At 70.6% G+C, this 47,215-nt stretch carries 40 protein-coding genes, 4 pseudogenes and 1 riboswitch; of the genes and pseudogenes, 25 read left to right on the top strand and 19 right to left on the bottom strand.

The window, feature by feature from the left end; translation table 11 throughout:
- The first annotated feature begins 1 nt into the window (after nt 1).
- A complete protein-coding gene (gene recQ / locus ACZ4O3_RS32645; RefSeq protein WP_467725655.1) occupies nt 2-2,014 on the top strand; it encodes a DNA helicase RecQ in 2,013 nt (670 codons plus the stop codon).
- 30 nt (nt 2,015-2,044) lie between these two features.
- On the opposite strand, the gene ACZ4O3_RS32650 is transcribed toward recQ, so the two are convergent.
- A complete protein-coding gene (locus ACZ4O3_RS32650; protein ID WP_467725656.1) occupies nt 2,045-2,191 on the bottom strand; it encodes a hypothetical protein in 147 nt (48 codons plus the stop codon).
- A gap of 64 nt (nt 2,192-2,255) precedes the next feature.
- Here ACZ4O3_RS32650 and ACZ4O3_RS32655 point away from each other — a divergent pair.
- Nucleotides 2,256-2,422 (top strand): annotated as a pseudogene (locus tag ACZ4O3_RS32655) (IS5/IS1182 family transposase); the annotation flags it as partial.
- A gap of 12 nt (nt 2,423-2,434) precedes the next feature.
- Here ACZ4O3_RS32655 and ACZ4O3_RS32660 read toward each other — a convergent pair.
- Complete coding sequence (locus tag ACZ4O3_RS32660) at nt 2,435-3,151, bottom strand: SDR family oxidoreductase (protein WP_467725658.1); 717 nt, start codon at nt 3,149-3,151, stop codon at nt 2,435-2,437.
- A 72-nt stretch (nt 3,152-3,223) separates the two neighbouring features.
- On the opposite strand from ACZ4O3_RS32660, the gene ACZ4O3_RS32665 reads away from it, so the two are divergent.
- Nucleotides 3,224-4,039, top strand: coding sequence for a helix-turn-helix transcriptional regulator (locus tag ACZ4O3_RS32665; RefSeq protein WP_362729141.1), 816 nt, complete (start codon nt 3,224-3,226; stop codon nt 4,037-4,039).
- A 128-nt stretch (nt 4,040-4,167) separates the two neighbouring features.
- On the opposite strand, the gene ACZ4O3_RS32670 is transcribed toward ACZ4O3_RS32665, so the two are convergent.
- The 3 genes from ACZ4O3_RS32670 to fahA all read right to left on the bottom strand — a co-directional run bounded on the left by ACZ4O3_RS32670 (nt 4,168) and on the right by fahA (nt 7,457).
- Entirely contained in the window at nt 4,168-4,833 is a 666-nt protein-coding gene (locus tag ACZ4O3_RS32670) for a tetratricopeptide repeat protein (protein ID WP_467725660.1), read from the bottom strand.
- Nucleotides 4,834-5,008: 175 nt separating this feature from the next.
- Complete coding sequence (locus tag ACZ4O3_RS32675; protein WP_467725662.1) at nt 5,009-5,947, bottom strand: M56 family metallopeptidase; 939 nt, start codon at nt 5,945-5,947, stop codon at nt 5,009-5,011.
- Between the two features lie 292 nt (nt 5,948-6,239).
- On the bottom strand, nt 6,240-7,457 hold the full coding sequence (fahA, locus tag ACZ4O3_RS32680) for a fumarylacetoacetase (protein WP_362729757.1): 1,218 nt from the start codon (nt 7,455-7,457) through the stop codon (nt 6,240-6,242).
- A 245-nt stretch (nt 7,458-7,702) separates the two neighbouring features.
- On the opposite strand from fahA, the pseudogene ACZ4O3_RS32685 reads away from it, so the two are divergent.
- Nucleotides 7,703-8,933 (top strand): annotated as a pseudogene (locus tag ACZ4O3_RS32685) (carboxylate--amine ligase).
- Between the two features lie 159 nt (nt 8,934-9,092).
- Here the strand turns inward: ACZ4O3_RS32685 and ACZ4O3_RS32690 are convergent.
- A complete protein-coding gene (locus tag ACZ4O3_RS32690; protein ID WP_467725664.1) occupies nt 9,093-9,587 on the bottom strand; it encodes a hypothetical protein in 495 nt (164 codons plus the stop codon).
- A 257-nt stretch (nt 9,588-9,844) separates the two neighbouring features.
- Here ACZ4O3_RS32690 and ACZ4O3_RS32695 point away from each other — a divergent pair, with 257 nt between their 5' ends.
- Nucleotides 9,845-10,651, top strand: coding sequence for an HAD family hydrolase (locus ACZ4O3_RS32695; protein ID WP_362719872.1), 807 nt, complete (start codon nt 9,845-9,847; stop codon nt 10,649-10,651).
- A gap of 9 nt (nt 10,652-10,660) precedes the next feature.
- On the opposite strand, the gene ACZ4O3_RS32700 is transcribed toward ACZ4O3_RS32695, so the two are convergent.
- Nucleotides 10,661-11,149, bottom strand: coding sequence for a transglycosylase SLT domain-containing protein (locus tag ACZ4O3_RS32700; RefSeq protein ID WP_362719875.1), 489 nt, complete (start codon nt 11,147-11,149; stop codon nt 10,661-10,663).
- A 5-nt stretch (nt 11,150-11,154) separates the two neighbouring features.
- A riboswitch (cyclic di-AMP (ydaO/yuaA leader) is annotated at nt 11,155-11,350 on the bottom strand.
- Between the two features lie 1,198 nt (nt 11,351-12,548).
- Between ACZ4O3_RS32700 and ACZ4O3_RS32705 the strand changes: the two genes are divergently transcribed.
- The 5 genes from ACZ4O3_RS32705 to ACZ4O3_RS32725 all read left to right on the top strand — a co-directional run bounded on the left by ACZ4O3_RS32705 (nt 12,549) and on the right by ACZ4O3_RS32725 (nt 18,102).
- On the top strand, nt 12,549-13,607 hold the full coding sequence (locus tag ACZ4O3_RS32705; protein WP_467725703.1) for a polyprenyl synthetase family protein: 1,059 nt from the start codon (nt 12,549-12,551) through the stop codon (nt 13,605-13,607).
- Nucleotides 13,608-13,728: 121 nt separating this feature from the next.
- Nucleotides 13,729-14,667 carry a CHRD domain-containing protein gene (locus ACZ4O3_RS32710; RefSeq protein WP_467725665.1) on the top strand — a complete coding sequence of 313 codons (939 nt, stop codon included), beginning with the start codon at nt 13,729-13,731 and terminating at the stop codon, nt 14,665-14,667.
- Between the two features lie 259 nt (nt 14,668-14,926).
- Nucleotides 14,927-16,141 (top strand): LolA family protein, encoded by a 1,215-nt coding sequence (locus tag ACZ4O3_RS32715; RefSeq protein ID WP_362719881.1) that lies wholly within the window; start codon nt 14,927-14,929, stop codon nt 16,139-16,141.
- 73 nt (nt 16,142-16,214) lie between these two features.
- Entirely contained in the window at nt 16,215-17,222 is a 1,008-nt protein-coding gene (locus ACZ4O3_RS32720) for an ABC transporter ATP-binding protein (RefSeq protein WP_362719884.1), read from the top strand.
- Complete coding sequence (locus tag ACZ4O3_RS32725) at nt 17,209-18,102, top strand: ABC transporter permease (protein ID WP_467725668.1); 894 nt, start codon at nt 17,209-17,211, stop codon at nt 18,100-18,102. The genes ACZ4O3_RS32720 and ACZ4O3_RS32725 overlap by 14 nt, the downstream gene beginning before the upstream one ends.
- On the opposite strand, the gene ACZ4O3_RS32730 is transcribed toward ACZ4O3_RS32725, so the two are convergent.
- Entirely contained in the window at nt 18,092-18,697 is a 606-nt protein-coding gene (locus ACZ4O3_RS32730) for a flavodoxin family protein (RefSeq protein WP_384990574.1), read from the bottom strand. The two genes, ACZ4O3_RS32725 and ACZ4O3_RS32730, sit on opposite strands and share 11 nt — an antisense overlap.
- Before the next feature lie 241 nt (nt 18,698-18,938).
- On the opposite strand from ACZ4O3_RS32730, the gene ACZ4O3_RS32735 reads away from it, so the two are divergent.
- Complete coding sequence (locus ACZ4O3_RS32735) at nt 18,939-20,276, top strand: tetratricopeptide repeat protein (RefSeq protein ID WP_467725670.1); 1,338 nt, start codon at nt 18,939-18,941, stop codon at nt 20,274-20,276.
- An 11-nt stretch (nt 20,277-20,287) separates the two neighbouring features.
- On the opposite strand, the gene ACZ4O3_RS32740 is transcribed toward ACZ4O3_RS32735, so the two are convergent.
- The 3 genes from ACZ4O3_RS32740 to ACZ4O3_RS32750 form a co-directional block, all read right to left on the bottom strand.
- Nucleotides 20,288-20,752, bottom strand: a complete 465-nt coding sequence (locus ACZ4O3_RS32740) for a VOC family protein (RefSeq protein ID WP_362717498.1) — start codon at nt 20,750-20,752, stop codon at nt 20,288-20,290.
- Nucleotides 20,753-20,783: 31 nt separating this feature from the next.
- Nucleotides 20,784-21,749, bottom strand: a complete 966-nt coding sequence (gene rarD, locus ACZ4O3_RS32745; RefSeq protein WP_467725672.1) for an EamA family transporter RarD — start codon at nt 21,747-21,749, stop codon at nt 20,784-20,786.
- A gap of 169 nt (nt 21,750-21,918) precedes the next feature.
- Nucleotides 21,919-22,770 (bottom strand): SDR family oxidoreductase, encoded by an 852-nt coding sequence (locus tag ACZ4O3_RS32750; RefSeq protein WP_467725674.1) that lies wholly within the window; start codon nt 22,768-22,770, stop codon nt 21,919-21,921.
- 170 nt (nt 22,771-22,940) lie between these two features.
- Between ACZ4O3_RS32750 and ACZ4O3_RS32755 the strand changes: the two genes are divergently transcribed.
- A complete protein-coding gene (locus ACZ4O3_RS32755; RefSeq protein ID WP_362717501.1) occupies nt 22,941-23,279 on the top strand; it encodes a winged helix-turn-helix transcriptional regulator in 339 nt (112 codons plus the stop codon).
- Nucleotides 23,280-23,403: 124 nt separating this feature from the next.
- Here the strand turns inward: ACZ4O3_RS32755 and ACZ4O3_RS32760 are convergent, their stop codons facing one another.
- The 5 genes from ACZ4O3_RS32760 to ACZ4O3_RS32780 all read right to left on the bottom strand — a co-directional run bounded on the left by ACZ4O3_RS32760 (nt 23,404) and on the right by ACZ4O3_RS32780 (nt 30,305).
- A complete protein-coding gene (locus ACZ4O3_RS32760) occupies nt 23,404-24,465 on the bottom strand; it encodes a 2-oxoacid:ferredoxin oxidoreductase subunit beta (RefSeq protein ID WP_362717489.1) in 1,062 nt (353 codons plus the stop codon).
- Nucleotides 24,458-26,386, bottom strand: coding sequence for a 2-oxoacid:acceptor oxidoreductase subunit alpha (locus ACZ4O3_RS32765; protein ID WP_362717486.1), 1,929 nt, complete (start codon nt 26,384-26,386; stop codon nt 24,458-24,460). The genes ACZ4O3_RS32760 and ACZ4O3_RS32765 overlap by 8 nt, the downstream gene beginning before the upstream one ends.
- Nucleotides 26,387-26,586: 200 nt before the next feature.
- Nucleotides 26,587-27,294 carry a response regulator transcription factor gene (locus tag ACZ4O3_RS32770; RefSeq protein ID WP_362717483.1) on the bottom strand — a complete coding sequence of 236 codons (708 nt, stop codon included), beginning with the start codon at nt 27,292-27,294 and terminating at the stop codon, nt 26,587-26,589.
- 304 nt (nt 27,295-27,598) lie between these two features.
- Complete coding sequence (locus tag ACZ4O3_RS32775; protein ID WP_362717480.1) at nt 27,599-28,966, bottom strand: sensor histidine kinase; 1,368 nt, start codon at nt 28,964-28,966, stop codon at nt 27,599-27,601.
- A gap of 145 nt (nt 28,967-29,111) precedes the next feature.
- Nucleotides 29,112-30,305 carry a sensor histidine kinase gene (locus tag ACZ4O3_RS32780; protein ID WP_467725677.1) on the bottom strand — a complete coding sequence of 398 codons (1,194 nt, stop codon included), beginning with the start codon at nt 30,303-30,305 and terminating at the stop codon, nt 29,112-29,114.
- Between the two features lie 240 nt (nt 30,306-30,545).
- Here ACZ4O3_RS32780 and ACZ4O3_RS32785 point away from each other — a divergent pair, with 240 nt between their 5' ends.
- The 12 genes and pseudogenes from ACZ4O3_RS32785 to ACZ4O3_RS32840 all read left to right on the top strand — a co-directional run.
- The gene (locus tag ACZ4O3_RS32785; RefSeq protein WP_362717475.1) at nt 30,546-30,956 is read left to right on the top strand and encodes an NADH-quinone oxidoreductase subunit A; all 411 of its coding nucleotides are present in this window, start codon (nt 30,546-30,548) and stop codon (nt 30,954-30,956) included.
- Nucleotides 30,947-31,558: an NADH-quinone oxidoreductase subunit B gene (locus ACZ4O3_RS32790; protein ID WP_362717472.1), complete on the top strand. Its 612-nt coding sequence runs from the start codon at nt 30,947-30,949 to the stop codon at nt 31,556-31,558. The genes ACZ4O3_RS32785 and ACZ4O3_RS32790 overlap by 10 nt, the downstream gene beginning before the upstream one ends.
- Nucleotides 31,555-32,988: an NADH-quinone oxidoreductase subunit C gene (locus tag ACZ4O3_RS32795; protein ID WP_467725680.1), complete on the top strand. Its 1,434-nt coding sequence runs from the start codon at nt 31,555-31,557 to the stop codon at nt 32,986-32,988. Before ACZ4O3_RS32790 ends, ACZ4O3_RS32795 begins: the two co-directional genes overlap by 4 nt.
- Entirely contained in the window at nt 32,988-33,956 is a 969-nt protein-coding gene (locus tag ACZ4O3_RS32800; protein ID WP_362716133.1) for a complex I subunit 1/NuoH family protein, read from the top strand. Before ACZ4O3_RS32795 ends, ACZ4O3_RS32800 begins: the two co-directional genes overlap by 1 nt.
- Nucleotides 33,957-33,958: 2 nt before the next feature.
- The gene (locus tag ACZ4O3_RS32805; RefSeq protein WP_467725682.1) at nt 33,959-34,510 is read left to right on the top strand and encodes a NuoI/complex I 23 kDa subunit family protein; all 552 of its coding nucleotides are present in this window, start codon (nt 33,959-33,961) and stop codon (nt 34,508-34,510) included.
- Nucleotides 34,507-35,184 (top strand): NADH-quinone oxidoreductase subunit J family protein, encoded by a 678-nt coding sequence (locus ACZ4O3_RS32810; protein WP_467725684.1) that lies wholly within the window; start codon nt 34,507-34,509, stop codon nt 35,182-35,184. The genes ACZ4O3_RS32805 and ACZ4O3_RS32810 overlap by 4 nt, the downstream gene beginning before the upstream one ends.
- Nucleotides 35,184-35,561, top strand: a complete 378-nt coding sequence (gene nuoK / locus ACZ4O3_RS32815) for an NADH-quinone oxidoreductase subunit NuoK (RefSeq protein WP_362716140.1) — start codon at nt 35,184-35,186, stop codon at nt 35,559-35,561. The genes ACZ4O3_RS32810 and nuoK overlap by 1 nt, the downstream gene beginning before the upstream one ends.
- A complete protein-coding gene (locus ACZ4O3_RS32820) occupies nt 35,558-37,552 on the top strand; it encodes an NADH-quinone oxidoreductase subunit 5 family protein (RefSeq protein ID WP_467725686.1) in 1,995 nt (664 codons plus the stop codon). The genes nuoK and ACZ4O3_RS32820 overlap by 4 nt, the downstream gene beginning before the upstream one ends.
- 6 nt (nt 37,553-37,558) lie before the next feature.
- Complete coding sequence (locus ACZ4O3_RS32825; protein ID WP_362716145.1) at nt 37,559-39,133, top strand: NADH-quinone oxidoreductase subunit M; 1,575 nt, start codon at nt 37,559-37,561, stop codon at nt 39,131-39,133.
- A complete protein-coding gene (locus ACZ4O3_RS32830; RefSeq protein ID WP_467725688.1) occupies nt 39,130-40,653 on the top strand; it encodes an NADH-quinone oxidoreductase subunit N in 1,524 nt (507 codons plus the stop codon). The genes ACZ4O3_RS32825 and ACZ4O3_RS32830 overlap by 4 nt, the downstream gene beginning before the upstream one ends.
- A gap of 224 nt (nt 40,654-40,877) precedes the next feature.
- Entirely contained in the window at nt 40,878-41,741 is an 864-nt protein-coding gene (htpX, locus tag ACZ4O3_RS32835; protein WP_362716151.1) for a zinc metalloprotease HtpX, read from the top strand.
- Nucleotides 41,738-41,895: pseudogene (locus ACZ4O3_RS32840) on the top strand (YccF domain-containing protein); the annotation flags it as partial. The gene htpX and the pseudogene ACZ4O3_RS32840, both read left to right, overlap by 4 nt.
- On the opposite strand, the gene ACZ4O3_RS32845 reads toward ACZ4O3_RS32840, so the two are convergent.
- The gene (locus ACZ4O3_RS32845) at nt 41,831-43,798 is read right to left on the bottom strand and encodes a recombinase family protein (RefSeq protein WP_467725690.1); all 1,968 of its coding nucleotides are present in this window, start codon (nt 43,796-43,798) and stop codon (nt 41,831-41,833) included. The pseudogene ACZ4O3_RS32840 and the gene ACZ4O3_RS32845 overlap by 65 nt on opposite strands.
- A 218-nt stretch (nt 43,799-44,016) precedes the next feature.
- The gene (locus ACZ4O3_RS32850; RefSeq protein WP_467725692.1) at nt 44,017-45,225 is read right to left on the bottom strand and encodes a replication initiator; all 1,209 of its coding nucleotides are present in this window, start codon (nt 45,223-45,225) and stop codon (nt 44,017-44,019) included.
- Nucleotides 45,226-45,576: 351 nt separating this feature from the next.
- Here ACZ4O3_RS32850 and ACZ4O3_RS32855 point away from each other — a divergent pair, with 351 nt between their 5' ends.
- Complete coding sequence (locus tag ACZ4O3_RS32855; protein WP_467725694.1) at nt 45,577-46,224, top strand: GNAT family N-acetyltransferase; 648 nt, start codon at nt 45,577-45,579, stop codon at nt 46,222-46,224.
- An 84-nt stretch (nt 46,225-46,308) separates the two neighbouring features.
- Here the strand turns inward: ACZ4O3_RS32855 and ACZ4O3_RS32860 are convergent.
- Nucleotides 46,309-47,127: pseudogene (locus ACZ4O3_RS32860) on the bottom strand (IS630 family transposase); the annotation flags it as partial.
- Nucleotides 47,128-47,215: the final 88 nt, after the last annotated feature.

A 47,215-nucleotide genomic window follows, 5' to 3' on the forward strand; every position in this document is an offset into this window, starting at 1 on the left:
GATGCCAGGGACGACCGAGCCGCCGGGGACGCGGCAGACGCCCGGACCGGCGGACAGCGAGGCACTGGCCACGCTGCACAGGGTTTTCGGGTACGACGCCTTCCGGGGCGAGCAGGAATCGATCATCGAGCATGTGGTGGCCGGCGGAGACGCCGTCGTCCTCATGCCCACCGGCGGCGGAAAGTCGCTGTGCTACCAGATCCCCGCCCTGGTCAGACCCGGTACCGGCATCGTGGTCTCACCGCTCATCGCGCTCATGCAGGACCAGGTGGACGCCCTGCGCGCCCTCGGCGTGAACGCCGGCTTCGTCAACTCCACCCAGGACTTCGACGAGCGACGCGTGGTCGAGGCCCAGTTCCTCGCCGGCGAGCTCGACCTGCTCTACCTGGCACCCGAGCGGCTGCGCCTGGACTCCACACTGGACCTGCTCGCCCGCGGCAAGATCGCCGTCTTCGCCATCGACGAGGCGCACTGCGTCTCCCAGTGGGGCCACGACTTCCGTCCCGACTACCTCGCCCTCTCCCTCCTCGGCGAGCGCTGGCCGGACGTCCCCCGCATCGCGCTCACGGCCACCGCCACCCACGCGACCCACGAGGAGATCACCCAGCGGCTGCACATGCCGGCCGCCCGGCACTTCGTGGCCAGCTTCGACCGGCCGAACATCCAGTACCGGATCGTCCCCAAGGCAGACCCCAAGAAGCAGCTGCTCACCTACCTCCGTCAGGAACACGAAGGCGACGCGGGCATCGTCTACTGCCTCTCGCGCAAGTCGGTCGAAGCCACGGCCGAATTCCTCACCCGCAACGGCATCGAGGCCGTCCCGTACCACGCCGGCCTCGACGCGGGCACCCGCGCGGCCCACCAGTCCCGCTTCCTGCGTGAGGACGGCCTGGTCGTCGTCGCCACCATCGCCTTCGGCATGGGCATCGACAAACCCGACGTCCGGTTCGTCGCCCACCTCGACCTGCCCAAGTCCGTCGAGGGCTACTACCAGGAGACCGGCCGCGCCGGCCGTGACGGCCTGCCCTCCACCGCCTGGATGGCCTACGGCCTCAACGACGTCATACAGCAGCGCAAACTCATCCAGTCCGGCGAGGGCGACGAGGCGTTCCGGCGCCGCGCCCAGGCCCATCTCGACTCGATGCTCGCGCTGTGCGAGACCGCCCAGTGCCGCCGCGGGCAGCTGCTCAAGTACTTCGGCCAGGATCCGCCTCCGGAGGGCTGCGGCAACTGCGACACCTGCCTCACCCCGCCAGAGACCTGGGACGGCACCGTCGCCGCCCAAAAGGCCCTCTCCACGGTGGTACGGCTCCAGCGCGAACGCGGGCAGAAGTTCGGCGCCGTCCAGATCGTCGACATCCTGCTCGGCAAGCGCACCGCCAAGGTCATCCAGTTCGACCACGATCAGCTGTCCGTCTTCGGTATCGGCACCGACCTCGACGAGGGTGAATGGCGGGGCGTCGTCCGGCAGCTGCTCGCCCAGGGGCTGCTGGCCGTCGAGGGCGAGTACGGCACGCTGGTGCTCACCGAGGCCAGCGGGACGGTACTGCGGCGCGAACGGGAGGTTCCGCTCCGCAAGGAGCCGAAGAAACCCGTGGTCTCCCGGTCCTCCGGGACGTCCGGATCCGCCGGGTCCTCCGGCAAGGGCAGGGCGAAGGCGGCGGTGGCGGAGCTGTCCGAGGAACTGCTCCCCGCGTTCGAGGCACTCCGTGCCTGGCGCGCCGAACAGGCCCGTGAACAGGGCGTACCCGCGTACGTGATCTTCCATGACGCCACGCTCCGGGAGATCGTCGGCCGATGGCCCGAGTCGGTCGCCGAGCTGGCCACCGTCGGCGGCGTCGGCGAGAAGAAGCTCATGACCTACGGGGAGGGCGTGCTCGGAGTGCTCGCCTCCCTGAAGACGCCGTCCTCCTCGGCCTCGCCGTCCTCCTCGGCCCCCGCGGCTGCCGGGACCGGGGACGAGGACCACTGGCCCGAGATGGACGCGGAGCCGGAACCGGAGGACTGGATATAGCCCGACCCGGCCCCGGCGCGGGGGCCCCGCTCAGAGCCCCCGCACCGCATACGCCCTGACGTCCGCGTCCGCGCGGGCCTCCTCGGCACCGGCGTGCCGGGTCAGGACGAGGACGGCCGCCTCGCGGACGTCGGCGTTCGGATCGCCGAGCGACTTGGTGAGAGCGGGCACCGCCAACGGCGGCGCCGGCCGCGGCCGGCGCCCTGGCGGCTCCGGCACGCACCTGCCAGGCCGGGTCGGCACCCACGCCTGGCAGAACGCCTCCACCGCCTCGCCCGCCGCTACGAGCCCCGCACCCCCGTCATCGACGCCTTCTTCGACCTCGCCGACACGATCATCACCGTGCGCAGTCTGATCCGGCAGGCATGGGCCACACACCGTCGGGACACCCGTCTCCGACGCCGCCCGACTGATCACCAATCACCAGGGCACGGGCGTTCCGTCCCAGGAGAAGAAGCCACCGGTGGGGCCGTCGTCCGGCAGCAGGGCCAGGCGGAGGGCACCCTGCGCTGCCTCGGCCGGGTCGCCGCCGGCAGCGGCGGCCCGGGGGTTGAGTTCGGTGGCCCGCAGGCCGGGGGCGAGCGCGTTGACCTTGAAGCCGTCCTCGGCCAGCGTCTGGGCGTAGAAGACGGTGAGGGCATTGAGGGCGGCCTTGGACGACCGGTAGGCGGCAGCGCCACCGCTTCCCGGGGTGAACTGGGGGTTGGGGTTTGTGCTCCAGGTCAGCGACGCGGTGCCACTGGAGATGTTGACGATGCGCGGGTGCGAGGACCGGCCCAGGGCGGGCAGGAAGGCATTGGTCACCGACACCACCCCGAACACGTTGGTCTCGTACGTGCGCCGGTGTTCCTCGACGAGGGTGTCGGCCGGCGCGGCGAGTGACGGTGAGATGCCGGCGTTGTTGACCAGGACGTCCAAGCGGTCCACCTGAGCCGCGGCCTGTGCGACACCGTCGGGATCCGTCACATCGAGGACCAGCAGCCGGGCCCCGGCACCGATCTCCTCAACGGCCCGCTGCCCGCGCCCGGCATCACGGGAGCCCACGTACACGGTGAGGCCCTCGGCGGCGAGCAGCCGGGCGATATGCTTGCCGATGCCCTTGTTGGCACCGGTGACCAGAGCTGTGCGTTCGTTCATGGCAACCACACTTCTATGGTCGTGGGAGCCCTGCCAGGGACAGCCTGTACCAGGCAGTGACGAGGAGGCGACATGGCGCGGCAGGAGCTGGCCCACTACCTGCGGGACCGCCGGGCGGCCCTGCGTCCTCACGAGATCGGCCTGGCGGCGACAGGCACCGACCGCCGCACACCGGGTCTGCGCCGCGAAGAGGTGGCGGAGCTCGCCCACATGTCGGTCGACTACTACACGCGGCTGGAGCAGGCCCGGGGACCACGGCCATCGCCCCGGATCCTGGACGCGCTGGCTCGCGCGCTGCGGCTCGCTCCGGCCGAGCGCAGCCACCTGTTCCGCCTGGCGGGTTCGAGCGCGCCGCCCGGCATCAGCGCCGTGCGGCGGGTGCGCCCGCACGTGGCCCGGATGCTGGAGCGGCTGCCGGAGACCGGTGCCATCGTCACTGATGCGGCGTACGACGTTGTCACCTGGAACCCCCTGGCCCGGGCACTGCTCGGCGCCGACCTTGGAGGCGGGACGACGAACCTGGCCCGACGCCGCTTCCTGGGCCAGGGGCGGATGTACGAGAGCTCCAGCGCCGAGGAATTCGGGCACATCGTGGTGGCGCGGCTGCGCCGGGCCGCGGACCGCTACCCGCATGACCCGCAGCTGGCCGCGCTGCTGGCCGAACTGCACGCCGGCAGTGAGGAGTTCCGGCAGATCTGGGAGGCGCGTCCGGTCCACGCTCCCGGGCATCGCACCAAGACCCTGGACCATCCGGAGGCCGGTGCGCTGCGGTTGAACTGCGACGTCCTGCTCGTGCCCGAGGATGACCAGGAGGTTGTCCTGATGACGGCCGACCCCGGATCACCCGCCGTCCGGGCCCTGCGCAGGCTGGCCACGCAGGCGACCTGAAACGCGACCTGAAACGAAGGAAGCGCACAGGTCTCGCCAACGGTCGCAGAGCGTCGCAACTCACCATTCACTCGAGCCTGTGCCCACCTTGATGCCGAGGTTTTCCACGCCGCCTGTCCGCGCGGGCTCTAAGCCCGGACTGTCGTGCGAGCCTGCTCGATCCACCCCGTCACGGCTTTCGCGCCGCAGCTCTCGGCGACGGCCTGCGCCTCGTCCAGGTGGTGGAGCGCCACCGACCTGTTACCGGTCTCGGCCGCGAGATAGGCCAGTGCCACCAGGCCGGCCGCTTCGCCGGGCCTGAAGCCGATCGCCCGGCGCAGCGTCACCGACTCGGTCAACCGTTGACGCGCCCGGTCGACGTCGCCCGCGTCCTTGTCGGCGAAGCCGAGGTGGCGGATCGCGTAGGACATCGTCTTTTGGTCGCCGACGGATTGCGCCAGCGCGTACGACTGCTCGAAGTACGGCCTGCCGGTGACGCCGTCGCCCTTCACCACCTGGTGCCAGCAGCCGATCCAGAACAACGCGTCCGCCTCACCCGACGCGTCCCCCAGCCGCCGGTACAGCTCGGCCGCCCGCTCGAACAGCGCCAGTTCCCGGCCGTTCTCCTCACGGTCGTTCAGGAAGCGCACGTGCAGAAGCTTGCCGCGCGCCATGGACAGCGGCGCCTCGACAGCGTCCAGCACGTCGTCGCACCGGTCCAACGCGGACGCGTCGCCGGCGAACATCGCCGCTTCGAAAAGCTCCCCAGCATGCGCGACCCAGTCCGGCCGCTGCACGTCCTGCGCGTCCTGCATGTCATGCCCCTCCCCGTCGGACTACGGCAGTGCCGAGGCTATCCCCGGGCCGACGGAAACAGCCGAGGGATTTCCCGAGCGGCTCAGGCTCCAGCCCGTCCAGGGCCCGATCGGAATCCGTCCGTTGCGCCGCGCGGGCATCGCCCATCGCCGGACCTCCAGCCGGGGCAGAGCCCTATCCGAGCGCCGTCAGCCCCGGAGCGAACGTGATCAGCAGCGGCAGCAGGGGCACGAGTGCGGCCACCGTCGTCGTCAGGGCCCGCTGACGGCGCAGCAGGCGTGGTGGCGGTTCCAGGAGCCGGTCGACCCGCTCGCCGAGCAGCCGGCGGCTGGACGCGCAGGACAGGACTCCACGGTGCTGGTTCAGCTCGATCAGGGCCAGGGCCGTGGTGAGGTGACCGCAGCGGCGGGACGCCGCGTCGTCGGCGGCCAGCTCGACGAGCCGGTGGGTCTGGTCGCAGAAGTGCGAGAACAGCGGCACGCGCGGGAAGCCCGTGGCCAGTGCGCTGGACAGGTGGAGCAGCCAGTCGTGATGGGCGCGCGCGTGACCCCGCTCATGCGTGAGGACGGCGTCGAGCTGGTGGTCGGTGAGGCGGTGCAGTGCGCCGGTCGTCACGACCAACTGGGCGGGATGCCCGGGCATCCACCAGGCGTCGGGGTATTCGTCCTCCAGCACCAGCATCGGGCCGCGTGCCGCGGGCAGCCCCGCCGGCAGTTCCGGTGCCCGTTCGCGCAGGTGCGCGCGGGTCTGGCCGCGCCGCCGCCGGGCCTCGACCAGCTCACGGGTGAGCATCGCCGTCGTCCACGCGGCCCCGCACGCGAGCAGGACCGTGAGGGCGACCGCCCACAAGGGTGCGACAGAGAGGTCGTACGCCGCGGTGACCGCCGGTGGCGCCGGAGCGAACACCCGGTCGCGCACCGTGTGGAAGACGGCCGCCGCACCCAGGACGAGCGCGGTCAGGCAGCACATCAGCACGGTGGCGACCAGGCACTGCCACACCCACAGCGCGACCACCGGTTCCCGTTCGGGCCACAGGGCCCGCACCAGCGTGCGCGGCGCGGGTACCGCGGCCGTCAGGGCGACGACGCTCAGCAGGAGCAGGCAGAAGGTCATGCCGAGGCTCCGTTTCCCGATCGGAGGGGCGTGCGGTGGCGGGTGGTGCGGGGGTGATGCGCCGTTGCGCGACGGAGTGCGTACGCCGGCGCGTCACGTGACAGGTGCGCCGTCGCCTCGCATGCTGCGCGTGCGGGCGCATCGCATGGTGCGTGTCCCGCCAGTATGACGGGACGGAACGCCCCGAGTCAGGTTCCGACGAGGATCCGGGTGTTCTCCGCACCGAAGCCCGGCGGACGGAGCACCTACGCGCGCGAGCGTCTCCCGGCCCGGCCTCCCCGCCCGCCGCCCCTCACCCGGCGACGATCCGCCCGCTGACGTCCCCGAGTCCCACCCGGCTCCCGCCCGGCCCCGGCGCCCACGCGGACAGCGTCACCTCGTCGCCGTCCTCCAGGTAGGTCCGCTTGCCGTCCGGGAGGTCGAGCGGGTCCCGCCCGTTCCAGGTGAGCTCCAGCAGCGATCCGCGCTCCGCGGGTTCCGTACCGCTCACCGTGCCGGAGCCGTACAGGTCGCCGGTGCGCAGTGAGGCGCCGTTGACGGTCAGGTGGGCGAGTTGCTGGGCGGCCGTCCAGTACATGGTGGAGAACGGCGGCTCGGACACCACATGACCGTTGATCGCGATCGAGATCCGCAGATCGTAGCCCGCGGGTTCCTCAGCGGCGTCGTCGAGGTACGGCAGCAGCGGGTGCGTCCGCCGGGGCGGGGCCACCCGTGCCTCCTCCAGGGCGTCCAGCGGGGTGATCCAGGCCGAGACCGAGGTGGCGAAGGACTTGCCGAGGAACGGGCCGAGCGGCACGTACTCCCACGCCTGGATGTCGCGCGCCGACCAGTCGTTCAGGAGCGTGAGCCCGAACACGTGCTCCCGGAAGTCGCTCAGCGCCACCGGCCGGCCCTGCTGCGACGGCGTCCCCACGACGAAGCCGACCTCGGCTTCGATGTCCAGCCGGGCCGACGGGCCGAACACCGGCGCCTCCGAGGGGTCCGTGGACGTCTTGCGCTGGCCCGACGGCCGTACGACGTCCGTTCCCGACACCACGACGGTGCCCGCGCGGCCGTGGTAACCGATCGGAAGATGCTTCCAGTTGGGGGTGAGCGGTTCGACGGCGTCGGGGCGGAAGATGCGGCCGGCGTTCCGGGCGTGGTTCTCCGAGGCGTAGAAGTCGACGTAGTCGGCTACCTCGAAGGGCAGGTGCATGGCCACCGCTGACAGCGGGTGGAAGAGGGGTTCGAGCACCTCGCGGTGCGCGGGCACGGTCACCCACGCGGTCAGGGCGCGCCGTACGTCCGACCACGCGGTGCGGCCCGCGGCCAGCAGCGGGTTGAGGGTCGGGCGGGCGAGCATCGTGGCGTAGGGGGAGCCGAGGGCGAGAGCCGCGGCACCGGCGTCGAGTACGTGGTCGCCGAGGCGGACGCCAACCCTGCGTTCCGTGCTCTCGGGGGTCGAGAACACGCCATACGGAAGATTGTGCGGGCCGAAGGGGTCACCCTCGGGGACCTCGAAAGGGGGCAAGGGGGGCATGGGGTGACTGCCTCGCTCTCATCCGTGCCGCGCCGGGCCGACTGTGCGGTGACGTCGCTCTGGCGTTGGGCGGCATTCCATGTGGTCGCGCCACACGTTACGGGTGAGTTGGCCGTCGCGGCAGTGTCTAAAGAGTTCGCAATGTCCGAATAGACATTGTCGGAGGGCGCAATTCCGGCTCAGCGTCCTTCGGGGGAGACGGACGGGGGTGGATCCGGTCCGTACAGGGGGGACCCGTGGGGGGACCCGTGGCCAGGAATGCCGTCGGCACGCCGCTCGACGCGGATCGCGACGTGCCGGGCCTGATCGTCAAGTTCGGCGACTGTCCGCCGCATCCCGGCGGGGTCGGCGCGATTCGCAGTCCGGGACGCCTCGGCGTTCCCATGTACGCGATCACCGAGGACTGCCTGCACACCGGCGGCCACCGCCCGTTACCTCATACGGGCGTTCGTATGGCCGACGACGGGAGCCGAGGAACAGGGCCATCTGGTCGAGGGACTGCTGCGCATAGGCCGCCGTCCTGATCGCCGAGCACCAGGACGCGCTCGGCGGCAGGTTTCTCTTCCCGCGTGTCGAGTCCGCACTGCCGCGCCGGCTCGCCGGCAGGCAGGGGCTGCACGAACTGTGCGAGGAACACGGCATCCCCAGTCCTGCGGCCGCCCTCCCGCAGTCGTACGACGACATCGTCGTCTTCGCCGAGACGGCCCGCTTCCCGATCGTCGCCAAGAACCGTGAGGCGTTCGTCCGCCGCAGTCGGCCCGCCGTCAACGGCACGACGAAGATTGCCACTCGCGAGGGACTGCTCACTCTCGCGCGTGCATGGGGCACCCATCCGGGTGTCATCCTCCAGGAGTACCTTCCGGGGGAGGACGCCGAGGACTGGATCGTGCACGCCTGCTTCGACGCCGACCCGAACCCGCGTGCCCTGTTCACCGGCGTCAAGGTGCGCTCGTGGCCGCCGCACGCGGGCACGACGGCCAACGCGTACGTCGTCGACACCCCGGAGCTCGCCGATCTTGTCACGCGCTTCATCAAACAGGTCGGCTTCAGCGGCGTCATCGATCTCGACCTGCGCTTCGACCGCCATGACGGGCGGTACAGGCTGCTCGACTTCAACCCCCGCATGGGCGCCCAGTTCCGGCTCTTCGAAAGCGAGTCGGGGGTGGACGTGGTCCGCGCCGTGCGCCTGGATCTGACCGGGCGCCGGGTTCCGGACGGGGAGCAGCGCGCCGGCCACCGGTACGTCGTGGAGAACACCGACCTCCCTGCCCTCCTCGCCTGCCGCCGCAGCGGCTATACGACGCCGCACGCGCCGGAGCGCCCCAGCGGGACCGGGCCGGCCTGGCTCGCGGGTCACGACCCGCTGCCGTTCGTCACGATGCTCGCCCGTTTCGTGCGTCCGGCGCGAAGCACCTCTACGGGCTGTGGCGCGCCCACCGCCGCGGCTCCAGCACGTCCACGAAGTAGGCACCACGTCCGCGCCCCCGCGTCGCGGCCGGCCACGGCGCCCCGACTCCCAGGCGCCGGATACGCCTCGTCCGTGCTCGGCCCGTACGTCACCTGCCGGCCGCGGTCGCCTCGTACGGTCCGGTGACGCGGTTCGTATGCGGTACGGAACGGGTCTCCTCACGCCTGACCAGGCGCCTGGCGGCCGCCCACGCCTGACACGCACAGGGGAGCGGCCACCACCGGACTCGGGCCACCGCCTGGCCAGGACGGCTCGGAACCGGCCACCACCCGCCCCGGGGCCGGGCCGCCACCCCGCCCCGGGGCCACCCGTGACCACCCGTGCTCGGCAGCCCGCTGCCCGGCCGGGAACTCCTCGGTCAGCGACGGCGGACTGGCCGCCTTGGTGGCCTCGGCCTCCCAGCGGGGGCAGTACATGTCGAAGACCACGACCGGCAGCGGCCGCCCGAGGATCTTCTCGATGCGGCCCCCGGCGCGCAGGTCCTGCGCCGGCCGTACGCACGCGTCGGTGAAGTGCAGCCCCAACAGCTCCTGCCCGGCGTCCAGTTCGGGGGCGTCGCCGTCCTCGTCGGACCAGAGTCCGAGCCGCCTGGTCTCCTCGGTGTACAGCGCACCGCCGACCGGGTCCCCGGGACAGTCGCCCAGCCGCTCCAAGCCGTCGAGGAGCCGGCAGGCGCAGTTCCAGCGTGCCTCGCCGGGGTCCGCCGCGTCCCGGTCACCGCCTCCAGCCGATGCGCCCGGAAGTCCTCCGGTCCGTCCGTCACCACGCCGCTCCTGCCCGATCGGTACCGCCGACCCACCGCGAACGTAACGCGCGCCACCGGCAACGCCCCATCGCCGATACGGCGGCCGCCATTTGAGGCCGAAACGCACAGTGAGTCTCAGGGACGTGCTGTCCGTATTCTCTGATCATGGTCGCACCCACCCCGTACTCACTGATCGCCACCGACCTGGACGGCACACTGCTGCGTGCCGACGACACCCTCTCGGAACGGTCGCTCGCCGCGCTCGCGCGGGCGGGCCGGGTCGGCGCCCGGCATCTCGTGGTGACCGGCCGCCCCGCGCCGAGAGTGCGCCCCCTCCTGGACGACCTCGGTTGCGCGGGACTCGCGGTCTGCGGCCAGGGCGCCCAGCTCTACGACGCCGGCGCGGACCGGCTGCTGTGGTCGGTCACCCTGGACCGGGAGCTGGCCGAGACCGCCCTGGGCAAGATCGAGGCCGAGGTCGGGCAGGTGTACGCGGCGGTCGACCAGGACGGCGTGGACGGGCTCACGCTCATCGAGCCGGGCTATCTGATGCCCCACCCCACGCTGCCCGCGCTGCGCGTGGGACGGCGGGACGACCTGTGGTGCGCGCCCATCAGCAAGGTGCTGCTGCGCCACCACACCCTGTCGGACGATGAACTGGCGGCCACCGCGCGCGCGGTGGTGGGATCGCTCGCGACGGTCACCATGTCGGGGCCGGGAACGGTCGAGCTCCAGCCGTGCGGGGTGACCAAGGCGACCGGGCTGGCACTGGCCGCCGACCATCTGGGGCTGAGCCCCGAACGGGCCATCGCCTTCGGGGACATGCCCAACGACATCCCCATGTTCGACTGGGCGTCCTACGGGGTGGCCATGGCCAACGCCCACGCCGAACTCAAGGCGGTGGCCGACGAGATCACCCTGTCGAACGAGGACGACGGCATCGCCGTCGTCCTCGAAAGGCTCTTCACCTGACGGCGCCGGTCAGTACGCGCCGTGCACGTTGTCGATCGAGCCGTACCGCGCGGCGGCGTAGTTGCAGGCGGCGGTGATGTTCGCGACCGGGTCGTAGACGTCGAACGACGTGCCGTCCACGTGGTAGGTCTTGAACGTCGGGTCGATCACCTGGAGCAGGCCCTTGGAGGGGATGCCGGCGGCCGCGTTGGAGTCCCAGAGGTTGATGGCCCGCGGGTTGCCGGAGGACTCACGCATCACGTTGCGGTAGATGCCGTTGTAGCTGCCCGGAATGTTCTTTTCGGCCATGATCGCGAGCGACTCGCGGATCCAGCCGTCGAGGTTGTTCGGGTACCCGGCGAGCGTCGTGGACGCCGTCGAGGTGGTGGAAGTGGCGGCGGAGGCGGCGGTCGCACCGATGAGCGGGAGGGCGAGAACGGCGGCGCCGGTACCGGCGACGGCGAGCGTGCGGACGACGCGGTTACGGCGGGGACGGCGGTGCTGAGGGGCAGCAGACATGTCGTGGTTCCTCTCCGTCGCCTGCGGGGTGAGCTGTCGGGTTCGGGCTCGGGGAGTTCCCGGTCGCACCGCCCTGAGGCGAGGCGACTTCACCCCTAGCCGTTCCGGTACGACGTCCGTCGGTGACGTCGGTCGCCCGGTCCGGCGACTTACCTGGTTCCCCCGCTCCTGCCGTGCGAATGGACTCGTTGATGGTCGCGACGGGCGGCGGCAGGATTTGGCGTCCGCCCGGTGAGCCGGAACGTATGCGAGAGCACATGTCCGGAACAAGTACCTGATTCCCCCAACACGCCGATTGACCTTGATCTGAGTCGTATGGGGTACTTGATCCTTTGCGGTTGCCAAGCCTCAACTCGCCGACAAGGAAAGGAGAGAGAGGGTCGCCTTACCGCCTCGGTGGCACTCAGGGCCACGTGACCCACTTCACGAAGTGGCAATTACGGCGAATCGAACAAATGGGGATTGATTGAATCCGCCTTTCCGGGTATCGAGGGAATAGCCCCGCTCCGCCATTTGTATGGATTGCCTCGATTGGGGCGAATGGAGTGGTGCACATCACAAGCAATTTCATGGATTGTCCGAATTGCCTTGTTAAGCGGAATTTCGCTTCGAGGTGAGCGGACCGACGGACCTGGGCGGGTGGATGCCGAGGTGCCGGGAGTTCCCGTGTGGCGGTACGTGATTCCGGTCACGCCGAGGGCGGGGCGCAGGCGTCACGACTCGGCGGCGGCAGAGCGATCGTCCATGCGCGGGTGTCCTCCGTGGGAGCGGAACCTCCGCCCCCTCGCGCGTCGTTGTCCTGGCGGCCGTCCGGGGAGTGGGGGTCACGGCGAGCGCCATGAGCGGCCCGGGCGCGCGGGTCCTCGTCCCGAGGGGGACGCGTCCCGAGGAGTGCCGACCGCGGGAGCCCCCGACCGTGTTCACGCCTCGTCCGTGCCGAGGCCGCGCCGTCGGCTGCTCGCGGGTCGTGAGTCCGCCCGCACCGCGTCGGCAGGGACCGGGCCTCACGCGCGCCCGCGCGCATGTCTGATCTCGTGGAGGAGGGGGCATACGGGGGTGGATCGGAACGCGGTGGACCGCGGAAGGGGTGCCTCCGGGCAGGTGACGTCGGCAGGAGGTGGCGTGACCGCCCACGGGCGGAGGTCTGCGGGACGATCCGCGGCCGGACCCGGTGTCGGTGCTGGTCCGGGACCGGGTTCAGGACCCGGTCCCGGGACACGGCTCGCCCCCTGGTTCGGGACAAGCACCAGCACATCCTGTTAAGTCATTGCATGTCAGGTCGTATCAGCTGATCAAGAACATACCGGTCGTGATCCGATAGTGCCCGGGGTGTAACGGTGGGCGCCCTCGGTGATCGAAACCTGACCGGATACGCTGACTTGAGTGATGGCAGCGACCTATCGACAAACCATGTAACCGCCAGTGGACACCAGCAGACAGGAGACCCCTCGTGACCGTCGGGCCGTTCGGGCTGAGCGTGCGGGACCAGGCTCTGGAAGCCGATGTCCAGGCCGGATTGACGGCTGTCGAGGAGGGCTTGCTAGAAGCCACCAAAAGTGAGGTCCCGTTCATCACGGAAGCCGCGCAGCACCTCGTGCGGGCCGGCGGGAAGCGGTTCCGGCCCCTGCTGGTGATGCTGGCCGCGCAGTTCGGTGACCCGTACGCGCCGGGCGTCGTGCCGTCGGCGGTGGTCGTCGAGCTGACCCATCTCGCCACGCTCTACCACGACGACGTCATGGACGAGGCGGCCGTGCGGCGTGGTGTCGACAGTGCCAACACCCGCTGGGGCAACTCGGTCGCCGTCCTCACCGGTGACTTCCTCTTCGCGCGCGCCTCGCAGATCCTCGCCGACCTCGGACCCGAGGCGGTGCGGGTCCAGGCCCTCGCGTTCGAGCGGTTGGTGACGGGTCAGATCCTGGAGACGGCGGGTCCTTCGGACGGGCGTGACCCCGTCGACCACTACCTCGACGTGCTCGGCGGCAAGACCGGCTCGCTGGTGGCGGTCTCCTGTCGTTTCGGCGCGATGATGTCCGGTGCCGACGAGACGGTCGTGGACGTCCTCACCCAGTACGGCGAACGCCTCGGTGTCGCCTTCCAGCTCGCCGACGACGTCCTGGACATCGCCTCCGACTCCCACGAGTCCGGCAAGACCCCGGGGACCGACCTCCGCGAGGGTGTCCCCACGCTTCCGGTGCTGCGGCTGCGGGAGCGGGCGGCGCGGCTCGGGCTGCCCGACGACGTCGCGCTGTGCGAGCTGCTGGACTCCGACCTCACGGACGACGCGCGGCACGCGGAGGCCCTGGCGGCCCTGCGGGCGCACCCGGCGCTGGAGCAGGCGCGCCGGGACACCGTCCGGTACGCGGAGGAGGCCAGGGCCGCCCTGGCGCCGCTGGTGGAGTGCGACGCGAAGGTGGCGCTGCTGGAGCTGTGTGACGCGGTGGTGCACCGGGCGGGGTGATCCCCGGTTCTGTGGCGCAGGTCACATTGCTGGACTGAGCCCGGTCTGAGATCCGTTCCGTACCTCTCCCCAGAAGCCGACGCAGGGGGCGTCGGCTGACATAGGGGGAGGAAACGGAATCATGGTCATCAACGCAACGCGTCGCAGGACGCTCGTCGCCGCCGCCGTCGCGGTGTCCGCACTCGGCGGTGCCGCCGTCCCGGCGTACGCCGCCACCAGCCACAGTTCCGCCCGTCACAGCTCCACCGGCTCCGTCGTCCTCGTCGCCAGCCTGCGCGGTGGCAACGAGGTGCCCGTCGCCGGTGGGGCCGCCGTCGGGGACAAGGACGGCGTCGCGCTGGAGTTCATCCAGGTCAAGGGGGACAAGGTGACCGTCGCCGTGACCTGGCGCGGTACCGGCAGGCCGACCGACCTGCACATCCACCAGGGCGCCAGGGGCACCAACGGCGGTGTGAGGATCGGCTTCGGGAGGTTGCTGAAGAAGGCCAAGGGTCACACCGTCACCGGCAGCGTCAAGGTCGCCGACAAGGCCCTGCTGAAGCGGCTCACCACCGATCCCGGGGGCTTCTACGCCAACCTGCACACCGCCGACTTCCCTGGCGGGGCGGTCCGCGGCCAACTGCACGCGGTCACCACCGTCACCGACCTCAAGGGCGGCGGCCTGCAGGCCTCCGTCGTCACCGGCAAGCAGATCTACGAGTGCAAGGCGGCCGAGGGCGGCGGCCACGCCTTCGCCCAGCGGGACGTCAGTGCCAGGCTCGGCGGCGGAATCCGGCACTCCTTCGTCGCCCCCGGCTCCGGCACCCCGCAGTGGGTCGCGCCCGACGGCAGCGCGGTCACCGGGACGGTCCTGACCAGGACGCCGAACGGCGACGGCAACGTGCCCGAGCTGGACCTCAAGGCCGCGCAGTCGGGCAAGAAGCACGGGCTGCTCGCCCGCACCGGCGAGGTCCTGCGCCTGAACACCGTCGGCGGCGTCGCTCCGGCCGGCTCCTGCACTCCGGGTGCCGTCGTGGGGGTCCCCTACCGGGCCGACTACGTGTTCGTGCGACAGCACTGACCGAACGCAACGCGTGACAGAAAGCGACCGCAGGCGCCTCCGCCGTGCGACCCCTACGGGTCGGGGCAGGCGCCTGCGCCCTTGTGTCATACCGCAGTCGTACGCGGAGTTGGCTCCCGGGTCTGACGCTTGAGAGGCCCGGATTTGGTGAGATGGAAACCACGGAAATCACCACCACTCACCGTTTCGGGTGAGAATGGCGGCTCAGGGTGGGACACGTGCGAGCACAGCCGCCGCCGACGACGGAGGTAAGGCACACATGGCACCGAACGAAACCGAGGACAGCACGGGGGCCGCGCAGGCCGACGACGAGCTGCGCGCCGAGCGACGGCGCAAGGCCGCGCGATACATCGTCCCGGTCGCGGTCGTGGGAGTGGCCGCTGCCACGATCGGTCTGGTCCCGGCGCTCGCCGACTCCGGCGACCCCGACCTGCCGAAGATCACCGCGCAGGAACTCATCAACAAGATCGCCAAGTCGGACGTGCAGCAGTTGTCCGGCACCGTGAAGATCAGCACCGACCTCGGCCTGCCCGACCTCGGCGGTCTGGAGAGCGGCCTGCTGTCCGGCGCGGCCCAGGGCGGCGGCGACGGTTCGTCCGCCGACCCGTCGGCCAAGCTCACCGAGCTGGCGTCCGGCACGCACACGCTGCGCGTGGCCGCCGACGGCCCCGAGAAGCAGAAGGTGTCGCTGCTGGAGAGCGGCGCCGAGTACAGCCTCATCCACAACGGCACGGACGTGTGGGGCTACGACAGCAAGTCCAACGAGGTCTACCACTCCACCGCCGCCGACTCCGGCAAGGCCGACCGGCACGAAACCCCGGCCACGCCCAAGGACTTCGCCGACGAGGTCCTCAAGTCGGTCGACGACACCACCTCGGTGAAGGTCGACGGTACCGCCCAGGTCGCCGGTCGTGACGCCTACCGGCTGGTCATCAAGCCGAAGCAGTCCGGTACGACGGTCGGCGCGATCAGCATCGCGGTGGACGCCAGGACCGGTACCCCGCTGAAGTTCACCCTCACGCCGTCGAGCGGCGGGGCGGCCGTGGTCGACGCCGGCTACACCCAGGTCAGCTTCTCCGAACCGGCCGCCTCGACCTTCGATTTCACCCCGCCCAAGGGCGCCAAGGTGACCGAGGCCGAGAAGGGCGACAAGGGCGGCGGGATCACCAGGGCGCCCGGCCGGAGCGCTCCGCAGGAGCTCGGCAAGAACGGCTTCGACGTCCTCGGCGAGGGCTGGAACGCCATAGCCGTCATCGACTCCGGCGACAAGGGCGGACTGCCCAGCGGCTCCGCTTCCGGCGGCGGTGACCTGGGCGGCTTCCTCGGCTCGCTCGGCGACCCGGTCTCCGGCAAGTTCGGCAAGGGCACGGTCTTCTCCACCCGGCTGATCAACGCCCTGATCACGGACGACGGCAAGGTGTACGTCGGCGCGGTGGACAAGGCGGCCCTGGTGAAGGCGGCGAACGCGGGGTAACAGGGACGGGACGGGTCCCCCCACCGCGCCCACTGCCCCCCTGCCTGTGCCGCACGACGAATCGAGGGAGCCGATGGACCGACCGTCCGCCACCGAGCGGGAGCCGGAGGACCAGGGGCAGGACGGCCCGGGGCGAGGCGACCCTGCTCCCGCGGGCGTCATCGACACCCGCGGCCTCACCAAGCGCTACCGCGGCGGACAGCTCGCCGTGGACGGTCTCGACCTGACCGTCCCGGCGGGCAGTGTCTTCGGCTTCCTCGGTCCGAACGGCTCCGGCAAGACCACCACCATCCGCATGCTGATGGGCCTGATCACACCCACCTCGGGCACGGCCCGGGTCCTGGGCCGCCCGATGCCGCGCGCCTCCCGCGTCGTACTGCCGCAGGTCGGGGCCCTCATCGAGGGTCCGGCGCTGTACGGCTTCCTCTCCGGCCGCGACAACCTGCTGCGGTACGACGCCGCCGACCCGACCGCCGACCCGCGCACCCGGCGTACCCGCGTCCAGACCGCGCTGGACCGGGTGGGCCTGACGGCGGCGGCCGCGAAGAAGGCGAAGGCCTACTCCCTGGGCATGAAGCAGCGGCTGGGACTGGCCGCCGCGCTCCTCCAGCCCCGTAAGCTGCTGGTCCTGGACGAGCCGACCAACGGCCTCGACCCGCAGGGCATGCGGGAGATCCGTTCCCTGGTGCGGGAGCTCGCCGGGGACGGCACGACCGTCTTCCTCTCCTCCCACCTCCTCGACGAGATCGAGCAGGTCTGCACGCACGCGGCCGTGATGGCGCAGGGCAGGCTGATCACCCAGGGCGCGGTGGCCGATCTGGCGGCCGGGGCGCGCGGCCGGCTCGTGGTGACCACCCCGGACGCCGGCGAGGCGGCCCGGGTGCTGAAGGAACAGGGCGTCGTGGACGTCGTCACCACCGAGGACCGGGTCACCGGCGAGCCGCCCGAGCGGGACCTTGCCGAGATCAACGCCGCGCTCGTCGCGGCGGACGTGCGCGTACGCGGTTTCACACTCGAACGGGCCTCACTGGAGGACGCGTTCGTGGCGCTGACCGGGGAGGGCTTCGATGTCGCGGGCTGACGGGGCGGTCGTGGACGGACCGGCCGCACGGCCGAATCCGCTGTGGACCCTCGGTCTGCTCCGCAGCGAGCTGGCCGTGACCCTGCGACGCTGGCGCACCCTCGCACTGCTCGGCGTACTGGCGGCCGTACCGGTCCTGATCGGGATCGCCGTCAAGATCGAGACGCAGGGCGACGGCCGGACGAGTGGCGGCGGGGGCGGGGGCGGCGGCCCGGCCTTCATCGCGCAGATCACCAACAACGGACTGTTCCTGGTGTTCACGGCACTGGCCGCGACCCTCCCGTTCTTCCTGCCGATGGCCGTCGGGGTGGTGGCCGGGGACGCGGTCGCCGGCGAGGCCAACGCGGGCACCCTGCGCTATCTGCTGGTCGCGCCGGCCGGCCGCACCCGTCTGCTGCTCACCAAGTACGCGACGACGATGGCCTTCTGCCTGCTGGCGACCCTGGTGGTGGCCGCCTCCGCCCTCGCCGTCGGCGCGCTCCTCTTTCCGCTCGGCGCTCTGACCACCATCTCCGGCACCCAGATCTCGTTCGCCGAAGGGCTCGGCCGGGCCCTGCTGATCGCCCTGGTGGTGGCCGCGTCCCTGACCGGCATAGCGGCGCTGGGCCTGTTCGTCTCCACGCTGACCAGCAGCGGCATCGCGGCGATGGCGACCACCGTCGGCCTGCTGATCACCGTTCAGATCCTCGACCAGATCCCCCAGCTGCACGCGCTCCAGCCGTACTTCTTCTCGCACTACTGGCTGTCCTTCGCCGACCTGGTGCGCGACCCCGTCTACTGGGACGACCTGATCAGGAACCTGGAGCTGCAGGCCCTGTACGTGGCCGTGTTCGGGTCGGCGGCCTGGGCACGGTTCACCACGAAGGACATCACGGCGTAACGGCGGCGGAGGCCTCGGCCACCGCGAAGCGGGCCAGGGGCGCCTCCCCGGCGAAGAACTCCTCGGCCCGCGCCAGCGCCTCGGTGTCCTTGAGGACATCGCCTCGCGCGCTGCCGTTGCCGAGCAGCACCCCGCCGAAACGCATGCCCAGGTAGGCGGCCGAATTGCCGAGCATCCCGGCGTACGGGTCCGCGACGGAGGGTTCGTCGTCCGCCAGCGCCGCCACCCCCCACAGGGTGCGGCCCGCCAGGGTCGCCTTGAAGTCGAGGCCTGGGGTGCGCAGCCAGCCCGACCAGTAGTCCAGGTAGCGCTTGGTGAGGCCGGACACCGAGTACCAGTACACCGGCGAGGCGATCACGATGTCGGTCGCGGCCAGCGTGGCGTCGAGCAGCAGACCGGTGGTGGTGTCGGCGGGCGCCCGTACGTGGTCGGCGTCGCGTCGCAGATCCACGAAGTCCGGCAGCGGATGGTCGGCCAGGCTGATCCACTGCTGCTCGACGTCCTCGGGCAGCTGTTCGGCGGCCCGGCGGGCCAGGAGTTCGGTGTTGCCGTCGGGACGGGAGCTGCCCAGCACGAACAGGAAGCGGCGAGTCACGAGATCCCCCAGGTGAGCGGCGTACGAGGAATGAAGGTGTCTGCATCTTATGCGCGTGCATGTAAATTCACCAGGGGGCCTGCTGCACCGGGCACCGGGGCGCCGCGGCGCCGGGACACCGGTGGACCCCTTCCTGATGCGAGGCTGTGACGTCGCGGTGACGCGTGGGCCGAGGGGACCGGCCAGACTTGACCGTACGCACGGGTACGACCGGACGGTGACGCCGGGGGAATGAGGGCCGATGTCCGGACTCAGCCGCGAGTCGAAGCGGGAAGCTCAGCAGACCGACCGGTCGGCGGAACCGGTCGAGGTCCGCGTGACGGGCGGCGCCGCGACCGTGGACGGCGTACCGCTGTTCCCGGCGCCCGGCGAAGAGCCCCAGCAGGCGGTCCTCAACCACCTCCAGCGCCTCGCCCACGCCACCGGCCGTCCTGCCCTGGCCACCGTCCACGACAGCCGCATAGGCTACGTCGTTCGCCTCCAGGTGAACCTGGACGGCTCCAGCAGCTTCACCGGCGATCCGGTGCGCATGGCCGTGCCCGGTACGCCGAACGCGCCCGTCCCCGCACAGCCCGCGCAGCAGCCCCGCCGGGACGGGCCGGCGCATCCCCTGCACGCCGTCGACGCACCGCGGACTGCGGAGGCGCAGGTCACCCGGGCGCAGGTCGCGCGGGCGCGGGCCACGGAGGCGCAGGTCGCGCAGATGCCGTCCGGGCGTGCGGCTGCCACGGACGTGGGCCCCGCCCGACAGCTGCGGTCGGTCCCGGCTCCGCCGGTGGCAGCGCCGCCCGCGCCGGGCACGGTCCAGCCGCCGACCGGAGTGTTCGGGCCGCCGCCCGTCATGGACGCAGGGCCGGCCCCTGCCGCCGTGACCGCTCCCGCACCCGCCCTCGTATCCGCTCCGGCCGTCACCGGGCCTCGGTGGGCGTCCCCGGCCACCCCTCGCGACGAGCCCCTCCCGGAGCGCCTTGCCGAAGCCCGCCCCGAACCGCTCGTCGAACCGGCGGCCGCCCGCGTCTTCGACCCCGATCCCAGGCACACCCCCGCCCGCGGCTTCGACGCCGTCGCCGAGGAGGTGCTCGGGGACGAGCCGGTGACCGTGACCGCGGAGGGAGCCGCGCTGCTCACCGAGCCGGTGTCGCGGATCAACGAGGCCGTCCGCGCGGGCCGTATCGAAGCGGCGGCCGAACTCGCGGAGCGCACCGTCGCCGAGGCCTCCGCGACCCTCGGCGACGCTCACAGCGAGGTCCTGCACCTGCGCGAGCTGACCGCCTACATCGCCTACCTGGCGGGCGACCCGCTGCGCGCCTTCCACCTCTCCCTCGACCTCGCACGGCAGCACCGGCAGGCCCGGGACGGCGAGGGGGCGTACGGGAACGTGCGCAGCGCGGCCACCGCCTGGCGCGCGGTACGGGACCCGGAGCACGGGCTGCGCCTCGGCCGCGACCTGATCGACCTGTGGGCGCAGCTCACCACCGAGGACGGCCCGGCCGCCGACGACCCGGAGGAACTGGAGTCCGCCCGCGCCCGGATGGCCCGCCTCACCGAACGAGCCCGCCGCGCGGCCGGGAACGCCTGAGCGCCGGCCGGTCACTGCACGCAGAACTCGTTGCCCTCCGGGTCGGCCATCACCGTCCACTCCCCGGCCGGCTCGGACACATGGCGCAGCACCGTCGCGCCCAGTGCCTCGAGCCGCGCCACTTCCTGCGCCCGCTCGCCCGCCTCGCCGTGCAGGTCGATGTGGAGCCGGTTCTTGCCGGACTTCCCTTCCGGCACCCGCTGGAACAGCAGCCGCCGTCCCAGCCCCGTCCCGCGCTCCTGGTCGAACGGATCGTCCGGATGCCGTACGCCCACCAGGTCGCGGAAGGCGGCACGGCCGTGGTACTCCACGGTCGCCGCGCCGGGCAACGCGCCCTGTTCCAGCAGGCGTTCGACGAGCGCGCTGTTGTCCTCGGCCAGATAGTGCAGCGCGGCGGCCCAGAAGTCGGCCTGTGCGTGCGGGTCGCGGGCGTCGACGACGAGCTTCCAGTGCAGGGGTGCGGGCGTCTGCGTCATGGCGCCCACTTATAGCCGACGGCCCTGCGCCTCACACCTGACTTGTCGGAGTCTCCGCGACCGCCGGCACCGGCCGTGGTACGGACGCCGCCGCGAGCGCACGCGCGGACCGGTGGGCGGTGCGCAGCGCGTCCCAGGTGAGCAGGGCGAGCGCGACCCACACCAGGGCGAAACCGGCCCAGCGTTCGGCGGGCATCGCCTCGTGGAAGTAGAGGATGCCGAGCAGGAACTGGAAGACCGGCGCCAGGTACTGCAGCAGACCGAGCGTGGAGAGCGGGACGCGGATCGCGGCGGCGCCGAAGCAGACCAGCGGGAGCGCGGTGACGATGCCGGTGGAGGCCAGCAGGGCGGCGTGTCCGGGACCGTCGTTGACGAAGCTGGACTCGCCGTGCGCGGCCAGCCACAGCAGATAGCCGAGCGCGGGCAGGAACTGGATCGCCGTCTCGGCCGCGAGTGACTCGACGCCGCCGAGGTCGACCTTCTTCTTGACGAGTCCGTAGGTCGCGAAGGAGAAGGCCAGGACGAGCGAGATCCACGGCGGCTGCCCGTAGCCCACGGTCAGGACGACCACGGCGGCGAGACCGACACCGACCGCCGTCCACTGCGCGGGCCGCAGCCGCTCCTTCAGCAGCAGCACGCCCATCGCGATGGTCACCAGCGGGTTGATGAAGTACCCGAGCGAGGCCTCGACGACGTGCCCGGCGTTCACGGCCCAGATGTAGACGCCCCAGTTGACGGTGATCACGGCGGCGGCGACCGTCACCAGCGCCAGCCGGCGCGGCTGCCGCAGCAGTTCGCCGGCCCATGCCCAACGCCGTACCAAGGCCAGCGAGACGGCGACGAAGACCAGGGACCACGCCATCCGGTGAGCCAGGATCTCCAGGGATCCGGCGGGCTTGAGCAGCGGCCAGAAGAGCGGGACCAGGCCCCACATCCCGTAGGCGGCGAAGCCGTTCACCAGCCCTGCACGCCGCTCACCCCTCGATATCTCGGCCACCGGCCCTCCTTACGCCCTCACGCCCCGCTCCAGCACACCGGGACGAAGGTAGCGCCGAGCACCCCCGTCTGTCATGGCCGTATCGGCATACGGTCATGACAGACGGGGGTGCGGGCGTCATGGGGACCACGGGCCCCGCAGGTCTTCCGGGGCCTGCCGGGACCGGGGCCTACTTCAGCGCGTCCGCGACGGCCTCGGAGATCGGGGTGGTGGGGCGGCCGGCCAGGCGGGAGAGGTCGCCGGAGTCGACGACCAGTTCACCCTTGGCGATCGACGCGTCGACGTCGGCCAGGACGGCGGCGAACATCTCCGGCACCCCCGCGCCCGTCAGGATGGACTGGAGCGTCTCGCCGGGCACGGGGTTGTAGGCGATCTCCCTGCCGGACTGCCGTGCGATCTCCGCCGCGTACTCCGCGAAGCTCCAGGCGACGTCGCCGCCCAGCTCGTACGTCTGGTTCTCGTGGCCCTCACCGGTCAGCACGGCGACGGCCGCGGCCGCGTAGTCCGCGCGGGAGGCCGAGGAGACCCGGCCGTCGCCGGCGGCCGCGACGACGGCGTTGTGCTCCAGCACCGGCCCGAGGTTCTCGGTGTAGTTCTCGTGGTACCAGCCGTTGCGCAGCAGGGTGTAGGGCAGGCCGGAGGCGAACAGCAGCTCCTCGGTGGCGCGGTGGTCGTCCACCAGTGAGGCCGTCAGGCTGCCCGGGGCGCTGGTGTACGCGAGGAGTGCCACGCCGGCCGCCCTGGCGGCGTCGATGACGACCTTGTGCTGCTGCGGGCGGCCCTTGTCGAACTCGTTGCCCGAGATCAGCAGCACCTTGTCGCCGGCGGCGAAGAGGACGTCGAACGTCTCGGGGGAGTTGTAGTCGGCGACGGCGAGGGTGACGCCCCGGGCGGCGAGGTCGGCGGCCTTGGCCTCGTCGCGCACGACGGCGGTGATCTGCTCGGCCGGCACCTTCTCCAGCAGCTGGGTCACGACGTGACGGCCGAGGTGTCCGGTGGCTCCGGTGACAACGATGCTCATGGTCTGCGATCTCCTTGTGGGGTTCCGATGTCACTAACCCTAGGAGGTGCGCTAACCGCTGGAAAGTACCCACTTTGAAGTAAGGTACGGGCATGACCGTAAGTACCTCGGAGGCCGAGCACCGCAGGGACGCCCCCGCGACGGGGGCCGGCAAGTACGTCGGTGAGGAGATGTGCCCCCACCGTCTGGTGCTGGAGCACGTCACCAGCCGCTGGGGGGTCCTGGTCCTGATCGAGCTCCTCGACCGCCCCCACCGCTTCAGCGAACTGCGCCGAGCCATCGGCCGGGTCAGCGAGAAGATGCTCACCCAGACCCTCCAGACCCTGGAACGGGACGGCCTCGTCCACCGGGACGCCAAGCCCGTCATCCCGCCCCGGGTCGACTACTCCCTCACCGGCCTGGGCCGCGAGGCCGCCCTGCAGGTACGCGACCTGGCGCTGTGGACCGAGCGCCGGATGGCGGACGTGACCCGCGCCCGGGCGGCGTACGACGAGGCGAAACGCGCGTGAAGGCCACGTGCCCCTGAACGTGACGCGTGCCTGAACGCGCCGCGGGGCCGGACATGGTGTCCGGCCCCACTCGCACCTGCCGTCCTGCGGTCGCGCCGTCCGCACCGTTCGTGCCGACCGGGCGTCAGCCCACCACCGTCCAGGTGTCGCCGCCGGCCAGCAGCGCCGCGAGGTCGCCCTTGCCGTGCTGCTCCACCGCCGTGTCCAGCTGCTCGGACATCTGGACGTCGTAGACCGGTCGTTCCACCGAACGGAACACGCCGATGGGCGTGTGGTCCAGGGTGTCCGGGTCGGCCAGCCGGGAGAGGGCGAAGGCCGTGGTGGGGGAGGGGGAGCGGGCGTCGTGGACGAGGATCTCGGACTCGTTGTCCGGGGTCACGTCGACCACCGTCAGGTCGCCGGTCAGCCGGTCGCGGACGACTCCGCGAGCGAGGTCCGTGCCGAACCGGATGGGCTGTCCCTGCTCCAGGCGGATCACCGCCTCCTCCGCGGACTGCTTGTCCTTGAGGGTGTCGAAGGCGCCGTCGTTGAAGATGTTGCAGTTCTGGTAGATCTCGATCAGGGCCGTGCCGGGGTGGGCGGCGGCCTGGCGCAGCACGTCGGTGAGGTGCTTGCGGTCGGAGTCGATGGTGCGGGCCACGAAGGAGGCCTCGGCGCCGATCGCGAGGGACACCGGGTTGAACGGGGCGTCCAGGGACCCCATCGGTGTCGACTTCGTGATTTTCCCGACCTCGGAGGTCGGTGAGTACTGGCCCTTCGTCAACCCGTAGATGCGGTTGTTGAAGAGGAGGATCTTCAGGTTGACGTTGCGGCGCAGGGCGTGGATGAGGTGGTTGCCGCCGATGGAGAGCGCGTCGCCGTCGCCGGTGACGACCCAGACGCTCAGGTCACGGCGGGAGGCGGCGAGTCCGGTGGCGATCGCGGGGGCCCGGCCGTGGATGGAGTGCATCCCGTAGGTGTTCATGTAGTACGGGAAGCGGGAGGAGCAGCCGATGCCGGAGACGAAGACGATGTTCTCCTTCGCCAGCCCGAGTTCCGGCATGAAGCCCTGCACGGCCGCCAGGATCGCGTAGTCACCGCAGCCCGGGCACCAGCGCACCTCCTGGTCGGACTTGAAGTCCTTCATGGACTGTTTGGCCTCGGCCTTGGGGACGAGCTGGAGCAGTCCGTCGGCGGTGTCAGTCATGGATGGCCTCCTTGAGCGCCTCGGCGAGCTGCTCGGCCTTGAACGGCATGCCGTTGACCTGGTTGTACGAATGCGCGTCCACCAGGTACTTCGCCCGGATGAGGGTGGCGAGCTGCCCGAGGTTCATCTCGGGGATCACCACCTTGTCGTACCGCCCCAGGACCGCGCCCAGGTTGCGCGGGAAGGGGTTGAGGTGGCGCAGGTGCGCCTGGGCGATCGCCTCGCCGGCCCGGCGCAGCCGCCGGACCGCGGCCGTGATCGGCCCGTAGGTCGAGCCCCAGCCCAGCACCAGGGTGCCCGCGCCGTCCGGGTCGTCGACCTCGAGGTCCGGGACGTCGATGCCGTCGATCTTGGCCTGCCGGGTGCGGACCATGAAGTCGTGGTTGGCGGGGTCGTAGGAGATGTTGCCCGTGCCGTCCTGCTTCTCGATCCCGCCGATACGGTGTTCGAGACCGGGTGTGCCCGGGATAGCCCACGGGCGGGCGAGGGTCTTCGGGTCGCGTTTGTACGGCCAGAAGACCTCGGTGCCGTCGTCGAGGGTGTGGTTGGGGCCCTGGGCGAACTGGACACGCAGGTCGGGGAGTTCCGTCAGCTCCGGGATGCGCCAGGGCTCGCTGCCGTTGGCCAGGTAGCCGTCGGACAGCAGCATGACCGGGGTTCTGTACGTCAGCGCGATCCTGGCCGCTTCCAGCGCGGCGTCGAAGCAGTCGGCGGGGGTGCGGGGGGCGATCACCGGGACCGGCGCCTCGCCGTTGCGGCCGTACATCGCCTGGAGCAGGTCCGCCTGCTCGGTCTTGGTCGGCAGGCCGGTGGACGGCCCACCGCGCTGGATGTCCACCACCAGCAGCGGCAGCTCCAGCGACACCGCGAGTCCGACCGTCTCCGCCTTCAGCGCGACGCCCGGGCCCGAGGTGGTCGTCACGGCGAGCGAGCCACCGAAGGCCGCGCCGAGTGCCGCGCCGATCCCGGCGATCTCGTCCTCGGCCTGGAAGGTCCGCACACCGAAGTTCTTGTGCTTCGACAGCTCGTGCAGGATGTCGGAGGCCGGGGTGATCGGATACGAGCCGAGGAAGAGCGGCAGGTCGGCCTGGCGGGAGGCGGTCACCAGGCCGTAGGCCAGGGCCAGGTTCCCGGAGATGTTGCGGTAGGTGCCCACCGGGAACGCGGTGGTCGCCGGGGCGATCTCGTAGGAGACCGCGAAGTCCTCGGTCGTCTCGCCGAAGTTCCAGCCTGCCCGGAAGGCCGCCAGGTTGGCGTTCATGACCTCGGGTTTGCGCGCGAACTTCTGCTTGAGGAACCGCTCCGTGCCCTCGGTGGGCCGGTGGTACATCCATGACAAGAGGCCGAGCGCGAACATGTTCTTGCTGCGCTCGGCCTCTTTGCGGGTGAGGTCGAATTCTTTGAGTGCTTCCACCGTCAGGGTGGTCAGCGGCACCGGATGGAGGCTGTAGCCGTCCAGTGAGCCGTCCTCCAGCGGGGAGTCGGCGTATCCGATCTTCTGCATCGCCCGTTTGGTGAACTCGTCCGTGTTGACGATGATCTCCGCGCCGCGCGGCAGGTCCCCGATGTTGGCCTTCAGGGCGGCCGGGTTCATCGCGACCAGCACGTTCGGCGCGTCCCCGGGGGTGAGGATGTCGTGGTCGGCGAAGTGCAACTGGAATGAGGAGACCCCGGGCAGGGTGCCTGCCGGGGCACGGATCTCGGCGGGGAAGTTCGGGAGGGTCGAGAGATCGTTGCCGAAGGACGCGGTTTCCGATGTGAACCGGTCACCGGTGAGCTGCATACCGTCACCCGAGTCCCCCGCGAACCGGATGATCACCCGGTCGAGGCGCCGGACGGCCTTCACGCCGCCCGGCCTGCGCTGTTCTCCCACGACGGTTCCGTCGGCCTGTTCCGTTGTCCTGCTGACCTGGCTGGTCACTGAACTGGACCTCCTTCGAGGCGGCTGTCCGGGGGCGGCCGTCCCACTGACCATCCCGAAATCAACCCTACGTCGGTTAGGGTCGCCTTCCCGTCCCGGCTCACATGATGGACGGCTTCATGAGACGACCTGTCGCCCTGACTTGTCATGATTTTCTCTCCCCCCGGCCGCCTTCCGGCTCCGACACGATGCCGGTCCCGTCAGGAGTTCAGATAGGTCAGGACGGCCAGAACGCGCCGGTGGTCCCCGTCGCTCTGGGAGAGCCCCAGTTTGAGGAAGATGTTGCTGACGTGCTTCTCGACGGCTCCGTCGCTCACGACCAGCTGCCGGGCGATCGCCGAGTTCGTCCGGCCCTCGGCCATCAGGCCCAGCACCTCCCGCTCGCGCGGGGTCAGGCCGGCCAGCACGTCCTGCTTGCGGCTGCGCCCGAGCAGCTGCGCGACCACCTCGGGGTCGAGCGCCGTACCGCCCCCGGCGACCCGCACGACCGCGTCCACGAACTCCCTGACCTCGGCCACCCGGTCCTTCAGCAGGTAGCCCACGCCCCGGCTGGAACCGGCCAGCAGTTCGGTGGCGTAGCGCTCCTCCACGTACTGCGACAGCACCAGCACCCCGAGCTCCGGGTGCGCCTTCCGTAGCCGTACGGCGGCGCGCACACCCTCGTCGGTGTGCGTCGGCGGCATCCGTACGTCCGCCACCACCACGTCCGGCATCGCGCCCTGCGCGTGGAGATCGGCGATGGTCTTCACCAGCGCGTCCGCGTCGCCGACGCCCGCGACGACATCGTGCCCGCGGTCGGTCAACAGCCGGGTCAGCCCCTCTCTGAGCAGCACGGAATCCTCGGCGATGACCACCCGCACCCTGTCCTCCACGATCTTCCGGCCCCCCACACCCCGTCCGGCGTACATGCTGCCCTGTCCGAAAGACCAGCATTCCAGCATTCGGGGCGCGGTGCGGTGCGGTCATGGCAGGAGACGAGCCAATTCGGCGGCCCGGCGCACGGGGGACACCCCCTGTCCAGCCCTTCCGGGGTCCGGCCGGAGACCGGCCGGGCCGGAGCGGGGGCGCCGGGTGAGGTCCCGGGAGCGTGGCCTCACGGACATGGGCCGAACGGGTCCCCGCCCCCGCCGATGTCCCCGGGGGTCTCTGGCGGCTCCCTGGTGCTCCCCGGTGAAGGGACGAGCGAGGGTGGCGGGGGCGGAAACGGTGACCTCAGCCTCGCCAGGGCAGCTCCGCCGTCACCCGCGTCGGCCCGCCCACGGGCGAATCCACGACCAGGATCCCGTCGACCGCGTCCAGCCGCTCGGCCAGGCCCGCCAGCCCCGACCCCTTCGCCGTGTCCGCGCCGCCCACCCCGTCGTCCACGACCTGCAACATCAACCGGTCCTCACTCCGCCACACATCCACCGCCGCGGTGGCGGCCCGCGCGTGCTTGCTGATGTTCTGCAGCAGCTCGGACACGGTGAAGTACGCGATCCCCTCGATCGCCGCCGCCGGCCGCTCCGCCAGGTCGACCTCCACCCGCACCGGCACCGTGCACCGTGAGGCAACCGCCGACAGCGCCGCGTCCAGCCCCCGGTCGGTGAGCACCGCGGGATGGATCCCCCGGGCCAGGTCCCGCAGCTCCTGCAGCGCGGTCTTCACCTCGCCGTGCGCCTCGTCCACCATCCGCGCGGCGACCTGCGGGTCCTCCTGCAGCTTCTCCTTCGCCAGCCCCAGATCCATGGCCAGCGCCACCAGCCGGGCCTGCGCCCCGTCGTGCAGATCCCGCTCGATGCGCCGCAGGTCGGCCGCGGCCGTGTCGACGACCACCCCCCGGTCGGACTCCAGCTCCACCACCCGCGACGCCAGCTTCGAGGGTCCGAGCAGCCCGTGCACCATCAGCCGGTCCACCAGGGTCAGCGCCCGTACGATCCACGGCGTGGCCAGCGTGAAGAGCAGCCCCACCAGCGCGGTCACGGTGATCTCGAACGGGTTGTCGAGGTAGACGCTGTGATGGGCGTCGCCGTACAGCTGAAGACCGCCCTGACCGGCGTACACCGGGAAGACCCAGAACCACAGCGGGTACGTCAGCAGAGCCCAGCCGTACGCCCAGAAGTTGAGCGCGACGACGAAGGAGAACACCGACCAGGGGAACTGCAGGACCGCGTACAGCAGATGACGCCAGGACGTGCCGCTCTTCAGTACCGCGCCGATCCACGCCATCACCCCGGGCTTGCGCATCCGCAACGGTTCCGGGTCGGCCACCTCCAGCCGCAGCAGCCCGCGCGCCCGCGCCCGTTCCAGCGCCCCGAAGCCCCGGCAGCCGGCCAGGGCCGCGGCCAGCAAGGGGATCCCGATGAAGGTCACCAGCAGACCGACACCGAGGGACAGCATCGTCACGGTCCACACGAACAGCACGACGCCGATCGGCAGGCCCAGCAGCACATAGGCGAACTCACGCCAGCTGCGTGCCTCGAACGGCGCCCGCAGCACCGCCGGCATCCGATGCCGGCGCTCGCCGTAGGGGTCGTAGCCGGACTCGTGGTCCTGCCCGTACCCGTACCCGTATCCCTGCCCGTGCCGGTACTCCGTGGCCATCGGTGCCGTCCCGTCCGTCCTGTGCTGTCTGTTCCAGCTGTTCCAGCTCGTCCCGTCAGGCCTGTCCCTGCCGTACCTCCACCCTGCTGCGACCGCGGGTCCCCGCACCATGGAGACCGTCTCCGTCTTGGACGGGGGGTTTTCCCTACCCCCGGTCGCGCCAGGGCAGCTCCGCGGTGACCGTCGTGGGACCACCGGCCGGCGAGTCGACGACGAACAGGCCGTCCACCGCCCCCAGCCGGTCCGCGAGCCCGCGCATCCCGGTGCCGCCGTCCAGGCTCGCGCCGCCCTGGCCGTCGTCCCTCACCTGGATCAGCAGCCGGTCGTCGCTGCGCCACACGTCGACCGAGGCAGCGCGTGCCCGACTGTGCTTGCTGACGTTCTGCAGCAGCTCGGAGACGGTGAAATAGGCGATGCCCTCGATCGCGGGCGCCGGTCTGGACGGCAGATCGGCGGTCACCTGCACCGGAACCGTGCAGCGCGAGGCGACCGAGGAGAGCGCCGCGTCCAGCCCCCGGTCGGTCAGCACCGCCGGGTGGATGCCCCGGGCGAGGTCCCTGAGCTCCTGCAGGGCCAGTTTCACCTCGCCGTGCGCCTCCTCGACCATCGCCGCAGCCCCGTCGGGATCCTCCAGGAGCTTCTCCTTGGCCAGCCCGAGCCCCATGGCGAGGTTGACGAGGCGGGCCTGGGCGCCGTCGTGCAGGTCCCGCTCGATGCGCCGCAGGTCGGCGGCGGCCGTGTCCACCACGACCCCCCGGTCCGACTCCAGTTCGGCGATCCGGCGCTCCAGCTCGTCGGACGGCGACAGCAGACCGCGCACCATCGCCCGGTCCGCGTTCGCCAGCCCCCGCGCGATGAACGGCAGCACCGGCCACAGCACGAACAACGACGTCAGCACCGTGCAGAAGGTGAGGATGCCCCAGGGCAGCCGGATGAAGTCGTACAGCAGGGTCCGCCAGCCCACCGGATCCTTCAGCGCCATCCACAGCCGCTGAGTGCCGCCGCCCCGCTTGGCCCACGGCAGCGGAGTCGGCTCCTCCACCCGCACCCCGAGCAGCGCACGCGCGCGTGCCCGCTCCAGTTTCCCCAGCTGCCGGGCGCCCAGCAGCGTGGCGGCGAGCATCGGGATGCCGACCACCGTGATCGTCAGTACGCCGCTCACCCACACCGTCGCGAACACGTAGACGAAGCCGAACACCGACACCGGCAGGTTCAGCAGGAGGTGCGCGATCTCCTTCCAGGTGTGACCGTCGTAGGCGAAGCGGACGGGCGGCAGCTGGTCGCGGTCTTCGCCGCTGTCGGCCAGGCTGCCGCGGGAACGGGTAACAGGTGCGGTCATATGCGCCAGCGTGCCGTGTGCCGGGACGCAATGCCATGGAGTTCGCCGCCCGGGCCACCCTGGGGAAAACCCCACCCGTCGCTCCCGGTGACACCTCTCACCGCGTGACGGGCTGCTTACCGTGTCTTTATCAGGGCCTAGACTCCCGTGCGTACAGATCGTCGAATCAAGAGTTGACTTAGGTCACGACGCGGGGCCGGGATCGGCCCGTGGTCTGTCGAGGGAGCGAGGGGACCGACGATGTGGGAGACGGTGAACGGGGAGCCGACCGTGGTCGTCGCCGCGGACTACTTCGCGTCCTACTCGGTCGTGGGACTGCTGACCCTGCTCGGCGTGCTCTTCGTCGCCGTCGCCTTCGGCGCCGGCCGACTGCTGCGCCCCGTCGTTCCCACGCCGGAGAAACTCCTGACCTACGAGTGCGGTGTCGACCCCGTCGGCGAGGGCTGGGCGCACACCCAGGTCCGCTACTACGTCTACGCCTTCCTCTACGTCGTCTTCGCCGTCGACTCGATCTTCCTGTTCCCCTGGGCGACGGTCTTCGCCGCCCCCGGCTACGGCGCCACCACGCTCGTGGAGATGTTCATCTTCCTCGGCTTCCTGGCCGTCGGCCTGCTGTACGCCTACAAGAAGGGCGTCCTGACATGGACGTGACGCCGGACGTGACGCCGCCGGAGCCCGTGCTGCTCCCGGAACCCAAACGGCTGGGCGCGCTCGCCCGCCTCGCCCCCGAGCCGATGAAGGTCGTCCTCAACTGGGGCCGCCGGTACTCGCTCTGGGTCTTCAACTTCGGACTCGCCTGCTGTGCGATCGAGTTCATCGCCGCGTCGATGGCCCGCCACGACTTCATCCGCCTCGGAGTGATCCCCTTCGCCCCGGGCCCCCGCCAGGCCGACCTGATGGTGGTCTCGGGCACGGTCACCGACAAGATGGCCCCGGCCGTCAAGCGCCTGTACGAGCAGATGCCCGAGCCCAAGTACGTCATCTCCTTCGGCGCGTGCAGCAACTGCGGCGGCCCCTACTGGGACTCCTACTCCGTCACCAAGGGCGTCGACCAGATCATCCCCGTCGACGTGTACGTCCCGGGCTGCCCGCCGCGCCCCGAGGCCCTCCTCCAGGGCATCCTCAAACTCCAGGAGAAGATCGCGGCGGAGTCCCTGGGCGAGCGGTACGCCACCCCCCGCCCGTCCGCCGCCGCCCTCCAGAGCGACCTGGTGCGGCCACCGGCCCCCGGCGCCGAAGGGGACCCGCGATGACGGCCCCCACCGGCTGGCTCCCCGCACCCGTGGACGAGCTCTTCGGCCCGGACGCCACGGCCGAGGAGTCCTACGAGGTCCTCACGGTCGACGTCCCTCCCTCCTCCTGGCTCGCCGCCCTGGAGACGGCCCGTACGACCCTGCGCTGCACCTTCTTCGACTGGATGAGCGCGGTCGACGAACCGGGCACCGGCTTCCGCGTCTCCGCCCACGTGGTCGCCCTCGCCCCGGTCCGCCGCCTGCTCCTGCGGACCACCGTGCCGCACTCCGCCGCCGAACTCCCTTCCGCCGTCGGCGTCTACGCGGGCGCTCGCTGGCACGAACGCGAGACCCACGAGATGTTCGGCGTCCGCTTCTCCGGCCATCCCGGCCTGGACCACCTCCTCCTCCCGGAGACCTTCGAGGGCCACCCCCTGCGCAAGGACTTCGTCCTGGCGGCCCGTGTCGCCAAGGCCTGGCCCGGCGCCAAGGAACCCGGCGAGTCCGACCACGGCGGCCCCAGGCGCCGCCAGATCCTCCCCCCGGGCGTTCCCGACCCCAACGAATGGGGCCCCCTGAAGGGCCAGCTCCCCCCTGTCCCCGCACGTCCGGCCCGGGCCGGCGCGCCCCGCGCCACCGGCGAACGCCCGGTACGCGCAGCCGGCGAGCGTCCGGCGCGCCGCTCCCGTACGACGGCGGAGGGCTCGGCCGGCCAGACGACCGACGCGACGGACGTGTCCGCGCCGGCGCCGGCGTCTGCGCCCGCGACGGAAGCGGCTTCCACGCAGACACCGCCGCCAGCCACACCGCGCCGGGGACGCGGCGCGACCGAGGGGTCTGCTTCTCAGCGGGACGTGTCCGGTGAGCAGACGCCGGTGACTCCGCGGCGGGGGCGGAGCGTGAGCGAGGGTTCCGCCTCACAGCGGGCGGCATCCGCAGCGGCCGGGACCGCTCCTGCGGAGGAGCCGACGGGCTCCGCTCCCCGGGGGCCGCGCCGGGCCCGTACCGCCTCGGGTGGCTCCGCGTCGCAGCGCACGCAGCACACGGCACCGGCGGCAGAACCGGCCGCCCCGGCCCGCCCCTCTGGCCCGCGCAGCCCGGACGCCCCGTGGCACCACGCCCGCCCGGCCTTCGACGAAGCCGAAGCTGGAGGCGGAGGCGGAGAGCGGCGGGACGCATCCCCTGAGTCGACCGACTCGACCGAGTCCACCGAGTCCACCGAGCCGGTCTCGCCGGCCGAGGCACCCGAGGACGGGCAGGCTCCCGAGGATTCAGACGACGCCGAGTCCGAGACCGCACCCCCCGATTCCGCCGTCGCCTCAGGCCCCGACGCTCCTCCCAGCCCCGAAGCCCAGGACCTGGCTCCGGACCCGGACTCGAACCCGGACCCGGACAGCGCCACCACCGAACAACGACCCGCTCCCCACGAAGACCGCCCAGGAGGCCCGTAGTGAACGACGCCCTGGACGTCGTGCTGCGACTCCTCGTCGTGTTCGTCGTCTTCCTCACCTTCCCCCTGATCGTCGGTCAGACCGAGCACAAGGTGATGGCCCATATGCAGGGCCGCCTCGGCCCGATGTACGCCGGTGGCTTCCACGGCTGGGCCCAGCTGATCGCCGACGGCGTGAAGTTCGTGCAGAAGGAGGACGTGGTCCCCGCGGGTGCGGACCGCCGCATCTTCCAGCTGGCACCCGCGGTGGCTCTCCTCCCGTATCTGCTCGTGCTGCTCGCCATCCCGATCGGCCCAGGCGAGGGTGCCGTCGGCCAGGTGCTGGACGCGGGCGTGTTCTTCGTGCTGGCCGTGATGGGCATCGGTGTCCTCGGCTCGCTCATGGCCGGCTGGGCCAGCGCCAACAAGTTCTCCCTCCTCGGCGGTCTGCGCACCGCCGCCCAGCTCCTCGCCTACGAACTCCCCATGCTGCTCGCCGCCGCCTCCGTGGCGATGGCGGCCGGTACCGTCTCCCTGCCGGGCATCGTCGGTGCCTTCCACTGGTGGTGGCTGCCCTGGCAGATCACCGGAGGCCTGGTCTTCTTCATCGCCGGCCTCGCGGAACTCCAGCGGCCCCCCTTCGACATGCCCGTCGCCGACACGGAGATCATCTTCGGTGCGTACACCGAGTACACCGGCCTGCGTTTCGCCCTGTTCCTGCTCGCCGAGTACGCCGGGATCGTCGTCCTCTGCGGTCTGACCACCGTCCTCTTCCTCGGCGGCTGGCACGGCCCGTGGGGAGCCGACGGCCTCGGCTGGCTGTGGACCCTCCTGAAGACGGCGCTCCTCGCCTTCGTAGTGATCTGGCTCCGCGTGACCTACCCCCGGCTGCGCGAGGACCAGCTGCAGAAGTTCTCCTGGACCCTTCTCGTCCCCCTCTCCCTCGCCCAGATCGCCCTCACCGGCATCGTCAAGGTGGTGATCTCCTAACCGTGGCCCCCATCCCCGGCAGCGGCCTCGCCAAGGGCCTGGCCGTCACCCTGCGCACGATGACCCGGAAGACGGTCACCGAGCAGTACCCGGACGCCCTGCCCGACCTCCCGCCCCGCACCCGTGGTGTGATCGGCCTGTTCGAGGAGAACTGCACGGTCTGCATGCTCTGCGCCCGTGAGTGCCCCGACTGGTGCATCTACATCGACTCCCACAAGGAGACCGTCCCGCCCGCGGCGCCGGGCGGCCGCGAACGCAGCCGCAACGTTCTGGACCGCTTCGCCATCGACTTCTCCCTGTGCATGTACTGCGGTATCTGCATCGAGGTCTGTCCTTTCGACGCCCTGTTCTGGTCCCCGGAGTTCGAGTACGCCGAGACCAACATCCACGAGCTCACCCACGAGCGGGACAAGCTCCGCGAGTGGATGTGGACGGTGCCGGCACCGCCCGCCCTCGACCCCGGCGCGGAGGAACCGAAGGAGATCGCCGCCGCCCGGAAGTCCGCGGAGAAGCTCGCGGCCGCGCAGGCCGAGCAGCGGGAGGGCGAGTCGTGAGCCCCCTCGCCCAGGCGCCGCACGGGTTCCTGTCCCCGACCGGGGTGGAGATCGCGTTCCTCCTCGTCGGCCTGGTCACCTTCGGCGCCGCCCTGGTCACGGTCACCACCCGCCAGCTGGTGCACGCCGCCCTGTGGCTGGTGGTCACGCTCGGCGGTCTCGCCGTCGCATACCTGCTGCTCACCGCGGAGTTCATCGCCTGGGTGCAGGTCCTCATCTATGTGGGTTCCGTAGTCGTCCTCCTCCTCTTCGGTCTGATGCTCACCAGGGCCCCGATCGGTCGCTCCCCGGACGCCGACTCCGAGAACCGCTGGGCCGCGCTGGCCGTCGCGGTGACCGCCGCGGCCGCCCTGGTCTGGGTGGTCGTGGACGCCTTCCGCACCACCTGGGTCGACCTGGATGGCCCCGCCGCCGGTTCGACCAAGGTCACCGGCGAGAGCCTCTTCCAGAACTGGGTCCTGCCCTTCGAGGTTCTCTCCGTCCTTCTCCTCGCGGCCCTGGTCGGTGCGATCGTCCTGTCCCGGAAGACGAAGGCGGACCCGGCCCCGCCCCCTGTGAACGGCCGGACCGTCACACAGAGTTCCCCATCCGTCACGGGTTCCGGGATTCACCCGATCGGGCCAGAGCCCGAGCAGGGCTCCGAGCAAGGGGCCGAGCAGGAAGGCGCCCGCTGATGCACCTCGCCTATCCCGCCGTCCTGTCCGCCCTCCTCTTCTGTACCGGCCTGTACGGCGTCCTCGCCCGCCGCAACGCGATCCTGGTCCTGATGTCGGTCGAGCTGATGCTCAACGCCGTCAACCTCAACCTCGTCGCTTTCGACGTGTGGCTGAGCAAGGCCGCCCGGGACACCCTGCACTCCGGACAGGCACTGACCCTGTTCACCATCGCCATCGCCGCCGCCGAGATCGGCATCGGCCTGGCGATCGTCCTCGCCGTCTACCGCAACCGCGGCACCTCCGACATCGACCGGCTCCGCGACACCGCCGAGGGCCACGAGCACGGCACGCCCACGGACGGGACGGCCGACGAGAAGGCTGAGGCCACCGCGTGACCACGACCAACCTCGCCGTCCTCGTCCCCCTCCTGCCCTTCCTGGCCGCCGCGGCCGGCCTGCTCGTGGGACGCACGGCCCCCGGCTTCGTCCGCCCGCTCGCGGTCCTGCCGGCCCTCGCCGCACTCGCGCTGGCCATCACGGTCGCCGTGGACCAGGGCGGCGGCCGGGCCGTCGAGGCCCACACCCAGCTCACCCCGACCGGTTCGGTCCCGATCGAACTCGCCCTGTACATCGACGGCTTCGCCGCTCTGGTCGCCGTCCTGGTCGCCCTCGTCGCCACCTGCGTGCAGATCTACTCGACCGGCTATCTGCGCGACGACCCGCGCTACCCCTCGTACGCCGCCCTCGTCTCCCTCTTCACCTCGGCGATGCTGCTGGTCGTCTACTCAGGCGACCTGATCGTGCTGCTGGTCGGCTGGGAAGTCATGGGCATCTGTTCCTACTTCCTGGTCGGCCATTACTGGGAGACCCCCGAGGCCCGCGCCGCCTCCATCAAGGCCTTCCTGGTCACCAAGCTCGGCGACGTGCCGTTCCTGATCGGCCTGTTCGCGCTCGCCACCGACGCCGGCTCCTTCCGCATCACCACGATCCTCGGCACCGTCGCGAACGGCGGACTGCACCACCCGACCCTGGTCGCCCTGCTGCTCCTGTGCGGAGTGGCGGGCAAGTCGGCGCAGTTCCCGCTGCACACCTGGCTTCCCGACGCCATGGCGGGCCCGACCCCCGTCTCCGCACTGATCCACGCCGCGACGATGGTCGCCGCCGGTGTCTACTTCGTCGCTCGTCTCCTTCCGGTCTTCGAGACCAGCGCGGCCGTGATGGTCGTCCTCGCCGTCATGGGAGCCGTCACCATGGTCGGGTCGGCTCTCGCCGCGCTCGCCCAGGACGACATCAAACGCGTCCTCGCCTACTCGACGATCGGTCAGCTCGGCTACATGACCGGCGCCCTCGCCGTCGGCGACCGCGGCGCCGCCGTCTTCCACCTCCTGTCCCACGGCGCCTTCAAGGCGCTGCTGTTCCTCGCGGCAGGCGTGGTCATCCACGCCGCCGGCACCAACTCACTGGCCGTCATGTCCCGCACCGCAGGACTGCGCGACCGTGTCCCGGACGCCTACTGGACGATGACAGTGGCGCTCCTCGCGCTGGCCGCGATCCCGCCCTTCAGCGGCTTCTTCTCCAAGGAGTCCGTCCTGGGCGCCGCCGAGCACGCGACCACCGGCCACACCGCGCACACTCCCGGCAGCGCCGGCTGGATCGTCCTCGTCGCCGGCCTGGTCACCGCCCTGCTGACCGCCGCGTACGCGACCAGGCTGTGGCTGCTCGCCTTCCGCGGCCGGGGCAGCGAGGCCCCCGACCACGGCCGGCAGCCGCTGACCATGACCGTGGTGCTGTGGGTCCTGGCCGTCCCGTCCCTCGCCTTCGGCGGGTTCGCCTACCGGTCGCTGCCCGGCTGGTTCGACGGCCGTGACCTCACCCCGGCCCTCACCACCTCGGTCCTCGGCACCGGCCTCGCGCTGATCGGCGGACTCATGACCTACGGCGCCTGGCAGCGCACCAGGGCACTGGCGGCCCGAGCCCCGATCGGCGCCGTCGCCGCGCACCCCGAGGGCGACGCGGCACTGGTCGAGGCCGAGGCCATCGCCACCCACGAGCCCGCGTTCGGCGACGTGGCCTACGCACCCGACCCGGCGGACCCCGCCCGGCTGCTGCTCGGCCCGCTGCGCCGGCACGCCGCCGAAGGCTTCCACCTGGACACCGTGTACGACGTCCTGTTCGTCCGCCCGGTCCTGGCGGCGGCGAGCCTCGTCCAGTTCCTCGACCGCGAGGTCGTGGACACCTACGTCCGCGGCGCGGCCGCCGCACCCCGCCTGCTCGGCGCCGCCGTACGCCGCGCCCAGACCGGCAACGTCCAGACCTATGTGAGCGCGCTGCTCGCCGGCACCGTCGTCCTGGCGGTCGCCGTCCTCCTCGTCGCCACCGGAGCGTGAGCAGGCGTGATCGATATCAACGAGTCCGTGATGCAGTTCCTTCTGGCACTGATCGTCGTCGGCCCGCTCCTCGGCGCCGTCGCCGCCCTGCTCCCCGCCCCGCCCGGGCTGAAGGGGAAGTCACCCGGGCAGGCCGTGCTCCGCCACGGCATGACCGTGACCGGCGCGATCCTCATCGCCACGATCGTCCTCGCACTCGGCTTCGACCAGGACCATCCGTCGAGGATGCAGGCCACGACCGACATCAGCTGGATCCCCGCACTCGACGTGCGCATCCACCTCGGCATCGACGGCATCTCCCTGCCCCTCGTGGTCCTGACCGCGCTGCTGACCTTCCTCTGCGCGCTCTACTCGTACTTCAACATGCCTGCGGGCCCGTCCCCGAAGGCCTTCGTCGCACTGCTCCTCGTCCTGGAGTCCGGCACCCTCGCCAGCTTCGCCGTCCTCGACCTGCTGCTGTTCTTCCTGGCGTTCGAGATGGTGCTCATCCCGATGTACTTCCTCATCGCCCGGTGGGGCGGCGCGGGGCGGACCCGGGCCGCCTGGAAGTTCATCCTCTTCACCCTGCTCGGATCCGTGGTCATGCTGCTCGGCCTGCTCCTGATCGGAATCAAGGCGGGCACTTTCGACATGGTGGCACTCGCCACTGACAACGGCCGGTCACTGACCACATCCGTGCAGGTCATCGCCGCTCTGGCGATCGGCATCGGGCTCGCGGTCAAGACCCCGATGTGGCCCCTGCACAGCTGGCTGCCGGACGCCCACACCGCCGCGCCGACCGTCGGCTCGGTCCTGCTGGCCGGAGTCCTGCTGAAGATGGGCACGTACGGGTTCGTCCGGATCCTGCTGCCGGTCGCACCGGACGGATTCCGCACCTTCGCCCCGTACCTCGCGGCCTTCGCCGTGGTCGGGATCATCTACGGCTCCCTGGCCTGCCTGAACCTGGCCAAACGGGGTGCGAAGGGCGACCTCAAACGCCTGATCGCCTACTCCTCCGTCGGCCACATGGGCTTCGTCCTGCTCGGCATCGCCACCATGACCCCCACCGGCGTCAACGGCGCCCTGTTCGCCAACATCGCCCACGGCCTCATCACCGGCCTGCTGTTCTTCCTGGTCGGCGGCCTGAAGGACCGCACCGGCACGACCGACCTCGACACCCTTGCCGAGGAAACGGGCGCCGCCCTGTACGGCAAGGCACCGCGTCTCGGCGGCCTCATCGCCTTCGCCGCCGTCGCCTCACTCGGACTGCCGGGCCTCGCCGGGTTCTGGGGCGAGATGCTCGCCCTGTTCGGCGCGTTCAAGCCCGCCCCCGGCCTCAACCGCCCCGCCTTCCTCACCTTCATGGCGATCGCCGCCTTCGGCACCCTGCTGACCGCCGCGTACATGCTGGCCGTGGTCCGCCGCGTCTGCATGGGCGCCGTACCGCAGGACAGGCCGGAACTCGCCGACGTCCGCAGCTACGAGTTCGCGGCCTGGACCCCGCTCGTCGCCCTCACCGTCGTCGCCGGACTGTGGCCGAAGGCCCTGCTCGGACTCACCGACCCGGCCGTGCAGCAGCTCCTCGCAGGAGGCCCCCGATGAGCGCCCTGGCCCAGCCCATGGCCACGAACCTCGTCCAGTCCGTCGACTGGCTCGCCGTCGCCCCGCCCACCCTCACCGCCGTCGTCGCCCTCGCCGTCCTGGTCGCCGACCTGTTCGTGCCCGAGGCCAGGAAGCCGATCCTCGGCTGGGTGGCGGTCGCCGGACTCGCCGCGGCCGCCGTCCTGCTGCTGCCACTCCTGGACCACGACCGCAGCACCTTCTGCCTGACGGGCGCCACGCGCGCGTGCAGCTACACGGCCGACCGGTTCACCCTGATCGTGCAGTTCCTGGTGCTCGGCGGCGCCCTGCTCACCGCCCTGCTGTCCGTCACCACCCTCAAGGACGGCAACCGCCGCTATCCCCAGGGCGAGTTCTGGTTCCTGCTGCTCTCCTCGGCCGCCGGCGCGGCCCTGCTGCCCGCCTCCCGCGACCTCGCCACCCTGATCGTCGCCCTGGAGGTCGCCTCCCTGCCCGCCTTCGCCCTCGTCGGCATCCGGCACGGGGACGCGAAGTCCTCCGAAGCCGCCCTGAAGTTCTTCCTGTCCTCGGTGACCGCGACCGCCGTCAGCCTCCTGGGCGTCAGCTTCGTGTACGTCACCACCGGCAGCCTCTACCTCACCCAGATCGCCGACCGCGTCCAGCACGTCGACGGCCAGTTGCACACGCTCGCCCAGACGGGTGTCGTCCTCACCCTGGTCGGTTTCGCCTTCAAGACGGCCGCAGTCCCTTTCCACTTCTGGGTCCCCGACACCTATGTCGGCGCCCCCCTCCCGATCGCCGCCTACCTGTCGGTCGTCGGCAAGGCCGTCGGCTTCTCCGGCCTGATCCTGGTCACCGTCGTCGCCTTCCCGTCGTACGCCGACGTCTGGGGCCCGGCACTCGCCGCCCTGGCCGCCCTCACCATGACCGTCGGCAACGTGGCGGCCCTGCGCCAGCAGGCCACGCGCGCGTACAGCGCGGTACGACTGCTCGCCTGGTCCTCGGTGGGCCAGGCCGGCTACCTGCTCGTGCCGATCGCCGCCGCCGGATACGCCAAGGACCCCCAGAAGGCCGTCGGCTCCACCGTCGCCTACGCCCTCATGTACGCGGCCGTGAATCTCGGCGCCTTCGCGGTGGCCGCCCTGGTCGGCCGGACGAAGGCACTCAACCGGCTCTCCGACTACCGCGGCCTGTACGGCAAGAACCCGCTGACCGCGCTGCTCCTGGCGTTCTTCCTGCTGTGCCTGGCCGGACTGCCGCCGGGCATCGTCGGACTCTTCGCCAAGGTCACCGTCTTCTCGGCGGCCGTCGACGCCGGCCTCGGCTGGCTGGCCGTCGTCATGGCCGTCAACGTCGTGATCGCCCTCTACTACTACCTGCAGTGGACGGGCCTGCTGTTCCGTGCTCCGGAAGGCGAGACGGCCAAGCACCGCCTGCCTGCCCCGCTCACCGCCGCACTCGCCCTCACCGGCGCCCTCGGTGTCGCCCTCTCCGGCGCACCCCAGCTGGTGCTCCGCTTCGCCGCCACCGGACTGTTCTGACGCCCTCACGCGCGCGTGCGGGCCCACGTGTGCCGGGACGCGGCGCTCACCCGAACGGCTCGCGCGGCGCACAGCGGACACAAGGGAACTAGCGGCCGTCGCCTGGCGTTGACCAGTGCGTAAGGGTCCACTGGACGTGACACCACGACACCGGTGGCATCGCAGATCGGAAGGCAGCACCGCAGGCAAAGGGTTCCCCTGCCGCACGACTTGGAGGGCGTACCGTGCACCGCCGGCACAACGGACTCAGGACGGCAGTTCTCCTCGGGGGACTGTCGGCACTCATCATCGTCATCGGCAGCTTCTTCGGCCGGACGGGTCTGATCGTCGCGGTCCTCGTCGCCCTCGGCACGAACGCGTACGCGTACTGGAACAGCGACAAACTGGCGCTACGCGCGATGCGCGCCCGCCCCGTGAGCGAATTCGAGGCCCCGGCCCTCTACCGGATGGTCCGCGACCTCTCGACCCAGGCCCGCCAGCCCATGCCCCGCCTGTACATCTCCCCGACGGAGGCGCCGAACGCCTTCGCCACGGGCCGCAACCCCCGCAACGCCGCCGTGTGCTGCACGGAGGGCGTCATGCGGATCCTGGACGAGCGCGAACTGCGGGGCGTGATCGGCCACGAGCTCAGCCACGTCTACAACCGCGACATCCTCATCTCGTCGGTCGCCGGCGCCCTCGCCTCGGTGATCATGTTCCTGGTCAACTTCGCCTGGCTGATCCCGGTCGGCCGGTCGGACGACGACGACGGCCCCGGCTTCCTCGGCCTGCTGCTCATCATGATCCTGGGCCCGCTCGCCGCCACCCTCATCCAGCTCGCCATCAGCCGCTCCCGGGAGTACGAGGCGGACGCCTCCGGTGCCCAGCTCACCGGCGACCCTCTCGCCCTCGCCAGCGCCCTGCGGAAGCTGGAGGCCGGCACCAAGCAACTCCCGCTGCCGCCCGAGCCCCGGATCGAGACCGCGAGCCACATGATGATCGCGAACCCCTTCCGTCCGGGCCAGGGACTGTCCAAGATGTTCTCGACGCATCCGCCCATGGCGGAGCGGATCGCCCGACTGGAGAAGATGGCAGGTCGCCCGCAGTGAAGACCATCCTGAACGTCATTTGGCTCGCCTGAGCGGCTTCTGGCTGTTCCTCGGCTACCTGCTGGCGGGCGTGATCCTCTGCATCACGATCATCGGCATCCCGTTCGGGATCGTCCCTCAGGGTGCAGCATCGCGCTCGGGTCGACTCGCCCTTCGATGACCATTGGCGGCAGGAGCTGAAGTTCGGGGAGAGGGACCTTTTCCAGGTCCGACAGTGCGGCGTTCACACGGGTCCACGTGTCATCTGATGTCCAGGCATTGAAGTGCTTCGAGGCCTGGATGGTGGCGCCAGTATCCTTGATCACTTCTGGCCACGATTTACCGGTCCGCGCCTTGTAGAAGATGGCGTCCAACGATCGGCGCACGGTACCCCTGCGCCCTTTGGGCAGTAGGGGAGCGACCCTGGCCCATTCCGCGTCGGAGAGGCTGGCGGCGGGGACGCCGAGGCCATTGGCGGCGTACCAGGCCCGCACGGTGCAGGGGACACCACCGCGTCGATCGTCCGGGACGGGACCGGTGATCGTGACCTTCAGCTCCAGCATGGACAGGATGGCCGCTTGCTGCTCCGGGGCCATGTCCGGGAACGACTTCTTCGCCATGGCAGCCAGGGCGATCAGATCACGTGCACGCTGGTCCGACTCCTCCATCTCAGTCAGCCATTCGGCCGCTTCATCACGCAGATTCTGAAGCTGCTGGAGTTCCTCGTTTAGCACGACTGCGGCCGCCTCGATGGCGTCTGCTGACTTGCTCTGTTTGGCGGTGGCAACGATGACGGCGGCAATCGACGCGTTCATGCCCTCGATCTGTCGGTCGAGGTCGGCGATCCGGTCGACCAGAGCGGCAGTGTCCCCCTCCGTCATCCCGATCCACTCGGCAGCCAACAGCTGAAGTTTTTCGCTGTCGCTCGCGATTTCAGTGACGCGGGTCCAGACGTGTGCCTCAAGAGCATCTGCGTCGATGCGAGAACAGCCGCAGGACTTCTGACTGAGATCCTTGGGCGCGTTTCCGGCGCATCGGTAGAACCGGGCGCACTCACGGTCCGATGCGAAGCTGATTCCTGAGTACGTCCGCTGGCAGAGGCTGACGACTCGGCCGCTCAACGGGTAGAAGGATCGCTGCCCGCTGCTGCGCTTTGCGGTCTCGGCAACCTTTCGCCGTAGCTCAGCGCTCTGTTCCTCGGTCAGGATCCGAGGAAGCTCGATCCTGACCGAGTCGCCCCAGAGAGGCCTGCCATCCTCGTCGGTCTTGGCATGCTTCCCGCGAAAGACGAGCACGGCATCGAGCACCGGTACGGACATCACTCGATCGCGGAGGTTGTCGCGCGTCCATGACTTGCCCGAGCGGGTCGTGATGCCCTCGGAGTTGAGACGGATCGTGGCCTTACGGAGGTTGAGGCCCTCGCCAACGACCAGGTTGTACACGTGCCTGATGACCTTCGCTTCATCCTCATGGACCACCAGGTAGGAGCCAGGAGTTCCCTTGTTGGCGATGCGGTAGCCGAAGGGAGGAGGCCCGCCGATGTGAGCAGCCGGCGTGAGTTCTGCCTTCTCCTGCAACCCGCCCTGGGTGCGGTCTCGGATCGTCTCCCACTCGGTCTCTGCGTAGTCGGCATCGCGGCGCATCTTCTTGCGCCCCTCGGTGGTCGTGTTGTCGTAGTCGTCGGCCACGACGGCGACGTAGACGCCGATGTCTTCGAGGGCCCACACCCAGCGCCAGAATGCGCGGCCCTTGCGACCGATCACACGGCCGTCCGGCACCACAACGATGTCGAAGGGGCGCGGAGTCTGCTGAGCGGCATCCATGAGGCGCTTGAGGTCACCTCGGTCAGCTGCTTCCAGGGACCCTGAGACTCCCTCGTCCTTGTAAGTCCCGCTGTGTGCCCACTGCTTGAGTGCGATGTGCCTTGTTGTCTTGCGGCTTTGCCTGGCTACCCCGTAGCCCTTCTTCTGCTCCTCGGTCGAGACACGGAGGTAGTCGACCGCGCGCAGCGCGCGTGTGCCAACCACCCCAGCAAGGGTCCCGATGGGTGCGGACAGGGCTGTGCTTTTATTGGACACGTCGACTCCCAATCAGTCGGCCAGCCCCGGGGCGGTGCCAGCCGCTGCCGGGGCGCTTGTCTTAACTTCCAGCCTACTGCGATGCGTTGACGCTTCATCAGGTATTCGGTCATTTCGGAGGCGCGAGATTTGGCGTCCGAAGAGGATCCGCAGCAGCAGTGCCCGCTCGGCCGCAGACAGAGTCTTGTTGGGCGTCCAGATCACCGTTGTCCGGGGCATCAGGTCCACCCCCGATCAGGCGCGGCCTCCCGGCCCCATTCGCGGTTGGTGGCGAGATCCTCGGCGACTCCGGTCGCGATAAGGGCAGCGCCGGGGGAGTGGCCCGAGCCCACGTAACGCCATTGCCGTTCGATGATCACGTCCGGCACCTCCGCGTGGCCCACGTGGTGGGCGCGTTCGGCCCGCAAGGCCGCGTACGTGGTCGAGTAGGCGCGGGATTTGGTGAGGATGTGGCCCCGGTAGCCGAGGGTGTGTGTCCAGGAGCGGAGGCGCAGAGGCTCGTACTCGGGCAGGCCGCCGAGGTGCCAGCAGGCGCGCATGAGGGCGCGGACGTGTTCGCTGACGGGTGCTGACTCGATGTCTCCCTGATCGGTGACAGGGCGGTCGGTGCCGGCGCCTGTCTCGCTGGCCCCCTTGGTGACGTATTTGGCGACGTACGCGGCGACTGCGTCATCGTCGGTGCCGTCGCCGTTCGTGCGCAATGGCCGGGCGTCGACCTGGACACCCCAGCGAAGAGTCAGTTCCCCGGTGGCCGGGCTGTAGGGGGTGTGGACCAGGACCCGCCGGGCGGAGGCGCGCACCGCGTCGATGAGCCGTTCCGTTGTGCCCCAGGCCGGGGGTTGGTCTTCCGGGCCGTTGGGCCCGTCGAGGCGTACGACGGCGTGAACGTGGACGGCCGCGCGCTTCTGATATTCGGCGACGCGGGTGAAGGAGAGTCGGGCGTGCTGGGCGAAGCGCGATTGCACGAGGCCGGCTGAGGTGGCGAGGCGTCGGCGGACGTCGATGACGAACCGGTCCCACAGCTTGGAGGCGTGTGCATGCCACAGCACGTGGGCGGTGTAGTCGTAGCAGTCGGGACAGAGCGGTTGACCGGCGACGCCAGCACCCGGGGCGTGGACAGCGCCGCAACCGAGGGACCGCCCGTGCTCGCAGGTTCCGCCGTCGCGGCGAGGACGGCACGCTTCCGCGGCGCGGTGGACCGGGCCGAAGGACGGGGCGGTCAGGGTGACGAAGAGCCGGGGCCGATGGCGGACTGTCTCGGGGATGTTCTTGCCGCCAAGGAGGCCGGCGCGGACGAGGTGGTAGGTGTCTCCGGCGTGGACCCGGGAGCAGGCGGGGCAGATGGTCGCCCGGCGGTTGCGGCAGCGGACGAGGAGACGTTCACCGGGTTCGTTGCGGGTGTAGCTAAAGCTGTCGGGCTTCCCCATCCAACCCGACCCGGACAGAGACGGGGTCTGGCACCTGACGTACCCAACGTTGGAGGAGCCAGCAGTGCGCTGCGTCGACTACGCACTCCAGCCGCCACGGATGCGCACCTACTGGTTGTCGCGCTCGGAGGAGATCCCACTTCCCGACCCCGCGTATCCAATCGGGGAGTGATCGTTCCGGCGGGCAATCCGTACGGCGGCAGACCTCTCTCACCCCGCTACACCAGGTGAGTGTTGTCGTCTAGTGCTGTGACCAAATAGGTCCACCGGGTTGGGGGCGTAAAAATCCACAACGCGCCCCCTCGGAAATCCAGTGGTCCCGATGGCTTGGGGCGAGAAGAATCCCTGGTCATGACCCTGCTAACCCACTGGCCGCTTGCGGGCCTGCGGTTGACCACGCCGCGCCTGGAGCTGCGATTGCCGAACCTGGATGATCTCGTCGCGTTGGCTTCGTTGGCCGCCGATGGTGTGCATGACCCGGCGGTGCAGCCGTTCACCGTGGCATGGACCGATGTCGAGCCCGAACAGCGTGCTCAGAGTGTCCTGCAGTACCACTGGCGTTGCTGGGGCGAGTGGCAGCCGGAGAACTGGGAGCTGAACCTGGTGGTCGTGCGCGATGGGATCGTCGTAGGTACCCAGGGCATCGGTGCCCGGGACTTTTCGGTCCGCCGTGAAGTAGGCACTGGTTCCTGGCTAGGCAGGGCCCACCACCGCCAGGGCCTGGGGACTGAGATGCGCGCGGCTGTCCTCCACCTGGCCTTCGCTGGACTCGGTGCACAGCACGCTGTTTCTGGGGCATATGCAGATAACGCAGCCTCGCTGTCGGTTTCACGCAAGCTTGGCTATCGCGAGGACGGCATTGAGCGTCATGCCGTACGCGCCAAGCCCGCCGTGCTGCGCAGGCTCCGCCTCACTGCTGAACAGTGGCAACAACACCAACTGGTCCCCGTGAAGATGGAAGGGTTGCCGGAGTGCCTGCCATGGTTCGGGCTGGCGTGACCGTGTAGCGGCGCGGAGATCATCCCGGATGGTCTGTCGAACGACGAGTCCAGATTGGGGCGGCGTTGCAAGCCGCATTGTGGGTCAGGCCGCAGTGGCAAGCGGTCGCCCGCCCCACCGGATGCCCTTCTCGCTGCGGATCCGAGCACGTTCACGGCGTTGAGCGGCGAGGACGTCGGGATGGCGGGCGTTGGCGTTGCGCCACCTCAGGTAGGCGTGCAGGGCTCGCGTCTGGGCGGTGTGGTTGCGGTGGTTGGAGTTGGCGACGGTGAACTGTCGCAACGGTCCAAAGTGAGCCTCGATCGGGTTCGCCCAGGACGCGTAGGTCGGGGTGAAGCACAGGTTGACCTTGTTCTTCTTCACCCAGCGACGGATATCGGCGCCTTTGTGGGCGGACAGGTTGTCCAGGATCACGTAGATCGGGGCGCCGTCCGGGCGGGCGGCCCGGATCGACTTCAGCGCGGACAGGGTGTTCGCGGCGCCCTTCCTGCGGCGGTTGACGCCCCAGAGAGTGTCGTCGCCGATCGAGTAGCAGCCGTGGAAGTAGGGCACCCCGTGGGTGCGGTGGTAGGTCGCGGGATGCCGCTCGGGCCGGCCCTGCTCGGCCCAGCACGACCCGGCGGTGGGCCGGATGCCGAGCGGCCCGAACTCGTCGAACGCGAAGACACGGTCCGGGAAACGCTCCAGCACCTCCTCGATGCGGTCCAGCTTGGCGTCACGCTCGGGGTCGGGCGATTCCTTCCATGTCTTGGTCCGCTGGAAGGTGACGCCGCGGCGGGCGAGCAGGCACCGTAACGCCTCGCGGCCGATCCGAATGACACGCCCGTGCACTTTCCGCAGGTAGGCGGCGAGTTTACGCAGGGACCAGTGGGTGAAGGGCTGGCCGAGCTTGGTCCGGGGGGTGCCTCTATGTCTTTCGTCAAGCGAGGCGTGGGGTTCGGGGTTCGTAGAAGGCGCCGTCGCGGAGCATCGCGAAGAGCACGCTGATGCG

This window comes from Streptomyces sp. NPDC026515, from assembly GCF_055567595.1.

Coding starts and splice junctions, on each gene's coding strand:
- ACZ4O3_RS32830 (WP_467725688.1), top strand. CDS start 39,130: ATGAGCGCCCTGGCCCAGCCCATGGCCACGAACCTCGTCCAGTCCGTC.
- ACZ4O3_RS32775 (WP_362717480.1), bottom strand. CDS start 28,966: ATGGCCACGGAGTACCGGCACGGGCAGGGATACGGGTACGGGTACGGG.
- ACZ4O3_RS32660 (WP_467725658.1), bottom strand. CDS start 3,151: ATGAACGAACGCACAGCTCTGGTCACCGGTGCCAACAAGGGCATCGGC.
- ACZ4O3_RS32790 (WP_362717472.1), top strand. CDS start 30,947: ATGGACGTGACGCCGGACGTGACGCCGCCGGAGCCCGTGCTGCTCCCG.
- nuoK (WP_362716140.1), top strand. CDS start 35,184: ATGCACCTCGCCTATCCCGCCGTCCTGTCCGCCCTCCTCTTCTGTACC.
- ACZ4O3_RS32770 (WP_362717483.1), bottom strand. CDS start 27,294: ATGTACGCCGGACGGGGTGTGGGGGGCCGGAAGATCGTGGAGGACAGG.
- ACZ4O3_RS32665 (WP_362729141.1), top strand. CDS start 3,224: ATGGCGCGGCAGGAGCTGGCCCACTACCTGCGGGACCGCCGGGCGGCC.
- ACZ4O3_RS32795 (WP_467725680.1), top strand. CDS start 31,555: ATGACGGCCCCCACCGGCTGGCTCCCCGCACCCGTGGACGAGCTCTTC.
- ACZ4O3_RS32850 (WP_467725692.1), bottom strand. CDS start 45,225: ATGGGGAAGCCCGACAGCTTTAGCTACACCCGCAACGAACCCGGTGAA.
- ACZ4O3_RS32740 (WP_362717498.1), bottom strand. CDS start 20,752: ATGACGCAGACGCCCGCACCCCTGCACTGGAAGCTCGTCGTCGACGCC.
- ACZ4O3_RS32755 (WP_362717501.1), top strand. CDS start 22,941: ATGTGCCCCCACCGTCTGGTGCTGGAGCACGTCACCAGCCGCTGGGGG.
- ACZ4O3_RS32725 (WP_467725668.1), top strand. CDS start 17,209: ATGTCGCGGGCTGACGGGGCGGTCGTGGACGGACCGGCCGCACGGCCG.
- ACZ4O3_RS32700 (WP_362719875.1), bottom strand. CDS start 11,149: ATGTCTGCTGCCCCTCAGCACCGCCGTCCCCGCCGTAACCGCGTCGTC.
- ACZ4O3_RS32780 (WP_467725677.1), bottom strand. CDS start 30,305: ATGACCGCACCTGTTACCCGTTCCCGCGGCAGCCTGGCCGACAGCGGC.
- ACZ4O3_RS32670 (WP_467725660.1), bottom strand. CDS start 4,833: ATGCAGGACGCGCAGGACGTGCAGCGGCCGGACTGGGTCGCGCATGCT.
- ACZ4O3_RS32735 (WP_467725670.1), top strand. CDS start 18,939: ATGTCCGGACTCAGCCGCGAGTCGAAGCGGGAAGCTCAGCAGACCGAC.
- ACZ4O3_RS32855 (WP_467725694.1), top strand. CDS start 45,577: ATGACCCTGCTAACCCACTGGCCGCTTGCGGGCCTGCGGTTGACCACG.
- ACZ4O3_RS32750 (WP_467725674.1), bottom strand. CDS start 22,770: ATGAGCATCGTTGTCACCGGAGCCACCGGACACCTCGGCCGTCACGTC.
- ACZ4O3_RS32675 (WP_467725662.1), bottom strand. CDS start 5,947: ATGACCTTCTGCCTGCTCCTGCTGAGCGTCGTCGCCCTGACGGCCGCG.
- recQ (WP_467725655.1), top strand. CDS start 2: ATGCCAGGGACGACCGAGCCGCCGGGGACGCGGCAGACGCCCGGACCG.
- ACZ4O3_RS32695 (WP_362719872.1), top strand. CDS start 9,845: ATGGTCGCACCCACCCCGTACTCACTGATCGCCACCGACCTGGACGGC.
- ACZ4O3_RS32760 (WP_362717489.1), bottom strand. CDS start 24,465: ATGACTGACACCGCCGACGGACTGCTCCAGCTCGTCCCCAAGGCCGAG.
- ACZ4O3_RS32720 (WP_362719884.1), top strand. CDS start 16,215: ATGGACCGACCGTCCGCCACCGAGCGGGAGCCGGAGGACCAGGGGCAG.
- ACZ4O3_RS32785 (WP_362717475.1), top strand. CDS start 30,546: ATGTGGGAGACGGTGAACGGGGAGCCGACCGTGGTCGTCGCCGCGGAC.
- ACZ4O3_RS32710 (WP_467725665.1), top strand. CDS start 13,729: ATGGTCATCAACGCAACGCGTCGCAGGACGCTCGTCGCCGCCGCCGTC.
- ACZ4O3_RS32715 (WP_362719881.1), top strand. CDS start 14,927: ATGGCACCGAACGAAACCGAGGACAGCACGGGGGCCGCGCAGGCCGAC.